A 57671-nucleotide genomic window follows, 5' to 3' on the forward strand; every position below is an offset into this window, starting at 1 on the left:
TATTTCCAGCCAGACCATACTGGGTAACAGCGGCCTGGTCTACGCCAGTCAGGAAAACCTTTACATTGCCAGTGTGGAGGACCAAAACTGGCTCTGGCTGCCGGTGATGGAAGGGGAAGAGGATCCGACGCCCTCCACCACCATCCACAAATTCACTCTTCAATCGAATCCCCAATATGTTGCCAGCGGAAGTGTCGATGGCCATCTGCTCAACCAATTCGCCATGGATGAGTATCAGGGTACATTGCGCCTGGTGACCACCGAACAGGCCTGGTGGAGTGATGCCGATCCTGAAAACCGACTCTATGTCCTGGAACAGTCGGGTGACCAACTGATACAACGTGCAGCGATTGATGGTCTCGGCAAGCCTGGAGAGAGTATCTTTGCAGCGCGCTTCGATGAGGACAAGGGCTACCTGGTGACCTTTGAACAGATCGACCCTCTGATCACCCTGGATCTCAGTGACACCGGCAATCCACTGGTCGCAGGTGAATTGGAGGTACCGGGATTCTCCACCTATCTGCACCCGATCGAGGGGGACCTGATCCTCGCCATCGGTCAGGATACCGATACCAATGGTATCAAGCTGAGCCTGTTCGATATCAGTGATCTCGCCCAACCGGTGTTGCTCAATGAGCATTTAATCGGTGCCGGCAGCTACTCCGAGGCCGCCTACAACCACCACGCCTTCACCTGGTTCGAGCAGGAGCAGATGCTGGCTATTCCGGTGACCCATTGGAACAGCTCGGCGCTTGAAGCGATTTTTGATGTGGATGACATATTCAATGGGCTGGAGCTGTTCAAAGTAACCGCGCAACAGGGCATAGAACCCTATGCCGCCATCGACCACGATATCTTCTATCGAAATCAAAACAACTCGAGATGGCTCTATCCCGAGGGGATCCGCAGGAGTTTCTTTGTCTCTGATGAGGCGATGAACAGTTATATCTACTCCATCAGCGAGCGTGGATTTCTGGTCAACGACCTCGCCTCACCGGCGACAAACCTGGCGGAAATAGAACTGCCAACCGAAAGTGACAATGTCTATCTCTTCAACGAAGCGCAACTGGCACGATTCGATTCATGTGATGAAGTCAAGTCATTTCTGGTCGATACCAATCGTCAACAGAATGATCTTTTGTCTTATGTAGGCGCCTCGTCCGGTGGTGATTTCAGCAGCGCCCCCATATCAGGACCCGCCCCTCTGCCGGACTTTGACTCGGGGCAGAGTGAATCACAACCCTCTGTCAATAGCGTAACCGGCACCAATAATCAGGTCGCCGGCGTGGATGAGCCAGACTTCATCAAGACCACCGGTAACCACACCTACCTGCTATCCGGCAGTAATCTGGTGATTATGCAAACCTGGCCGGCAGCCGAAAGCCAGGAATTATCGAGAACACAGATCGATGGTAACCCCAGGGCGATGTTTCTTTATGAGGATATAGTCTGGGTGGTAAGTGATCTGACGCAATCCAACTATCCACAATTCGCAGAGAGTCTTACAGCGGATTTCGCACCCAGAATCCACCGGATGACCAAGGTCTCGCTATTCCGGATCAGCGATCCACAACAACCCAGCCTGATCAGGGAGACGGTATTCGAATCGAGCTATGTGGATGCGCGCAGAATCGGTCAACATGTCTATCTGATTGTGAGCGCGCTGATCGACCTGAACCCTGCGCTTGACGATCCCATCAATGTGGAGATCGATGAACTGCTGCCGATTCAGTCCGATAACACAGCTCCCGGGACAGAGACTCAACCCGACACCTCGTCGATCTGTGGTTGTGACGCAATCTATCGGCCTGAAATCCCCAACGGCACCGGTACCCTGACGATTCTCAATTTCGATCTGGCCAACCCGTTGGCTGTTACTTCCAGCCAGACCATCCTGGGCAACACCGGTTTGGTCTATGCCAGTCGGGATAACCTCTACATCGCCAGTGTCGAGGATAATTTCTGGACCTGGTTGCCTGTGATGCTAGGGGGAGCTGATCTGACAGTTACCACCACCATCCATAAATTCAGTCTTCAATCATCCCCTCAATATCTTGCCAGTGGTCGTGTCGAGGGCCATCTGCTGAATCAATTCGCCATGGATGAACACCGGGGTGCGTTGCGCCTGGTGACATCAGAGCGGAACTGGTGGTCACGGGAAACTAACAATCGGCTTTATGTGTTGGCCCAATCGGGAAAGCAACTGGCAGAGCGTGCCTATCTGGATGGTCTCGGCAAACCCGGTGAAGAGGTCTATGCGGTGCGCTTCGATGAGGAGAAGGGTTATGTGGTGACCTTCCAACAGATCGATCCCCTGATTACCCTGGATCTCAGCGACAACAGAAATCCGCTGGTTGCAGGTGAACTGGAGGTACCGGGATTCTCCACCTACCTGCACCCCATCGAGGGGGATATGATCCTTGCCGTCGGCCGTGAAGGCAGTAGTATCAAACTCAGCCTGTTCGATATCAGTGATTTCGCCCAGCCTGCGTTGCTATATGACCATCTTATAGGTTCAAGTAGTTACACAGAAGCCGCCTACAACCATCACGCCTTCACCTGGTTCGAGCAGGAGAAGATGTTGGCGATCCCGATAACGGCATGGGGCAACGCCTTAACCAGCACTACCTTTGGTTACAACGACATATTCAACGGGCTTGAACTGTTCAGAGTCACTGCGCAAGCGGGTATCCAACCCTATGCCGCCATCGACCACGACATCTTCTACAAGGATCCAAACAGCACGAACTTTTACTACCCTGAAAGTGTGCGCAGGAGTTTCTTTGTCGCCGATGATGCGATGAACAGTTACATCTATTCCATCAGCGGCCGGGGATTACTGGTCAACGACCTCGCCTCGCCGGACACCAACCTGGCAGAGGTCGAACTGCCGAGTGACAATAACGATTATCTTTATTAGCGCCACCTAAGGCATCTATTTTTTACGTTAGTGTCACTTACCCTGGCGATGGGTCTGACACTGTCGGTCATTTACATGATGGCACATAACACAATTGCGTTTATTCGCGTTCATTTGCGGACTTAAAAAATCATTCGCGAGTATTTGCGGCTGTTTTTTTAGCCGTTTGGTACTCACTTGAGCTGGGGAGAGCCTTGACAAGGCACCTTCATGCCATATGGCGCACTGTTACGTGATATGCCCCACACCTCCACTTATCACAATCTATTAATTACATATAATTCAGTAGCTTAACGATTGGTCCGCTAATTGCATTTGTATCAGGGATCTCTGTCCAAGGACGCACTATTTTTCCCCAGGTAAAAGGCACATTGAGGTGAACCTATGCCTGATTGATTCGGATATGAAGTTGTATGAAACGCCTGCCACGAAACAATAATCTCAAATACCCCGTTATTATCTCTCTCACCCTTTTTCATCTCAGCATATCTGCCGCTGACGAGACTGTAGTTGCAGAACCAGATACCGTTGAAGAATATGACATCATCAGTGTCACCGCCTCCCGTGTCGAACGACGCACCCAGGATGTTGCCGGTTCCATTGACGTGATCGATGCCGAACGCATCGAAAGCGAAAAGATGTTCAATATCAAGGACGCCATCCAGGGCAGTCCCGGGGTTCTGATCAACTCTAAGAATTCTGCCTATGACAGCCGTCTTATCATCCGCGGTGCCGGGCAGAAGGCCAATTACGGCGTTCGGGAGATCATGGTCATCCGTGATGGCGTACCGATGACCGACCCGGACAGCTTCTCCCGTTTCGACTTTATCGACACCCAGGATATCGAGCGCATCGAGATCACCAAAGGCCCCGGATCACTATTCGGCGCCGGCTCCTCCGGCGGCACCATTCAGATCATTTCCAAGTCGGTGTTCGATACCGACAGTAACCGTATCAAACTGGGTGTCGGTGATTTCGGTCAAGGCAATCTGCATGGCCGTCTTGCCGGCGATATCGATGACAGCAATGCCTACTCGCTCACCGCCTCTTACCGGAAGAGTGATAACGACTGGCGGGAATGGAATGAATTCGAGTCCAAGCAGCTCGCATTCAAGCATGGTTATCTGCTGGATAACGGCGCCACCCTGGAATCCGAGCTGAGTTATCACGAAGCGGATCTGCAGATCCCGGGATCTATGGATGAGTACGAATTCGAAAGCTACCTGGAAAGCGGAGAGCAAAAGGACACCACCAGCAGTCCCTGGCAGCACAGCGGTCGCTACTCGACCATCTGGTTTTTCAATTCCCGCTATGAACAGGAGATGGGCGACCTGACCCTGAAACCCCGTATCTACGCCAACCGCTGGGACCATTACCATCCGGTCACCGGCGCAATCAACGATAATCCTGGCACACTCGTGCTCGGCACAGACCTCGAGATGGCCTACAAGCACCAGCTCTGGGGTCCCAGCACATTGGTTGCGGGTGTGACCGCCCGGCGCGATGACACCGAAGGCGCGAAAAAATTCACCTATGCGGATGTTGAAACCAGCCCGCCGCCCCCCTGGAACCCGATGGGGCCTGAAACCATCCTGCATACCAATTCCGATGAAGCCGGCGAATTGCTCGAGGAGGAGGATGCAACTAATACATTGTACGGTTTCTTTATCCAGGAGACCCTGCATCCGAATCGACGCACCACCCTCGACATCGGCTTTCGTTACGACCGCAACCACTTCGATATCGACAATACCGCCTATGGCGAATACAGCTGGGGCGCCGGAAGTTATACCTTCTTCGACACCCCGGAGAGCACCAATACAGATAAGACCTTCAACCTCTTCTCACCCAAGCTGGGTCTGACCTATGAACTCAGCAACTTGTTGAATCTCTACACTGTCATCGCCCAGTCGGGACAGGTCCCATCGGAGTCGGAGATTCAGAGCAACCCAAAACTCGATGCCGCCACCGCACGCAATGTGGAGATCGGTTTGAAGGGGCGAGCTCAAGCATGGTCCTTCGATCTCGCCCTCTATCGCACCACCGTCAGTGATGAGATCGTTTCGGTACTGAATGAGGATCTGACCACAGAGTTTCAAAATGCCGGCGAGACGTTGAAGAAGGGATTGGAGTTGAGCGGGCGCTACGATCTCAACCGCCATTTCTGGCTGGAAGGCAGTTTTGCTTACAGCGACTACAGCTTCACTGACTTTGAGGAGTTGGTGCGTACAGGCCGAAACCAAACACCGGTCGATCGCTCCGGCAATCAGCTTCCATTCATACCCAGGCAACAATACGGCCTCGGCATGGGCTACAGTCACCCGGCAGGTTTCAAAGCGATATTGCGCAGCAACAGCTGGGGCAGCTACTACGTCGACAACGCCAATACGGAAAAGTATGGCGGCTATGATTTTGTCACGAACCTGCTGCTGAGTTATCAAACCGGTCCTCACACGCTCTCGCTGAATGTGGAAAACCTGTTCGACAAACTCTACGCCCTTGAAGTCAAGAAGAGCACCAGCGGCGATAAGACCTTCTCGGCTGCCTCACCGCGCAGCGCCATGCTGAGTTACACCTATAACTTTTAAGGAAAGCATCCCATGCATCAACTGTTAGGTGTTGTTATCCCTGCCTGTATGCTCTCTCTCGCCGGTGTTGCAATCGGTGCGGAGGGCGGGGACGCAACCAAGCCCCCTCAACCCGCCCATGATCACCGCGGCGAAAAGCGAATTGTCCTGGAGAATGGTGATGGCGCCATCATCACTCTCTGGAAACCGGATCTCTCTACCCAACAACTCACCCCCGATCACAATGTTGTCACGATACCGATGACCGGTATCGACAACTACCACGCCATCGTGGCGGAAAAGGATTGGGGTGATCACAAAGAGGCAGTGATACGTTACGAGTACAGGTTCGGACGCCCCAGCAAACAGAGCCCCTCCCAACTGGTGGCGAAACAAAAGACCGAGTTTGAGATAGTACCCGATCCGATTCCACGGGAGCACTATCGCTATCACTCATTACAGAGCTGGAATTATTTGGTGCGTTTCAACGGCAGACCGGTCAACGACCTCGAGGTCGTACTGAATACCGCCAACGGCACGCAGCTATCATCGACTACCGATTCCCACGGTCGGGTCTCTTTTCAGATCCCCGACGACTTCCCCGGCATGATTGAAGGAGAACGGGATAAGAGGCTTGGCCAGTTCACTGTCAGCAGCGAATACCTTGAAGGAAATAGGCGCTACACCACTCAACTCAACGCCGACTATCGTGTCAACCCCGCTCATTGGCAATCAACCCGTTTGGGTCTATTGGTGGTCGGCATCGGATTTATCGCCGGCGGCTTCCTTGGCCGAGTTAAAAGAAGCGGAGGAATGGTGCAATGAACAATCCAATCAACCTTTCCGTGTTACGCAAAATTGTACAGCTTGGCGCCTTTATCTTTTTTGTCTACGGCGGGATTATCACCGGTTACTATCTGGAAGATAAGATCAGCGGTTCCCTGCCCGCCCTGAGCTGCGCCTACGATTTTCAAGGTTCCGACCTCTGCACCCTGATACCGATCCAGCACCAGATGGATCACCGCCTGGGCGAGGCAATTGCCAAGGGGGGAAACCTGCTGATGGGCGTCATGCCCACACTTATAACCCTGGGCACTTTCCTGCTCTTATTCGTGGTATTGAACAAGGCCTTCTGCGGCTGGATCTGCCCACTGGGCACTTTCCAGGAGATCCTCCAGATTATTGGCCAGAAACTCGGTCTGCAACGTCATGAGACACTCTCCCGAGATCTGGTCAGCCGAATTCGCCCGGCAAAGTGGTTCATCTTGCTTCTGCTGGTCTTCGCATTTCCCCTGCTAACCGGCATGGGCATGCTGAATCACGATCTGGGCGACCCGTTCTGTCGCATCTGTCCCAGTCGCATACTTACCACCCTGGCTACCGGTGAAACCACACAGCTCTATCTGGACACCGCCAACACAACCACCATTGTGATGTCATTGCTGGGGGATTTTATTTTCGGTCTGATGATTGCGCTGGCGCTGACTGTGCGCCAGCCCTTCTGCCGCATCTGCCCCATGCTTGCCCTGCATGCGGTTTTTCGCAAAATCGGTCTGCTGCGTCTGATAAAGAACGGTACGCCTCGTTGCGATCGCTGCGGCCTTTGCGCCAAGGCCTGCCCCATGGATATACATGAGATCCATACCGATATGGAGAGCCGTAATGTCACCTTTGAGGACTGTACACTTTGTGGCCGCTGCGTGGAGTTCTGTCCCGACAAGGATGTGCTGCAGCTGAAATACACCCTGTTCCCGATCTTTAGTTCCAGTCCGCAATACTTCAAGCAGCGTAAGAAACAGCAAACCCAATGGGAGAAAGGCAATCTCATCGCCTGGTACAAAAAACGGCCCATGTCATCGAAGGCAGAGTCGTCATGATACCCATTGAACCGGTCAGCCTCAGCTTCGGTGCCGCACTGTTGCTGGGACTCAGTTTCGGTGCCGGCCCATGCAATATCGCCTGCCTCCCCTATCTGGGGCCTGTCTTCACCACCAGAGACGATGGCATTACGGGCGCCTGGCGCATCCTGCTCCCATTCTCCCTGGGCCGCATCAGTGGTTACACCTTGCTGGCGGGCGCGGCGGGTTGGGCCGGTCTCTGGGTGGAAGATCTGGTTGCCGGTCCCTGGGTTCGCTGGCTGCTGGGTGGCGCTACGATTCTGGTGGCGTTCTCCATTCTGTGGCGACGCCGCACCAGCGGATGTAATTCGGCCTGCTCCACGACACGCACCGTAACGATCGAGAACAGACCGCCTCAGCAAAACCGTCTCATGAGTCAAGGTAGTCTGCCCGGGGGCCTCTACTTGATGGGACTGGGCATGGCATTCAATCCCTGCGCCCCCCTGACGACAATAATTCTTGCCGCGGCGACAAGCGCCAGTATCCTCTCGGGCGCATCCCTGGGTGTCGCTTTCGCCGTGGGCGCAGTCATTCTACCAACCCTTATCTTCGCCTTTGGCGTAGCCCATTTCGGTCACCAGATCAGACTCCACCTAGCACACCACCGAGCCGCCCTGGAAAACACCAGCATCGGACTGCTAGTCATGATCGGTTGTGCCACCGCATTCGGATGGATCACACCATGAGCATCACTGAACTCCTTGCCAAGGGCGGGCCGGTTATCTGGATCCTTGCCCTCTACTCATCCATAGGACTGGCCATTGTGCTGGAACGCTATTTTCTGTTTCTACGCCTGCGGCAACTGCCAAAAAACTGGATGGCAAGACTGGGACAACTACTCGATGAGTCACAGGCCCAACAGCAGATTGCAGCACTCAAGGGACCGGAGGCCAACGTGATCCGTGCCGTGGTAGAGGCACAATCCGAGGGTGTGAAAGACCTTCGAGGCGTGGGTGAGCGTGTGCGTGGCGAGGAGATCCAACGCATGGAGTTCGGCCTGCGAACCCTTGGCATACTTGGCAACACCGCCCCCCTGCTCGGCCTGCTGGGCACCATCACCGGCATGATCAAGGCCTTCATGGTTATCGAGCAGGCGGGGGGTAAAGTGGATGCACAGGCCCTGGCCGGTGGGATCTGGGAGGCCATGATCACTACCGGCGTGGGACTTGCGGTCGCCATTCCGCTGCTGCTGATGCTGCATTTTCTGGAAGGGAGCGTCGAACGCCGTGCGAAGAAACTAAGCCGTTGTATCGCACTGTTACTGGAGAGACGTAGTCTCGAACCCGTACTCATAACGGAGGTGCAACAGACTCACCAGTGGGAGAACATCACCGATGGAGTATGAGTACAAAAGACGCTCCAGCCAGGTACTCAATCTCACACCCTTGATTGATATCGTGTTCCTGCTGTTGGTCTTTTTCATGCTCACGGCCCACTTCATTGAAGACGAAGCCATCGATATACAACTGCCGGTGGCGGAAAGCAGCCTACCAAGTGATGATGATGACACGGTGGAGGTTGCCCTGTTACCCAATGGAGATCTGCTGGTGGATGGCCGGGCGGCAACACTGGACAACCTGGAGGATACACTGCGCGGCGCCCTGCACGCCCCCAACAAGCGTTATGTAAGATTGAAGGGTGACCAGGCCGCTGCCTTCGGAGCGGGGGTGAAGGTGATCGATGCTGCACGTAGTGCCGGCGCCGAATCCCTCGATATTCTCACAGAGAAGCCATGACCAGAACAAGCACCGGTTGGCGTCTGCTGGCACTGTCGTTCTCTCTGCTACTGCACCTTACGATTATCACAGAATGGTCTGACAAAATGGTCACCCAGGCCGCCGTCGAGCAGATCGAAAAACCACAGCTATTGGTGCAACTGACATTTCAAAAGCCACTCCCGGAAATCATTCCCGAGGTCATACAACCACCGAAGACTGTTGAAAAACAGGTCGTCAAGCCAAAGCCGAAACCGAAACCGAAACCGAAAGTAAAACCAAAAATCAAAAAAAAGAGCCGGAGCAAAGCCATGCCCAAACCGGTTGTCGCTGAAACGGTACCCGTCACTCCCCCTGAGGAGAAACAGCTTGCAAGACAACCGCCGCCTCCACGGGTTCAACCCAAAGTCAACCTGAGGGAACAGTATCTGGCACAATTACTGGCCGTGATTGAAGCAAAAAAAACCTATCCAACAGTCGCGCGCCGCAGGAATATGGAGGGAAAGATCGAGGTCAGCTTCAACCTCTCCTGTGATGGCAAGGTATCAAAGCTGACCATTAAAGGGCCTCATGGCCTGTTGCGAAAAGCGGCGGGTAAAGCCATCGATGCCGCACAACCGTTACCGCAGCCACCTTCCCAGATCGAATGTCCGATACCGATTCACTACGCCATGGCCTATACCCTGGAAAAATAGTTGGCAGTGTGGTGCCATGCACCACCAATCACAGTTTATCGACTATTTTGAAGATGGAATCCAAACTCTGTTCAGTTTCCTGACATACAGAGCAGGATCAGCCTTCTGCATCAGGGAGATAACGTTCAAATTCTCCAGCACTAACGGGTTTCGAATAAAAATAACCCTGCGCATAATCACAGCCGGAGTGCTTTAACAACTGCATCTGGCTTTCAGTTTCAACACCCTCGGCAATAACCTTAATTCCCAGCTTGTGAGCCATTGCAATCATCGCTTCACATAAAATCATTTCCTGCGAATCTTCTTCAAGGTTTCGCACGAATGATTGGTCAATCTTGATGAAATCAATATGGAAGTCTTTGAGGTAAGAGAGTGAGGAGTAGCCGGTTCCGAAGTCATCCAGTGCCACCTCGATATTATGATCCCGGAACACCAGCAACTGCTCATGCACACTGCTTTCATTTTCCATCAGCAGATTTTCGGTGATTTCGACGACTACACTGCTTCCATGCAATTGCAGCTTTTTCAACTGCTGCAGCCACTGTTGATGCGCTATTCTGTTACGGAACTGCAAGGGTGATTTGTTGATACTGATCTGAAATCCTTCACAGGTCCTGTCTGACCATTCAACCAATTGCCGCATCACTTCATCAAAAACCCAGTTGCCAATATCAATAATCAGCCCAGACTCTTCTGCCAGGGAGATAAACTCGGCAGGTAATATCATTCCTCTTTCCGGGTGTTTCCAGCGTAATAATGCCTCTGCTTTGCCAACGGAACCGTTGGACAGGTCAATTACCGGCTGGTAAACCAGCTCGAATTGATTACTGGATAGTGCATTGCGTAAATCTCCCAGCAGAAACTGCCGTTTGATCGAAGCCGCCTGCATTTCTGAGGTGAAATAACTGAAACGGCTGCGGCCGGACTTTTTTGCCCGATACATCGCCTGGTCTGCATTCTTTAGAAGACTTGATGCCTCTTCTCCATCATCAGGATAAATGGTGATGCCGATACTGGCAGAAATATATATCTGATTGACATCAATCTTGAACGGCTTACTGAGCTCATCAATGATATTTTGGGCAATACTGTCCAGCCTTGAGGTGTAGCCCAGTTCACTGATAATCATGGCGAACTCATCGCCGCCAATGCGCGCGATCGCATCTGACTCCCTTATACAGTTTTGCATGCGACGCGTGGCGTCTATCAGAAGCCTGTCACCTATTTCATGACTGAGGCTGTCATTCACTTCCTTGAAATGGTCAAGGTCAATAAAGAAGAGCCCAAATTGAGCCTGCCTGCGCCTTGTCCGTTTGATTTCAGTATCCAGAAGAGTGAAAAACATGCGCCGATTTGGCAGATTTGTCAGGACATCGTAATTTGCATGCCTGAGCACCAGGTCTTCATTTATTTTCTTATCGGTGATATCAGATAAAAGCCCTATATAGTGATCAATCTGATTTTGATCATCCAATACGGTGTTGATACTCAGGTAAGAATAGAATTCCTTTCCCGACCTGTTTCTGTTCCAGAGCTCAGCTTGCCAATGACCGATTTCATTTATTTCGTCCCACATTTTGCGGTACAGCTCTTTACTGTTCCTCTCAGATGCAAGGAATTTAGGATCTTTGCCAATGACCTCGGCAGGCGGATAACCGGTTATTTCGGTAAATGCAGGATTCACGCTGATAATCCGGTTGTCTTTATCCGAAATCATCATCCCCTGACTGCTTGCACGGAATATGATTGACGCCAACTCACGCTCGGTGATGTCGGAATGGGTTCCAACCATGCGTAATGCCAAACCCTGCTCATTCCGGCTGACGACTTTTCCCCGGCTAAGCACCCATGTCCAAGAACCATCTTTATGCAGCAGTCGATGTTTGCTTGTGAAAAACGGTGTTTTGCCATCCAGATGCAACTGCAAATGATGCTTTACCAGGGCGATATCATCCGGATGAATCCTGGATGAACTAAAATCCTGAACAAGTTCGCGGTCAATAATATGCACGAGTGTGTTTTCGACGCTATGATGCGTCTCGTTACTCTTCTGGATATCCCAATCCCAAACCTCTTCGTGATTGCTTTCAAAAACAAAGCGCCACTTTTCCTCGTTTTCAAGCAAGGCCTGTTCAGCCTGCTTGCGCAGCGTTTTCTCACGCATCAGGTCCATGGTTCGCGACGACAGACTGTCGTACATCTTCAACACTGTCTCTATGAGCAGCTGCATTGAACCGCTCATCTCTTCGTGAGCCGACTGCTTGGCCTGAGTGACACTTTTGCCGTTCTCAATGGCAAGAATCACTTTCGCCATGCGTTTATCGTTATCCAGGATATGGTAGGCAAGCCAGTGGGTCAGAAATCCGACCGTATCCTGCATAATCTGATCATAGTCTTCGCGACCCTCCCTGCCCCTGAGATCAATGACATGTGAAATAAAGGACTTGTGGGTTTTTTCGTGGGAATTAAATGATTCATCGTTGAGAAGGTATTTACGCCAAACCTCCTCTTCCGCCTTGAAGTGATAGTCGGCATAATCAAACAGCTCATCAAAAACCTCATTTAGGATTTTTTTACTTGAACGGTTTGCCAGATGAACAGCAAGGTGATTGAGTATTTGCACCAGTTTCTGGTGCTGTTCATCGATTAGAGCGATACCCGTCTCGAAATTTTTGTCCCATGGAAAAATCTCGAACGATTCGATTGAATTCTCAGTTTCAACCGCTCTCATACCAGTACCTTTGTTGGGATTGAAATTTACTTGTAACGAATACCACTGATGGCGCTACCGACAAGGGTCATAGACCCGTAAGCATCTGATTGATATTTTCTCTGTTAACCTTACCCGTCATTTCTACTGCTCTTTTTCTCCCTATTGTAATCCATAATTCACAACTTGCACCAAGTCATAGCTGTTTCAAATCCCCCCTAATGAATAGTGGATTTAACCGATCGGTGTCATGCTGTTCGCATAGATTGCCATTTCAAATGCATGTCGTTGTGGATCAGGATCCTCCATTGATTCAATCAGCCGTAGTTTTTCTATATATGTCGCAGGCAAATCATATTCCAGAGCACCAGTGAGCACATGGTGCTTATACCAATGGTATGGCTTTAATGTGCGATCGATGAATGTGGCGTAATAGGTATAGGCGGCTAGCATCTCACCATCGGGATCAATGAGCTCAACCATTTTTTCCTCGTACCCTTGACCTAATCCCTCTTTGCTATCCAACACTGCCTTCTCTGACTTGGCGATTTCAAAAATGACGCCACTCACAGTGTACCGGTCGCTTTTTGTTTCATAGGCATCGCATTTAGCGGAACCGTCCAGGCTTTTCTTATGGAAATGCAATTCATGGCCAGGTAGTGATGCCGAAGTAACAAATCTTGCCGAAGGCACTCTACTCAGCAGCCGCCTGCTCGACATATTTGATCCATAAGAGAAATAAAGCATATGAGCACTCAAGAGAAGAGCCTATTCAACTCAGTGTATACACCGGTCAACGACGCAACCAGTATTTTACTTCCTGTCCCTCAGTAAGCTTCCGGCATTTTTTCAATATCCATCTCAACGGCACGGCCATGGCTGCTGTTGATCTGATGAATGATATTGTAGTCACTGTAGCGACTGAACTTGCGTCAAATTAGCCAGACTTCTACGGCGGCGGTCTGCAGAGGTCTTCATGCCTGTGGATAGTCATCAGCGACAAGCAGCCACTAAGGAAGCATAAAAGGCATAGTTAGATAAACCGTTTCATTCACTATTCCCATTTATGATCTGGTGGTGATAAAGATACGCAACATGACCCAAACGAAGATAACCCCGCCGATGACTGCAAGCAAACCACCTATACCCATCACACCCATCGCCAGTTTGGCGGACAGCGTATCCAGACCCTGGGCCGCCCCGGCCGTCTTGCGCTGGATGCCCATGGCACCGGACATGGCCAATCCGGTGATATGCAGCAATTGCCCGGTGCCATATATCCAAGGCTGCAGTTCGGCCAGCCTGCCTTGTACAGGCGGATAACCCAGTTTAGGAAGCAACAGATAAGCGAGCCCCATCAATCCCATGGTGACTCCCACGATGGAACCGTGGTAGTGGGCAGGAATAATGGTATTCACACCGGAGATGAACAGTGCAATGGCACCACCGGAAAAAAACAGCAGCATCGACATCCACAGGCTTCGGCGCAGGGGCCTCTCCTTTGACTCTGCACTATTCGCCTGCAGCAGACCGATGAATATCAGAATGCCAATCGGGGTAACCGCCAGACCGCCACCATACTGCATCAACTGGGTGAAAGCTGTACGGGATTCGATGGTCACTGTCTGGTAGAACAGGTAGATCAACGGTACCAGTAACACCGGTGCTATACCGAGAATCAAGAGCCAGTAGTACCAGCGAGAATCACCGGGCAAGGCTACCCCACTATGCAGGGCAAGCCATAACCAGGCAAGGATGATCAATTGAGTATAAGCAAACTGCAGGCTATGCCCCGCCCCCCAGAAAAGATACTCGTAGTAACTCTGCCCAGTCACCTCTGCCGGTATCTGCCACCAAGCCGTCAACAGCGCCGCAAGAGAGATCAATACCGCCAGGGCAACCGTGAAAGCAGCCAGGCTTGGTAGATGGAGATGGCTCCACAAGACGCTTCGATAAGTACTCAGACCGATCAGTGCCTGCAATGCGATACCGAAGCCGAATAAACCCAAAGTGAGAAAGAACAGAGGTCGCTGCAATACCGGCACATAGTTGTTCATCAGCGGTGCCCCATCGCCTAAAAAGGCGGATAGGGCGATACCCAGGGCCCCCATCATGGCCAATCCAAAGGCAAGATACTGCAGCCGTATCGATCCGGATCCCGCCTGTGCAGTCAAACACCAAACCACCCCGGACATGGCCAGAAACCAGATCAGTACTGATTGATCCACATGCACCACCAAGGCGGTACGGAAAAAATCCACCCAGGGAAAGAAGGCCTCGCTGCCCGGGGTGCGCGAGAGCACCAGCAGCAAGGCAAACAATCCCGCCAATCCCAGCGCCAACACCCCCAACTGCAACCATCTCACAGCCAGCTTTCTGTGCGCCTGCTCAGGGACAGGTACAACGATCACCCCATTGTCATCAACTTCTATCAAACCTTTTCACCCTAACTTTCAACGATTTGGCCTGCTACTTCACGGCTAGACAGGCAAAATATCCATATCCCACGGGAACCACACAGATTTGCCATAGGAACGGCTCATATCGTACCTTGGTGTGATGGAAATGACATTTATCTACCAATATCGCCTTGCCGCATTTACCTGCCTGCTGGCCTTCTGTGTGATATTGATGGGAGCCTATGTGCGCCTCTCGGATGCCGGGCTGGGTTGTCCCGACTGGCCCGGTTGTTACGGCAAGCTGGTGGTACCGGTTGACGAAAAAGCGGTTGAAGACGCGAATCGCGCCTACGCCGACCGGCCACTGGATCAAGACAAGGCGTGGAAAGAGATGGTGCATCGGTATCTGGCGGGCAGCCTGGGAATAACCATCCTGATGCTGGCAATGCTTGCCTGGCGTAATCGACGCTACGTCATGCAACCCCTGCTGCTACCCACACTGTTACTGTTGCTGGTCATTTTTCAGGCCCTCCTGGGCATGTGGACTGTGACTCTGTTGGTGAAACCGGCGATTGTCACTGCCCACCTGCTGGGTGGTTTTGCCACATTCGTTCTGCTGGGTCTTCTGGTGCTTAAGTTACGCCCGGTCGGCCCGGCCCACGCCATCGACACCTCCAGATCGACACGCAGGCTGATACATTTGTCTCTGATGATTCTTGTGTTACAGATTTCCTTGGGCGGTTGGACCAGCAGCAATTACGCCGCCCTGGCTTGCACCGAATTCCCCACCTGTTACGCCGGTTCCTGGTGGCCTGAAACAGACTTCAGCGAAGCTTTCGTGTTGTGGCGGGGCCTGGGTGTCAACTATGAGTTCGGTGTGCTTGAAAACGATGCAAGGACCGCCATCCACATAACCCATCGAATCGGCGCCTTGATCACAGCTCTCACTCTGGGATTCCTGGTCTGGCGCCTGGCACGTCTTGAATCCTCACCACTGCTTAGAAAGCTGGGGCTCAGCCTTCTGATACTGTTGGTCATTCAGATTACCCTTGGTATAACGAATGTACTCGGGCACCTTCCATTAAGCATTGCAGTAGCACACAATGGAGGTGCAGCACTGCTGCTCTTATTGTTAGTGACACTTATCTGGGTTTCGAGAAGACACGAATAACATCACGATGAAAGAAAACGACACATCACGTATGAGTCTCATACCACTGATCATCGCGGTATCGGTAGTTGCCGGGTTGGTTGTCTGGTATTTATTGCCGCTGAAAAGATCTTCGGCTCCCGTAGATGAGCCGGTGAAGACCGAACAGGCATTGCTGATGCCTGAGTTCAGACCACTCAAGCCTTTTTCGTTGACTACCCACAATGGCGCAGCCTATGATAATCAGAGCCTGCTTGGGCGCTGGACATTCATGAGTTTCGGTTATACCTACTGTCCGGATATCTGCCCCACAACCATGTCTCTGTTTGCTGAGATGCATGACAGAATCCAGGCTCAGAAATCCACCAAACCCTACCAGGTGACCTTTGTATCAGTAGACCCCGAACGGGACTCGCTAGAACGTCTGTCCGAATACGTGACCTATTTTGATCCCTCCTTCGTAGGCGCAACCGGGCCGGAGGAAGCCCTGCAAGCGTTGACCAAGCCACTCGGCATACTCTATAGGCGGGTGGAGACCGAAGACAGTGCGATGGGATATGTCATGGACCACTCGGCCTCAATCATTCTTGTCGATCCGCAAGGTCGTTTCCATGCCTACTTCAGCCCCCCTCACGATGCAGAAAAGATGGCGAATGATTTCATTGCCATTAGCAGTCTGACAACAATTGCACGATAGCACCGAGGGAGAATGGCATGAACGATCCGATCAATGGCAAATGCTGGCAATGCTGCGGCAGTGAGTTGGAGACAGTCGATTATGGCCGTGAAACCACCTGCCGATCGTGTGGAAAACCGACACGGGTATGTCGCAACTGTCGCTGGTACGCACCAAACAGACCCAATCAGTGTGAAGAGCCGGTGGCGGATCGGGTTATGGACAAGGAGAAGGCCAACTTCTGCGGATATTTCGAACCCACCGCGGAGATCAAGGGCAAGGATACCCAAACTTCACAAGATGCCCTACGCCAGGCGGCAGAGGATCTGTTCAAGTCCTGAGATCTAGGGCCTGACGCGCATGGCAGAGCGAAAGTTTCAATGCTCAATTCACAGGCGATTGATGCAGTCCCATTGCGCCTTCGAGCAGATTACCCTCTAGATCGACCCCATCGAATCGGGTTTTACGAAGATTCGCCTTGCGTAGATTGCAGCGGTGTAAACTGGCACCCGTGAAATCGGCACCATAGAGGTTAGTACCCTCAAAATCGGCATACTCCAATTGCGCCGAACGAAATTTCGCATCCTTCAAATTGGCGCCGTTGAACCTCACCCGTGAAATTTGCGCATTGGAGAAATCCACACCGATCAGATTCCCACTGAGTTCCATGCCCCTCAGCGTCGCCGCTTCGAGTTTCGCGCCTTTGAGTTTCGCACCGTGCATTCTCGCCCCTTCGAAATTGGCGCCATGCAGGTTTGCATCAACGAATGCCACCTTCTTCAGCTCCGCATCGATGAATCGGGCCTGCTTCAGGTTTGCACCGCTTAGATCCGCTTTCAGTAGTCTTGCTCGGGTAAAATCGATTTCTCGCAGATCCAGGCCGGATAGCCTCGCCATTCGCAGATCGGTTTGTTTGAAACTGGCCCCAGACAGATCAGCTGTCTTGGTCAGATTGACTCCACGCAGATTGGCGCTATCGAGAACGGCACCTGCCAACACCACACTATCGAGCCTGCTACCCGCCAATATGGCTGACTCAAGCTTGGCCCCGCTCAGGTTTGCAGCAGAGAGATCCGCCCCTTCCAGGTTGGCCTCCTTCAGGTTAGCGTCACGCAGGTCTGCCCCGCTTAGATTGGCCCGGCTGAATCTGCCACGCGACAGGTCCAAATTCTGCATTGAAGCCCCACGGAGATCGGTTCGCGCGAAACTCGCGCCCTTTAGCGTTGCGCCTTCCAAGCGGGCACCACTGAGATCGGCCTGATAGAACATCGCGTTGTCAAGCCGGGCGCCACGCAGATCGACACCGTTCAGATCCTGCATCCGCAGGTCAGCTTGCCTGAGATCACATTGTTGACAGCTTCTCTGATCGAGCAGTTGCTGGACAGCCAGTTCGCCGGCTGAAAGCTGGGCAGGTAACAACACGGCCATGAGGCCGATCAGGTTTGGTATGGTTTTTTTCAACATGCCTCCTTAATGTTGTATCCAAACAGGACTCTAGAATACTCATTAACGTTGCTTACTCAACCTATAACTACCATAAATTTTCGGAGGAATAGAGAGTGAAATGGTGCGATGTATAAAGCTCTATGAAGAAAGTAGTATGAATATAACAGGAGCGAACAGATTGCTACTTTCAGGGTTTTGAAGATCAAATAATCCCTATCCCGATTGGCCGTTCTCCAGTACTTTGTGAGACAATCGCCTGTTTTTCAATCCAGTCCACCAAGCTTGCTCAATGTCTGAAAAACCCGTACAACCGCTATCTCCATTCGAACCCATTCTACCGCAGGCTGCTGGCGAACGGCTGCAATGGGGCGGATTACATGGATCCAGCGCCGCACTGGCAATCGCCAATGCGGCGAGTGCCTATCAGGGCCTGCTGCTGGTGGTGACCCATGATATGCAGTCAGCCACCCGGCTGGAGCGAGAACTGGGATTCTTTCTCGACACTGCGGATGTCCCGGTGGTCAATTTCCCCGATTGGGAGACCCTGCCCTACGATCTCTTCTCGCCCTTGCCCGAGTTGATCTCGCAGCGGCTGCTGACCCTCTACCGCCTGCCGCGGATGCAGCGTGGCGTACTTGTCGCCCCAGTTTCCACATTGATGCAGCGCCTGGCACCGAAGAGCTTTCTCGACGCTCATTGCCTGATTGTCGAATGCGGACAAAGCATCGATCTGGATGAAACCCGGCGACGGCTCGAACATGGCGGCTATCAGTGTGTCTCGCAAGTCTTTTCCCATGGTGAATTCGCTGTCAGGGGATCCCTGCTCGATATCTTCCCCATGGGCAGCCAACGCCCCTATCGTATCGATCTGTTCGACGATGAGGTCGATACCATACGAACCTTCGATCCGGAGAGCCAACGCTCCTGTGACAAGGTCCCACGCATCGAAATGCTCCCCGCCAGGGAGTTTCCCATGGATGAAGCGGGTATCAATCGATTTCGCCGTAACTACCGTAGCCAGTTCGAAGGGGATCTGCAGCAAAGCCTGATCTATCAGGATGTCTCCGATGGCAGGATACCCGGCGGCCTTGAGTACTACCTGCCGCTGTTTTTCGAACAGACGGAAACCCTTTTCGATTACCTGCCGGAACACCATATGGTGATGGAACTGGAAGAGGTGAGAGACCGGGCGACAATCTTCTTCAATGAGGTGAAGGCGCGGTTTGAAGAGCGCCGTCATGATCTCGAACGGCCCCTGCTGGCGCCAAGCAAGCTCTACATTTCGGCAGACGAACTTGCCTCGCTTTTGAAGCAGGGTCACTCAATCATGCTGAGCCACCACAAAATAGCGGCACGCAGTAAAGGCTATGCCGATGTGGTTAACTTCAGTTCCAAACTGCCTCCCCCGGTTGCATTCCAGGTGCGCAGCAAGGATCCAGCCTCCGCATTGCGGCATTTTCTCGAGAACAAATCCACACGGGTGCTTATTATCGCCGAAGGCGCCGGTCGACGGGAGATGTTGTTGGGAACCCTGCGGGATCTCCATATTGATCCCAAGGTCGTTGATGGCTGGGAATCCTTTCTCAACGACAATATCAAGATAGCACTGTGCGTGGCGCCACTGGAGCAGGGACTTTGGCTGCAGGAACAGGGTATCGCCCTGATCACCGAGACCCAGCTCTATGGCGAGCGGGTACGCCAGGAACGAAGGCGGCGCAAGGTCAGTCAGGATCCGGATCAGATTGTACGCAACCTTACCGAATTGCACATGGGTGCCCCGGTGGTGCATGAAGATCATGGCGTGGGTCGTTATCTCGGTCTGCAGACCCTCAATGTAGGCGGCATGGAGACAGAGTTTCTTACCCTGGAGTACGCCCGCGGCGATAAACTCTATGTACCGGTCGCCTCGCTCCATCTGATCAGCCGATATGCCGGGGCATCCCCGGAAAACGCACCGCTGCACCGTTTAGGCGGGGACCAGTGGGAAAAAACAAAACGCAAGGCAGCCAAGCAGATACGTGATGTTGCTGCGGAACTGCTGGAGATTTATGCCAGGCGCGCCGCACGCCAGGGCGTAGCCTTTCCCACACCGGATGACGAGTATCAGGCCTTCGCGTCTTCATTCGATTTCGAAGAGACACCGGACCAATTCCAGACTATCGACGCCGTCTTGCAGGACATGGTCTCAACCCGCCCCATGGACAGGGTGGTCTGCGGCGATGTCGGTTTCGGCAAGACGGAAGTCGCCATGCGGGCCGCTTTCATGGCAACCCAGGGCAATAAACAGATTGCGGTATTGGTGCCAACCACACTGCTGGCGCAACAACACTACCAGAATTTCACCGATCGCTTCGCCGACTGGCCGGTGAAGGTGGAGAGCCTCTCCCGCTTCCGTACCGGAAAACAGCAGCAAAAGGTGATCGATGGCCTGCGGGATGGAACTATCGATATCGTTGTGGGCACCCATAAACTGTTGTCACAGGAGATCAAATTCAAAAATCTGGGTTTGGTGATCATCGATGAAGAACATCGCTTTGGCGTGCGCCACAAAGAGAAGCTCAAGGCACTGCGAAGTGAGGTCGACCTATTGACTCTGACCGCCACCCCCATACCACGTACCCTCAACATGGCCATGTCGGGGATGCGCGATCTCTCCATCATCGCCACCCCGCCTGCCCTGCGCCATCCGGTCAAGACCTTTGTCAGCCAATGGAATGACAGCCTCATCATCGAGGCCTGCCAACGGGAGTTGAAGCGCGGCGGACAGATCTATTTTCTGCACAACGAGGTCAGCACCATTGAAAATATGGCTGAACGGCTCGAATCCCTGCTGCCCGGCATTCGACTCCAGATTGCCCATGGTCAGATGCGTGAACGGGAACTGGAAGGGATCATGCGCGACTTCTACCACCAGCGTTTCAGCCTGCTGGTCTGCACCACGATCATCGAGAGCGGTATCGACGTACCCAGTGCCAATACCATGATTATCAACCGGGCGGATAAATTGGGGCTGGCCCAACTTCATCAGATACGCGGCCGTGTTGGCCGTTCCCATCATCGGGCCTATGCCTATCTGCTGACACCTCCGCCGGGAAGCATGACAGCGGATGCCAAAAAACGCCTTGAAGCCATTGAATCCCTTGAAGATCTTGGCGCTGGCTTTACCCTGTCCACTCACGACCTGGAGATTCGCGGTGCGGGTGAGTTACTGGGCGAAGAGCAGAGCGGCCAGATCCAGGAGATCGGCTTTTCACTCTATACCGAGCTACTCGATAGGGCGGTAGCGGCGCTTAAGGCCGGCAGACAACCGGAGTTGGATAGGCCGCTGGACCACGGTACGGAGATCGAACTCAATATCCCCGCTCTGCTGCCGGAAGACTATCTTCCCGATGTTCATTCACGTCTGGTTCTCTACAAACGCATCGCCAGCGCCAAGGACCAGACCGAGCTGCGAGATCTGCAGGTTGAGATGATCGATCGATTTGGACTGCTGCCTGAAGCGACAAAGAATCTGTTTGAAATCACAGAGCTGAAACTGCGCGCCCACCCCCTGGGTATTCGTAAGATTGAGGCCGGGCCCAAAGGGGCGCGACTGCTGTTTGATGAGAACCCTAAACTCGATCCGGCCATATTGATCGGCCTGATTCAGAGCCGGCCCAATACATACAAGCTGGATGGGAATGATAAACTACGCTATTTCGCCGATCTCGAGACGCCCGACGGGCGGGTTAAAAAAATACACACCCTGCTTGACAGCCTGATAGACTGATGTGGTTCAACAAAGGATGGCATGCATAATGAAGCCGCTACTGGCGCACTTTCCAGTATCGACCGAAGAATATACTAGGGCCTGTTAACACTAATCCAATGCGCCCTGTTGTGCCTGAAAAAGCGCCAATCAAGGCGCGAGGAGAGAAGTTTGGTTATTCCAAATGAACGACGAGCAACGCCGAGTGGCGCTTTTTCAGGCACAACCCGAAGGGCCGGGCTGTTTTCGCACCCAGCGGCGTTATCATTCGCTCATGTAGAATAACTACACTACGCTCATTCTGCCTTGCTGGGCACGAAAACAGCCCCAGCAGGGCGTATTGGATTAGTGTTAACAGGCCCTAGTGCAATTGATGAGAATGGGTTGATAAGGTTTACCAGATGAGAAGGTTCCGGGAAAAGTTAAGCGCTCTGCTTATAGGCGCACTCATGATGCAACCAATGATGTTACCGGCAGCGGGCGCAGATAATGACAACGCCCCCGTTTGGTATCAATTTGAGGTGCTGATCTTCGAGCGCATTGCGCCAGGTGCCGGATCCACTGAGGGATGGCCCGATGATCCGGGGAGACCGTCGCCAAGCAATGCGACCTGGTTCACAAAGGGACAACCGCTAGAGCATAATAAACCCGTCGCCTTCCGTGCCTTGCCCGCTGAGGAGAAATCCCTGAATGACGCCTGGCGTCAAATGCGCAGATCCCGTGACTACCGCCCCCTTTACCATGTTGCATGGCGTCAGCCGATGGAACATCCAGACAAGGCTAAACAGGTCCAATTCTCTCTGTTGCCCGCCGATGGCGCAAAGGTCTCGGATTTCAATCCACCGAAACTCGAGGGCACCCTGAAATTCAGCATCAAACGCTATCTGCACCTGGATGCAGATATTGTGTTACATAGAAGCACCCGTGGAAGCACTGCGCAAGCGAATGATGACAACTTTGGTTTTACGCCACGCTTCCAGCATTATCGGATGCGGGAGAGCAGGCGCATGCGCAGCGGAAAACTCCACTACATCGACCATCCGGTGATCGGCCTGCTGACGATCGCAGAACGCTATGAACCGCCACAACCCGAAATCATTGAAACCCCTGTGCCGGTTCCGACGATAGTTCCGCCGACCCAGACCCGGCCGCAGGGGCAAGTGGAACAAAAACCCGCGACTCAGTAGCGCAGCGGCTTGTTTCCGGTTTTCACTCTCCTGGGGGGGAACTCATACCTCACTTTAGCGACTTATCGTATGCATTCCCACGCGGAGCGTGGGAACGAGACATAATTGCCTGGACATACCCGTGATTACTATTCAACGGCGAGGATTGCAGTGGCTATCCGCTCAGACAGCTGCCCCACGGCACGATTGGCAGCGGCCACTCCCGCTTCAACGCCACTGCCTTGCAAAGGTTCTTCGATTACAAGCCGTTGCATCTCCATAAGCCTGTTGTCACTACTTCGAATTAGGCTCCAACGAAGTTGCAACCAGATCCTGTCACCTTCACGCTCGAAACGGTTGATGGTCAGCAACACCTCGTAATCGGGTTTAATAGTGCCATGCCATGGATAGGCAATGAGCTGCATATCAGCGAGCCTTTGCCGCATCAGGTCAGTAATAACCTGAACAATATTCTCCTGCAGGGAACCTGCCCAATGGTCGAACTCATGTAGTTGCAGACGATGAGGGGTCTGGCGCTCGACGATTTGCGGGCGATCGAGATAGGTGGTTAATGTTATCGGGCCTATGCCCACCAACAGTTGTCCAGGCCGGGGTTTCAGAGAGAGGGTCTCTGCTTTGCCCGGTTGGCCATCGAGGCGATAGAAACGGGTCGGTTGGGACGAGGTCCCGGCACAGCCTGAAAACAACAGCGCAAGAAAAAGCGCGATAATCGCAATTCGCGCACCAGGTGTAGATCGCATTACTGTTTCCCCCTCAATAAGGCTTCGGGATGGCGTTCCAGGTACTGCGACATATTCCGAATGGATCTTGCCGCCGCACCCAGTTCACGCAGGGCGGTAGTCAGTTCGGTCATTACCGGCGAATCCTCACTGAGCACCTCATCCGTTGAGGAGGCCACCTGCCCCAGCTGCGAGAATGCCACCTCGCCCTTGGCCATGGTCTGCTCCCAACTGGTGAACGCCTTGGCCAGCCTGCCTTCTGTCTCCGATATCAACTGCTGAGATTTGGTAGCGGTTCTGGTTATCTCTGTCAGCATTACCTGTGCTTCAGCAAGGGTATTTGAACTATCGTCTATGAGTTGAGGTGTAACCCGATGCAACTGTTGGGTGATACTATCGAGACGTCGGGTTATCTGGAACAGAGACACTTTCAAACGCTCAAACTCACCGTCGGCGGCCATCTCATCAATACTGTCCAGAATCCCTGACAGGCGTGTCATAATCCGTTCAATTGGCATGGCCTCCAATGCGGTAGCGATTCGCTCCATACTCGATTGAATGGTGGGGATCTCCCGGTATTCCGAGTTGGTGCTCACCAGCCGAATCGGTGTGCCGGGATGAAAATCGAGCTCTATCTCCAGTTTTCCGGTCACCAGGCTTTGCAGATTGAGTCTCGCCCGAAGCCCCTGCCTGATCAGTTCATCCAATCCGATCAATACACCGCTGCCTGTCTGTACACCATCGATCCCTACCCGCGTATCATCGATGCCGATGATGACGGGAATCCTGAATTCTCGACTCTCCTTGAAATAGGTGATCGACATCGACTCGACCTTGCCAATCCTGACGCCCCGAAAATTCACCGGCGAGCCGACCTGAAGCCCCTTGACATCACTCTCGAAAAACAGAATAAAGCGTGTGGATTGATGAGACAGATTGCCGTCGGAGAGTAGAAATATTGCGCTCAATCCCAATACCAGCGATGCCAGAACGAAGAGACCGATGAGGGTTGGACTGACCTTCGATTGCATACTATTCAGATTCCTGGGGTGGATGAGGCATCCGTGCCCCGGGTCAGAAATGCCTGTACTCTGGGATCATTGCAGCTTTGCAGTAGATCACACGGATTGCCATGAGCAATCATGGTCTTGCTTTCGGAATCGAGAAACACCGAATTATTGCCAATAGCGAATATGCTCGCCAATTCATGGGTCACTACCACGATCGTGGTACCAAGACTCTCACTCAACTCGATAATCAAGTCGTCCAGCCGTTTCGCGCTGACAGGATCCAGCCCAGCGGACGGTTCATCGAAGAACAGCAATTCCGGGTCCAGCGCCATCGCTCGGGCGAGTCCTGCCCGCTTCTGCATACCACCACTGATCTCAGCGGGAAGGTAGCCCTCAAAACCCTTGAGACCGACCAGAGACAGCTTATAGGATGCCAATTCCCGCGCTTGCGCCGTGGACAGATCCGTATAGGTCTCGATCGGCAGTGAGATATTTTCCACCAATGTCATGTTGCTCCAGAGGGCGCCGCTTTGATAGAGCACCCCCATTCTTCGCATCAGGTCATGTCGCCGTTCCTCATCCAACTGCCAGAATCCGTGGCCATGATAGTATATTTCGCCTTTTGCCGGCCTTATCAGTCCGATCAAATGACGCAACAGGGTACTCTTGCCACACCCACTGCCACCCATGACGATAAAGATATCACCCTGCCGGATTGTAAAGTTGAGATTGCGCTGGATCACGAAATCACCATATGCCATGGTCAGGTCCCTGACCTCGATATGCGATATTGCCGGAGTTTCGACAGATGCAGTATTCATCGCCATCGCTCATATCCCCAATTGATTGAAGATCAATGTTGATATGGCATCCCAAATAACAATCAGCAGTATCGCCGTCACCATTGCTGAAGTTGTTGCATGCCCAACCGCCGAAGAGTTCCTGCCGCTCTGCAGTCCCCGCAGGCACCCCGACATGGCGATTACTATGGCAAACAGTACACTCTTCACCGTGCCGACCGCCAAATCGCCCCATCCCATGGATTCCCGGGTCTGAATCAGATATTCGATCAGCGAGATATCCAATACCCAGACACCGACCATCAAGCCCCCAAGAATTGCCAGCATGTCAGCCCAAAGGGTAAGGAATGGCAGCATAATCAACAGTGCTAAAAACCGCGGCAGCACGAGAAAATCCACTACAGAGATTCCGAATGTTTTCAATGCATCGATCTCATTGTTGACCTGCATGGTACCAAGTTGAGCCGCATAGGCAGAGCCGGTTCGACCGGCCATGATTATGGCGGTCATCATGGCCCCCATTTCTCTTACCGATCCCAAGCCTACCAGATTGGCGACATAGATCTCAGCGCCGAACATCTGCAGTTGTATGGCGCCAACGAATGCAAGCACCGCCCCGACCAGCACACCGATCAGACTGACGATTGGGAGAGCCTCCGGACCGGCTGCTTGAAGAAAATGCAGAAAGTCGATAGCGCGAAAATTCGCCCTACCGGAGAACAGTCGCAACAGAGAGAGCGTCAGTTCACCGGCAAACCGCGTGAACAGCACTGACTCCCGCCATGCCTTCAGGGTCATTGCTCCGATACGATAGAGCCATGAATAGGACTGCGCCCGACGCCGTGCACCTTTGCGTTCAGGGACATCCTGAGCCAGTTTCAGCAACCTGCGGACCCCTTCCGGCAAACCCTCAGTATCAAGCTGCAGATCCCGCTGGTGGGCAAAATCATGCAGATGCAGCACGAGACTCAGAAATTGACTGTCCCAGCGAACAAGCCGGCCGGTATCGAGTGAAATCGCTTCAAGCCCTCTACGATCAGTCAGTTCCTGTATCACTCCCTGCCAGTCGAAACTTACATCACGCAGTGTCCAGGAACCCTTAAAAGAGAGCACCGCCCGGCTCTCGGATGGGTATGATATTGTCAGCGAATCATCGGACACGTATAGGTTTCCAGGTAGATTTGGCGTATCTTCATATCACAATATGGTACTGCAGCCTAACGTCCACGGCTTCAGCTAGGGCCTGTTATCACTAATCCAATTGGCCCTAGTGTACATCAGGAGTAAAACCGGGCACATTTGAGTTTGTTACATTTAATAAAACCTGACTTTCTGTACATCAATAATAATTTCGGTAAGCACAATGCCAAAAATCTCAATTCAACCTCAGCACAACGGAATCGCACTCATTGTCGAGGACGAAGTGACAAACCGTATGATTCTCAAGGCGTTGTTAAAAAAACACGGTTACAACGTGATTGAGGCCGAGAACGGGGCTGAGGCCATACAGCATTTCAAAAAACAGAGTCCGGATATTATTTTCATGGATGTCATGATGCCGGTCATGGATGGCTATGAAGCTGCTTCCGAAATCAAACGCCTGGCAGGTGACCAATTCGTCCCCATTATTTTCCTCACAGCCATGTCCGATGAAAAGGCCCTTGCCCGTTGTGTCGAGGTTGGCGGTGATGACTTTCTCTCCAAACCGTACAGTTTCACAGTGTTATCAGCCAAGGTTAAGGCCATGGAGCGCATCCGCACCCTACATCGGGACACCCGTATGCTCTACAGTCGCATGCAGCGTGACGAAGAGATTGCCGAACAGGTGTTCAGCGGAGCGGTCATCGCCGGCAATGTGGCCCTCGAGCATATCCGCAGCCTGTTGAAACCTGCCAGCGTATTCAGTGGCGATCTGATGCTGACCGCGTTCGCCCCATCACACGACCTGCATGTCCTGTTGGGTGACTTCACCGGCCATGGATTGGCCGCAGCACTGGGTGCATTGCCAACCTCTGAAGCATTTCGCTCCATGACAGCCAAGGGGTTTGCTCCCCAACAGATACTATTCGCCATCAACAACAAGCTGCACGATCTATTGCCAACCGGGATGTTCTTGGCTGCCCAATTCGTTAAGATCGACCACCAATTGGATCATATCTCAATTATCAATTGCGGTATGCCGGACTGCTACTTAATCGAGAATGAGAGTATGCGTCTTAAGTATGAAATTGCATCAAAATCCCTCCCCTTGGGTATCGCTCCGGATATCGATTTCAGGGATGACTTTCATCACCTGCGGGTCGATGAGGGTGACAGGGTTATTCTCGCAACTGACGGCGTTACCGAAGCGCGTGATTTGAACGGTGAATTGTTCGGCCAAAAGCGGTTCATCGAGGCCATCAGGAAGAGCGACAGCAGTTCTTACATAATGGATAAACTCGCCAAGGATCTTGAAGCATTTTGCCAGGACGCCCCCCAAGATGATGACATCAGTGTTGTCGAAGTGCCGCTGATCCGCGAGCTGTTACCTGGCTGGGAATCGGGGTCGCACCATTTTGTAACTGACGGGGATATGCCGCAAAACCTGTTTTCCCATGAGCAACCTGACTGCATCGAGTTTCAGCTCATTCTTTACGGCAGTCAACTGCGTCAGGCCGATCCTGTACCCATACTTATCAACTACATTCAGGAGACAGCCGGACTGCATGAGCATCGGCGCCCGTTATTCACCATCCTCACCGAGCTCTATATCAATGCCCTGGATCACGGTGTACTGCAATTGGATTCCATGCTTAAACAGGGGGAAGATGGATTCACCAACTATTTCCAACAACGGGAGCAACGCCTGGAGGCATTGACAAAAGGACAGATACGCATCGGATTGAGAATCCATCAAAACAACAATAGTGGATATATTGTGATAACGGTGGAAGACAGTGGGCATGGGTTCGAATTCAAGACATTGTCACAACATGTGACAAATGAGACCCTTTACAGCGGACGCGGAATAATGTTGGTAAAATCACTGGTCAAGCAGCTTCAATTCTTTGAACCAGGTAACAAAGCAGAAGCTATTTACGTATGGGAGGATAAACTCTAAGCCCTTGCAAATATCAAAACCAACCCAAGGAGTGCTACAGTAGCAGCTTGAAGCCCCTGACTGGTATATCTTCAGAAAGACAGGCCCTAGTTGCCTGGTTAACAGCAATATGGCAAAAACACTCGTATTCGATAGATCGGATGATATAAGAACACCGTTTCTCAGAGGTATCCTGACTCGCTCTCTGACCGATGCCGGGCTTGCTTTTGAAACAGCATACCAGCTCTCATCCGATATTCGGCAGCAGATCAACAACGTTGATGAGATCACCACCGAAGAGCTGCGCAAAATAGTTTTGTCTGAACTGCAGAAGATGGATGAGAAAGAGGTTATGGAGAACTACGAGACCATCTATCCTGCCACCACGAAGATCTTCGTACGTGACCACAAAGACAACCTCATGCCCTTCTCTATGATTGAGCATCGGCGCACACTTGAGTCCAGCGGTCTCGGCTCTGACAAGGCAGCCTACATTACACAGAACGTCTACAAAGAATTAGCTGAATCCTATCAAGATGCCATTGATAGCAGCACTGTTGGAAAACTGACTTACGATAAACTGAAACAACACTACGGCAAAGAGGCTGCAAAGCGCTATCTGGTATGGGTTGATTACAAACATACACAACGTCCCCTGATACTCCTGATAGGCGGCACGACCGGTTGCGGCAAGAGCACCGTCGCAACCGAGGTGGCACACCGGTTGAATATCATTCGGACTCAATCCACCGATATGCTCAGGGAGGTCATGCGTATGATGGTGCCGATAAAGCTTCTCCCTGAACTGCATACCTCCTCATTTAATGCCTGGCGTAAAATCCCCGGCTCTGATGAATCCAAGGAATCACCTGAAGAGAGAATGATCCATGGCTTTATACACCAGGCTGAGCTGGTATCCGTCCCTTGCGAAGCAGTGATACAGCGTGCCTTGAATGAGCAGGTCTCCCTGATACTTGAAGGCGTTCATGTCTCCCCCGCCCTGGTAAAGCGGTTCAAGGATGAAAAGAGTGCGGTTATCGTCCCGATCATGCTGGCGGTACTGAAGCAGGACAGACTGAAACACCAATTGAAAGACCGGGGCGTCAGTGCCCCTGCGAGAAATGCTCAGAGTGATTATCTTTCAAATTTTGAATCGATATGGATGCTCCAGTCACACCTGCTTTCCGAAGCTGACAACAACGCCATCCCGATCATAATGAATGATGATAGAGATAAAACCACGGATCGCGTAATGCGCTCCATTATCGAGGTGTTACAGAAGGATTTTCATGCTAAGGTTGAGGACGTTTTCGGCACAGAATAAATAACCCGTATTTCTCATCAGGCGGACCATACTAAATTGGAATAATCATAGACATTAAGTATGTTACTAGGGCCTGTTAACACTAATCCAATACACCCTGCTGGGGCTGTTTTCGTGCCCAGCAAGGCAGAATGAGCGAGGTGTAGTTATGCTACATGAGCGAATGATAACGCCGCTGGGCGCAAAAACAGCCCCAGCCCTTCGGGTTGCGCCTGAAAAAGCGCCACTCGGCGTTGCTCGTCGCTCATTTGGAATAACCAAACCTCTCTCCTCGCGCCCCGAAGGAAGTGCCCTTGGGGTGCGCCTTGATTGGCGCTTTTTCAGGCACAACAGGGTGTATTGGATTAGTGTTAACAGGCCCTAGCTTTCAGGGAATGGCGACCATACGATAGTCTGTCCTATTTAGTATTGAAACTATCAGGCCGAAACACCGGTAAAATGCAGACTAGTGGAGCAAACCCTTGTTGACAACCCAAAAAGGAGTGATGATCATCCTTGACGGTCTTGGCGATCGAGGAATACCTGCATTCGGGGGCAAAACACCGCTTGAAGCGGCCGACACGCCGAATATGGATGGGTTGGCGAGTGCGGGGCAGTGCGGTCTTGTCGATCCGCTCTTCCCCGGCATGCCCGTGGGTACACATACCGGCATCTGTCTCTTATTCGGACTATCCAAACAGCATACAATGAAATTGGCGCGGGGTCCTATCGAGGCATCCGGAGTCGGTCTGAACGATAATGATCAGGCGCTCTATTTCCGCTGCAATTTCGCCACCTTGAAAAAGCATAAGGATCGCTACGATATTCTTGACCGCAGAGCGGGCAGGATCAACACGGGCACTGAATCACTGACTGCGGCGATAGGCCAGGTTGATTTGGGTGATGGCATAATTGCCAGCCTGCACCCGGCAACCCAACACCGTGTCGTATTGCAAATGGAGGGCTGCGGCCTCTCCCATGACATATCCAACACCGATCCAGGCAACCAATTCAAGGCCAAGGGGCTGCTCACCTGCCTTCCCAACGACCCATCAGACAGCGCAGCAGTGAAGACCGCCAGTGCGGTGAACCGGTTGATGGAGATCATTTATGAGAAGCTCTCTGAACACCCGGTTAATCGCCAAAGAATTGATAATAACCTACCACCCGCCAATGGCATTATCTGTAGAGGACCCGGTACGCTACCGAAAGTCAAACCCTTGCTTAATCAGCTAAAGCTCACAACCGCAGTAATATCCGGCGAGCGTACGGTACTCGGGCTTGGCAGGTTGTTGGGTTATGACCTTTTTACGCATGACCGTTTTACCGCCGACCACAACACGGATTTGCATGCCAAGGTAAAAACCACGATAAGTGCACTTGATGATCACGACATGGTCTATCTGCATATCAAAGCCACCGACATCTACTCACATGATCTCAATCCCACCGGTAAACGGGAGATGTTGTTGAAAATCGATGACGCCATAGCCCCGCTGATCAATGATTCACTGGTGATTGCCATAACTGCCGATCACTGCACCGATACCAACACCGGCCGTCATACCGGAGACCCCATACCCAGTCTGATCTATAATCCTCGCGGCAGAGTGGATGGTTGCCTGGAATTTTCCGAACTCGCCTGCAATACCGGCGGTCTGGGACGCATCAATAGCAGCGGCTTTCTGCTATCCATGCTTGACCAGATGAATCAATTGGAGAATTTCAGACCAAAAGACAGTGTTTTTATTCTCTGAAGCGCGCCATGCTACCGTGCAATAGCCGTATGCTATAGCTGAGTCCGGCAAAGGTATTTGCAGAATATTTAATGGTAATCTGCCTGGCAAGGTTGGTCGGGATGCCTATACTTTATAAAAAGTATGGAATGTGATATCCACCCAACCTGACTATATCTATTGCCATGTCCCAACCCGATCAAGTGACCATCGACACAAACAGCCAGACCGGCAATGAGGTTGAACCGGTCTGCGACATCGATCTGAACGATCCCAGTCTCTATCTGAACAGGGAGCTGACCTGGCTCGCTTTCAATCGCCGGGTGCTAAATGAGGCCGAGGTGGAGAAAAATCCGTTGCTGGAAAGGGTTAAATTCCTCGCCATCGTCAGCCGTAATCTGGATGAGTTTTTCATGAAACGTATAGGCGGTCTTAAGCAACAACTCGCCGCAGGCCTCACCACTACAACGGTGGACGGCAGGACCCCACAGCAACAATTGATCGAGTGTCACACAGTAATATTCGAGATCCAGCAGGCACAACAGCGCATCTATTATGAACTGCAGACCGCACTGGAGGAAGCCGGAATTCGCATCACACAATACGAGGCCCTGGACGCGACCCAGCAACAAACCCTCCGTGAACATTTTCAGCAGAACATCTTCCCGATGCTGACACCATTGGCGATGGATCCGAGCCATCCCTTTCCCTTTATCTCCAACCAAACGCTCAACCTGTTGGTCACACTCCGTTTTCCCAGTGGCTACGACCTGCATATGGCGAGGGTAAAGGTACCGGTCAGCAAGGATGTCTCGCCACGCTTGATCCAGGTGGATGAGGATTACACTTTCGTTACCCTCGACAACCTGATCGCAAACAACCTCGATATGCTCTTTCCCGGCATGAAGATTGAATCATGCGATCTGTTCCGAGTCACGCGAAACGCCAACCTGGAGCTGGACCAGGAGTCGGCCAGCGACCTGTTGGAAGCCATTGAAACAGAATTGCGTGAACGTCACTTTGCCCCGATTGTAAGGTTGGAGGTATCTGCGGGAATGAATCCCACGCATCGCGGGATGCTGGCTGCAGAACTTGGTCTCGATGAGGAGCAGGATGTATTTGAAATCAATCGTATGATGGCTCTTAGAGACATGTTTGAAATCGCCACCTTGAACATTCCAGAGCTCCGCAATCCACCCCACTACCCATCCGATCATCCTCAGTTGGCGCATGACCGACGCAATATCTTTCATATCATCAGAGAGCATGGATCTCTGTTGCTGCAGCACCCCTATGAGTCCTTTACCACCACAGTGGAGCGCTTCCTGCGCACGGCGGCAGAGGATCCCAAGGTTCTGGCGATCAAGATGACCCTCTATCGTACATCTGCCGAAGGCAATGTACTCGACTCCCTGATAAAGGCGGCCCGCAACGGCAAACAGGTTGCCGTGCTGGTAGAACTCAAGGCGCGTTTCGATGAAGCCGCCAATATACGCTGGGCGAGACGATTGGAACAGGCAGGCATCCATGTCACCTATGGTGTTCTGGGGCTGAAGACACACAGCAAATTGATCATGGTGATCCGTAAGGACTACTCCCAGTTGCGTCGCTACTACCATATCGGTACGGGTAATTATCACCCCGGCACCGCCAGGCTCTATACGGATCTGGGGGTGCTTGGATGCGATGAGGATACCGGTAAGGATCTGACAGAGCTGTTCAACTATCTGACCGGCTATTCACCGCCTCCCAGCTACCGTAAGATTCTGGCTGCTCCCTATACCTTAAAACAGTCTCTTGTGGAGAAGATCGAACGAGAGATCAGACTGCATGACGAGGGACACTCCGGGCATATCCAGATGAAGATGAATGCCCTCGAGGATCACGATATCGTCAAGGCCCTCTATAAGGCCACCCAGGCTGGGGTCAAGGTTGATCTTATCGTCAGAGATACCTGTCGCTTCCGTCCCGGCATTCCCGGACTGAGCGAAAACAGCAGCGTAATCAGCATAGTCGGAAGATTCTTAGAACATGCGCGCATCATCTACTTCCTCAATGGCGGCGACGAAGAGTATTTCATCGGTTCCGCCGACATGATGCAACGTAATCTGATGCAGCGGGTAGAGGTACTGACCCCGGTGGAATCACCGGCACTGCGCCAGGAACTGCGTTTGATTCTCGATGTGCAGCTGGGTGACAAGCATAACGCCTGGGATATGCAGTCCGACGGCACCTACGTGCGGCGCATACCCGATGCCGGTGAAACTTCACTCAACTGTCAGGAAACGCTTATCGGTGTGGTTGAACGGCGTTTGGATGCAGCCAAGAAACATCGGGAAAAACGTATGCGCGAGAAGCTCATGAACCATTTCAAACAGCGCCTCAGAAATAATCAGGAACTGTCTTGAACATCTGCAGTGAGATCATCCTGAATGGCGGTTATCCGCCGTAGAACCACTTGATGTATGCGTCGCAGGGATGCGTCCTGAACACGCACCTCAAAACCGTCCAATTCAAATTTCTCATCCTTTTCGGGGATCCTTTCCGTGTGCTTGAGCAACCATCGATTGATGGTATCGGTTGGCTTACCGGGGATATCCATATCGTAATACTCTTCAACAACGCGTAGTTCAGCGGTGCCTTGCACCAACACCTTGCCACCCCCCAAGACCATCAATTCATTGGGTTTTTCATCGGTCTCGTCATATATCTCACCCACCAGCTCTTCCAACATATCCTCTAACGAAACCACGCCGATCATTGCGCCGTGCTCATCAACCACCACCGCCAGATGGATGCTTTTAAGCTTAAGCTTACGTACCAGCTCATCAATGGTTGTATTGGATGGGGTATACAGGGGTTCCTGGCCCAGGTCCGAAATGGGGATGTCCAACTCACCGGATACGATATTCTTGATCAGATCACGCACCAGCACCATGCTGACGATCTCATCCGGATCCTCCTTGTAGAGGGGAATGCGTGAAAAGTTCTCCCGCATGATCTGGGGCAACACATCACGCAGTGAGCGCCGACCGTCAATGCGGAATACCTGTCTTCTGGGAGTCATGACATCCTCGGCCTTCAGATCATTGAAATTGAAGATGCGCTCAATCATCTCCCGCTCACCGGTATCGATGACTCCCTCTTCCTCACCATGCTCAATCAAGGTGATTACCTCATGCTCCGTCACCAGTGGATCATCCATGGCTTTGGTCGACGACTGCACCCAGTTCGTAAACTGCAAGAACAGCCACACCAGTGGGTAGATGAGGCGCATGAAACCGACGATCAGCGGGGCGATAAATAACGAGATGCGTTCCGAAAAACGGGTGGCCAGGCTCTTGGGCGTTATCTCGCCGAACACCAGGATCAGGATGGTCAGCACACCCACGGCGATACCGGGGCCAGTGTCACCAAAATAGTCGGTTGCAATGACCGTTGCCATCGCAGACGCCGCGATGTTGACCACATTGTTGCCGATCAGAATGGTAATCAGCATGCGGCTCGGATCTTTTTTCAGCAGATAGAGGGCTTGAGCACCCCTTCTACCCTCCCTGTACAAGGCCTCCGCACGAGCCATCGACAGGTTTATCAAGGCAGTCTCTGAACCAGAAAAAACGCCAGAGAGCACCAGCAGCAGCGCTAGAATAAGGTAACTTTCCACGAAGTGTCTTTATGTATCTCGCCCGTTTAGGCCCAGCCTGTAATTATCACTGGTAAGACATTGAATCACAAGTATGCAGCACCGCCATTTAATATATTCATTATATTTCATGGCGCAATACTACCCAGTAAAAAGGTCAAAATATAAGTGATATTCTTCATGTATAACATATAATTGGCATTACAGTATAAATACGGGCAATAATTTTCCGCGCAGCAATCCCTGAACTCAAGATAAGAGTGCGTATCTCACGAGGAGACGGGCAGGATTCAATCCCGATCCAGCAGTCACTTCACAAGATAGTGTTTTGGGTCTGCTGGACTGTTGTTGACAGGCCCTAGCTTGGTGCACAGATAGATGCAACGGATACTGATGGTAGAAGATGAACCCGAGGTTCGGGAAATGATTCGATTTATACTCGAACCCAAGGGATATCAGGTTGATGAAGCCGATAATGCCCAAGATGCCCGTCGCCTGTTATCCCAGCGAGGCTATGACCTGATCCTGATGGACTGGATGCTACCCGGCAGATCAGGACTCGACCTGACCAGAGAGCTGAGACAAATGGCCCGGTCCAATACACCCCCTGTCATTCTACTGACAGCCAGATCTGAGGAATCGGACAAAGTTAAGGGCCTTGAAAGCGGAGCTGACGACTACATCACCAAGCCCTTTTCACCCAGAGAGATGTTGGCCCGCATCAAGGCTGTATTACGCAGGAACCGTGGCGATCAAACAGAGAGAGGGATCGAGTTTGCGGGTCTGAGTATCGAGCCCAGCCATCATATCGTGGCTATTGACGGTACCCCACTCCACCTCTCACCGGCTGAATATCGCTTACTCTACTTTTTCATGACTCACCCCGACCGGGTCTTTAGCCGAACCCAGATCCTGGATCAGGTTTGGGGTGTCACGGCCAGTGTGGATGAAAGAACGGTGGATGTGCATATAAGACGCCTGCGAAAGCAGCTCACTCCATCGGGACATCACAATTTTCTCCAAACCGTGCGCAGTGTGGGATATAGATTTTCACCCGGCAACTCTCAACTTAAACAGCCATCCTCGTGAAGGGCTATCTTAAAATCGAAATCAATCATCTGCTGGGAAGCCTGCTGATATTTGTGCCTATCGGGTATCTGCTGCAGCAGATTCCTACCGCGGTCGCGTTGGCATTGGTTGCCTATTTCGCTAAACACGGTTACTACCTGATCAAGCTCGCCTATCTGATCAACCGGAGTTCGCGCATCGATCCACCCTACCCTGCGGATATCTGGGGACTGATCTATAAAGAGCTCTCGAGGTTCCGCTCCAGAAGCCGAAAACGTAAAAGAACACTCAGCCGCTTCGCGTCACGATTCAGAAAGGTAACCAGCTCTATACCCGACGGGCTGGTATTACTGAATAAATCCGCCGGTATCGAATGGGCGAACCCGGCTGCCGGCCAGTTGTTGAATATAAGCTGGCCACGGGATGAAAACAGTTCATTCACACAACACATCAAACATGAAAATCTGACGGAGTATCTGAATAATCCCGATTACTCAAAACCCCTCGAATTCCCTTCCCCAACCAATAAAGCCGTGATCATCTCTCTCCGTGTTACACCATTCGGTGGTAAGAAGGCCCAGCGTCTGGTGGTTGCGAGAGACATCACCGAAGTCTATAAGCTCAACCAGACCAGACGTGACTTTGTCTCCAATGTCTCGCACGAACTCCGTACCCCCCTCACTGTGATCGCGGGGTACCTGGAAAATCTTTCCGAAAATGATATGTTGCCGTTTCAGGAGCGTCCTTTTACTCTGATGCTTCAGCAGGCGGACAGAATGAACAGCATCATTAACGATCTGCTTACCCTTTCCCGACTCGAGCTTGGACATGCTCCATCCGCCGATAAGCCGGTCGCCGTACCCGATCTACTGCGCAGGATCATCGACCAGGCACAGCTGTTGGCGGAGCAAAATGGTGGGTATACGATCACTCTGGATGTCGACGACAACCTCTGGTTGCTGGGTGAAGAGAGCGAATTGACGAGCGCATTCTCGAATCTGGTCTTCAATGCCATTATCCACACACCTCCCGGTACAGAGATCACCGTCACCTGGCTGCGTCTGGAAAATGAGGTCTGCCTGACAGTCACTGATTCCGGGCCGGGAATCGAGGAGCGTCATATACCTCGATTGACCGAACGTTTCTACCGGGTCGATAAGGCGCGATCACGCCAATCCGGGGGTACAGGACTGGGATTAGCCATTGTCAAACATATTATCGGTCGACATGACGGCGAAATAAGAATAGCAAGTCAGTTGGGAGTTGGCAGCAGTTTCACCTGCTCTTTTCCGGAAGAATTATCGCTTGATAGACCAGTTACAATTGCTGCTGAGCGAGATGCCTCGAAACAACCCCCCAGTGACCAAACTGAACTGTTGAACTCATCACCGGAATAAGTGAGCGGCAACGGGTATAAAAAAGGCGTAAATAAGAAAACGCCATTCACCGAAACTTCAGCCGATGAAGATTCTACTCCACCTGTTCAGTGATGTTTTCCGTGTAGGACTGATTCACGCGATCCCGCAACTCCTTACCGGGTTTGAAGTGAGGGACATACTTACCGGAAAGCGCAACTGTCTTACCCGTTTTTGGGTTGCGTCCCATCCTTGGCGGCCGGTAGTGGAGTGAAAAGCTCCCAAATCCGCGAATCTCAATTCTCTCACCCGATGCCAGGGATTGGCTCATGTGCTCAATCATACACTTTACAGCCAACTCTACATCACGATAGGCAAGATGGCTCTGCTCCTTGGCAATAATCTCAATCAGTTCGGATTTTGTCATTCTTGTCAGTTCTCCAATTTGCCGATGATTCAGGGCCCGCACTTAATGTGCGGGCCCTGAGTCCTCGATTCGGAATCTATCGAATTCGACTCCTGGCTCTACTCGCCTTGATTATCCATCTGCTCTTTCAACAAATCACCCAATGTCGGTGCACTGGTCGCCGCATCACGTGCATAACCCTTGATAGCGGCTGCCTCTTCATCCGCATCCTTGGCTTTGATAGAGAGCGTTATGGAGCGGTTCTTACGATCCACACCAATAAATTTCGCTTCTATCTCATCGCCTTCCTTAAGGACGCTACGTGCATCCTCTACACGGTCACGTGACAGCTCAGAGGCCCGAAGATAACCGTCAACACCCTCAGCCAAGTTGATCATCGCACCCTTGGCATCGACCTCTACAACTCGACCTTTAACAAAACTGCCCTTCTCGTTGGCAGCCACAAAAGTTGAAAAGGGATCCTGTGCGAGTTGCTTGATACCTAATGAGATGCGTTCCCGTTCAGGGTCGACAGAGAGGACAACGGTTTCCACTTCATCACCCTTCTTGAAGTTGCGAATAGCATCTTCACCCTCATCATCCCAAGAGATATCGGACAGATGAATCAGTCCGTCTATACCGCCGTCAAGCCCGATGAAGATACCGAAATCGGTAATCGACTTGATATTACCCGTAACATGGTCGCCCTTTTTGTGGGTAGCGGCAAACTCATCCCAGGGATTCGGCTTGCACTGTTTGATACCGAGCGAGACACGACGTCTCTCCTCATCGATATCCAGCACCATCACCTCCACTTCGTCACCGAGGGAGACTATCTTGGATGGGTGTACGTTCTTGTTTGTCCAGTCCATCTCGGAGACATGCACAAGACCTTCAACACCTTCTTCGATTTCCACGAAACATCCGTAATCGGCAATGTTGGTAACCTTGCCGAACAGACGTGTGCTTTCCGGATAACGACGCGCCAGTGCAACCCATGGATCGTCGCCCATCTGCTTGAGGCCGAGCGAGACACGGTTACGTTCACGGTCGAATTTTAATATCTTGACGTTGATCTCATCACCGATCTCAACAACTTCAGAGGGGTGCTTGACACGCTTCCACGCCATATCGGTGATATGCAGCAAGCCATCGATTCCGCCTAGATCAACAAATGCGCCATAATCGGTGAGGTTCTTGACCACACCTTTGATCTCTTGACCTTCCTGCAGATTTTCGAGCAACTTATCGCGCTCTTCACTGTACTCCTGTTCAACAACGGCACGGCGTGAAACCACAACGTTGTTGCGTCGGCGATCGAGTTTGATCACCTTGAATTCAAGATCTTTACCTTCCAAATAGGCGGTATCACGCACAGGACGCACATCGACAAGAGAACCGGGAAGGAATGCACGGATGTCATTCAATTCAACCGTGAAACCGCCTTTAACCTTACCGTTGATACGCCCGATAACGGTCTCTTCCGCCTCATGTGCCTTTTCAAGCACTTTCCAAGCCTGGTCGCGCTTGGCTTTTTCACGGGAGAGTCTGGTGGCACCAAATCCATCCTCAACAGCATCCAGCGCGACCTCTACCTGATCGCCGATCTGGACTTCGATATCTCCATGTTGATTGAGAAATTGGTCGCGAGGTATAACGCCTTCAGATTTCAGGCCGGCGTTAACGATGACAGCTTCCGGTGTGATATCCAGGACGGTACCGATAATAATGGCGCCACTGCGAAGCTGGGTACTGGAGAGACTCTCCTCAAATAATTCTGCAAAACTTTCGGTCATGGGATTGAGTTTCCTGCAACGCTAGGTTGCACAGGCTGGTCGAAAAACAAAGTGATATTTTTGTCCGCCAGGTTGTTAGGTTAAAAACTAAGCCGGTAAAACCGGCCACCATATCTTGACTGATGAATCAGATGATTAGCTTTGAATATCGGACAGGGCCGTGCTTATTATCTGCATCGCCTGCCCATAAACTTCATCGATAGTCATCGCCGTCGAATCCAACTGGTATGCTGATTCCGAAGCGACGAGTGGCGCCACGGCACGTTTGCTGTCGCGCTCATCCCGTTCTCTAATCTCCTCAGTAAGACGGGCGAGATTAACACCTAACCCCTTTTCTTTCAACTGTTTATAGCGTCTCTGTGCCCGTTCCTCGGCACTTGCTGTGAGAAATATCTTGACCTTGGCTTGAGGGAAAACCACCGTTCCCATGTCGCGTCCATCTGCAACCAGACCGGGCGACCTGGCATAGTTGCGTTGCCACGCCAGTAATGCTTCACGAACCTGAGGGAGGGCAGCCACTTTGGAAGCCGCATTGCCGATGGTTTCAGTACGTATGATCCGCGATACATCCTCACCATCCAACAGCACCCGTCCTTGATCGAATGACAATGGCATACTTTTAGCCATATCGGTAATTTTATCCACATTTTCACCACCAATGCCAGCACGTTCTACCATTAACCCTAAAACGCGATAGATCACGCCACTATCGAGAAAATGCCAACCCAAGGCCTCCGCAATGCGTTGTGCAAGGGTTCCTTTACCCGATCCCGAAGGCCCATCCACCGTAATGACCGGTACCCTAACCACTATTTTTTCACCTCGGCAATCTGCAGTCCCATATCCGCCGCAGAAGGGACGAAGCCGGGAAACGAGGTATTGACATTGGCGCAGTCGGCAATCTCAATGGGGCCTGTCGCCCTCAATCCCGCCATCGCAAATGACATGGCTATTCTGTGATCGCCGTGACTCTCCACTTTACCGCCCTGTAGCGCGCCTCCCTGTATCACGATTCCATCCGGCCTCGGATCGGCCTCGATACCGAGTCTCTGCAAACCTTCCGCCATGACCTGGATACGATCGCTCTCCTTGACCCGCAGCTCTTCTGCGCCCCGTAGTCGCGTCTCACCCCGGGCACAAGCCGCCGCCACGAAAATGGCCGGAAATTCATCAATTGCCAGCGGCACCAACTCCTCGGGTATATCGATGCCATGCAAATCTGTCGAGGTGACTCTTATATCGGCAACCGGTTCACCGCCGACCTCTCTCTCGTTGAGGAGCTCTATCTCGGCCCCCATCAACTTGAGGATCGAAATCACACCGTCCCGGGTGGGGTTGATGCCCACGTGTTGCAACACCATCTCCGACCCTTCAGCGATAGAGACTCCGACAAGAAAAAAGGTTGCCGATGAGATATCCGCAGGTATGTCGATTTCGCAGGCACTCAATCGCCCCCCGCCAGTCAGACATATCCTGTTGCCATCGCGTCTCACCGGATAGCCAAATCCCTGCAACATACGCTCGGTGTGATCCCTGGTGGGCGCCGGTTCTGTGATACAGGTTTCGCCCTTCGCACAGAGGCCTGCCAACAGCAGTGCCGATTTGACCTGGGCGCTGGCCATTGGCATCTGGTAATCGATACCCTGCAAGCGAGATTGGGGGTGAATCTGCAATGGCGCAGTGAAAGCCTCTGTCGAACCGATGCTGGCATTCATCCGCGAAAGCGGATCGATGACCCGACGCATGGGTCGACCCGACAGGGAACTGTCACCCGTCAGTGTCACCGCCATGCCCTGCCCCGCCAGCAAACCGGTCAGCAGGCGCATTGATGTCCCTGAATTTCCCAGATCCAGCGCACCATCCGGGACCTGCAGCCCATGCATGCCGACACCTTGAATAGTCACCCGGCCCTGGGTCGGTCCATCAATGGCCACCCCCATTTGGCGAAAGGCATTCAACGTGGCAAGACTGTCTTCACCTTCCAGGAAACCTGTTACCTCAGTAACGCCATCAGCCAACGAACCAAGCATGATCGACCTGTGGGAGATCGATTTATCGCCGGGTACGCGCAAGTTGCCGATCAGCTTGCCGCCGGGTTGTATTCGATAATTGATTTGTTGTTGCAAGTTAATACCACTCGTTTGCAGTCGCTGAAACCTTAAATGGTCAGGTCAGCAACACAATATTTGACTTATCTGCCAGATGCCTTTTGGATTAGTACTAACTGGCCCTAGCTTTTGTTGACTCCATCCACGTATCTGTCCCGCGCCTTTTTCGCACGCTGAAATATCTCCAGCAATCCGGTTTCATCACCGCTTTGCAGTAGCGCCGCAAGCTCATGCAGCTCACCGGCAAAGCGCGTCAACATTTCATTCAGGTAACCCTGATTGGCAATACAGATGTCGCGCCACATCACAGGATTACTTGATGCGATCCTGGTGAAATCCCTGAAACCGCCTGCGGCAAAGCGAAAGATTTCATCATTCTCTTTCATTCGCGCAAGACTATCGACCAAGGTAAATGCCAGCATATGTGGCAAATGACTGGTTGCAGCCAATACTTCGTCATGGTGCTCAACGGTCATCTGTACCACATCCGCCCCGCACTGTTGCCACATCCTTTCGACGCGCAGGAGCGCATCCTTATCCGTTTCCTGCAGTGGCGTGAGTATGACACGGCGATTACGATACAATTCGGTAAACGCGGCTTCAGCCCCACTGCGTTCTGTTCCCGCAATGGGATGGCCCGGAACAAAAAAACCAGGAATTTCACCGAATACCGCTTTGACATCGTTTACCACACTGCACTTGACGCTGCCGGCATCGGTTACCACTGCATGATCCGCGAGCTGACCGCGCATACCGCTCAGGGTGTCGCGCATTGCACCCAAGGGTACTGACAACAAGACCATATCGGCGCCTTTAACCGCCGCACCAACATCATGAGTGTAGTGATCAATCACGCCCAGGGATTGCGCTTTGATCAAATTGGCTTCCCCACGGCCACAGCCAACCACTTCCTTCACCACACCCTCTTCCTTCAGGGCCAGGGCGGCAGAGCCGCCAATCAGACCGACTCCGATAATCGCAAGCTTATCAATCACCGTTTTAGTACCTTCTTCAGCGTCGTCAAGAGACGATCGTTCTCCTCTTCCAGCCCGATAGAGATGCGCAAATGGTTAGGCAATCCGTAGTTGGCTATCGGTCGAGTGATACATCCTTCTCGCAGCAATGCCTGATCGACCCTGGAGGCATCTTCACCAACATCGACGGTTATAAAATTAGCCACTGAAGGAATATAGTCGAGCCCCAATGCTTCGAAGCCCTGACGGTACTGTTGCATACCCTTGTTGTTGAGTGCAATCGAACGCTGGATGAACGCTTCATCATCAAGCGCGGCCAATGCCGCCGACTGCGCCAGGGCATTGACATTGAAAGGCTGTCGCACCCGATTCAACAGATCGGCGATGGCGGGATTCGATAGCCCATATCCGATACGCAGGGATGCCAGTCCATAGGCCTTGGAAAAGGTGCGGGTCACAATCAGATTGGGAAAGCGCTGCAGCCATGCCGCACCATCTGGAAAGTCACTCTCCTGAACATATTCGAAATAGGCTTCATCAAGCACCACGATGACATGCTCCGGCAACTGAAGCAAAAACGAGTACAGCTCTGTGTCCGTCAGCCGGGTACCGGTTGGATTATTCGGATTCGCAATCCAGATAACCCTGGTCTTGGGTGTGAGCATTTGCAACATCCGATCAAGGTCGTGGCCGTATGCCTTGGCAGGGGCAACCCTCAACCCGGCACCGACAGCCTGACTGCTGATTGGGTATACAGCAAAGGCATATTGCGAAAACAGAGACTCGGCATCCGGCGAAAGAAACACCCGTGCGACCATATCCAGGACATCATTGGAACCGTTGCCGAGGGTAATGCAGGCAGGATTCACGGCATGCTTTTCGGCAAGCCGCTGACGCAGTCGATAGCCCCCGCCGTCGGGATAGCGGGATAACTCAGGCACACACCGGCTCAAAGTCTCGATAACCTTTTCGCTGACCCCCAGGGGATTTTCGTTGGACGCCAGTTTTATCGAGTGGGTGATACCCAGTTCGCGCTCTAACTCAGATATCGGTTTACCGGGCAAATAGGGCTTCAAGGCCTCGATACCCGGTGCGGCAAGCTCAAGAAAGGGGTTTGTCTGACGTGTCATCGTGCTGCTCGAAAAGAGGAATCAGCGGCTATATGACTGCCTTGGGATAGGACCCGAGGACCTTGAACTGGGTGGCCGCCTGCTCAATCTCATGCAGGGCCGCGGCGAGATTGTCATCGCTTCTGTGCCCCTCCACATCGATGAAAAAAAGATAATCCCAGCGCCCCCTGCGGGATGGGCGTGATTCGATGCGCGTCATGCTGATTCCATGTTCAGCAAACGGCGTAAGCATACTATGCAGACCGCCCGCTTTGTTATGGGTGGAGAACATGATACTGGTTTTGTCTTCTCCACTGGGCGGTGAATCCTGCTTGCCGATCACCAGAAAACGGGTCGTATTGCCGGGTTCATCCTCAATGTTCGATGCCACAACACTAAGCTGGTAGATCTCACCGGCCGCCTCTCCCGCGATGGCGGCGGCATTGGCTATTTCGGTTGCCAGCCTGGCAGCCTCTGCATTACTGCCGACAGCAACCCGCTCAACATGGGGGAGGTGCTGATCGAGCCATCCCCGACACTGGGCAAGGGATTGGGCATGGGAGTAGACCACCTTGATCTGCCCCGCTTGGTTCCCACGGCTGAGCAGCTGGTGATTGATCGGCAATGAAACCTCACCGCAGATCCGCAGTGGCGAATTGACGAAAGTATCCAGGGTGTGGGTAATCACGCCCTCGGTGGAGTTTTCCACCGGCACTACACCGTATTGGCAGGCACCGGCTTCGACCTCGCGAAAGGTATCCGGTATGGAGCCCATGGCTGTGGTATGAACAGCATGGCCAAAATGCTTAAGCACCGCTTCCTGTGTATAGGTTCCATCCGGCCCAAGAAAGGCGACATTCAAGGTCTGTTCCAAGGCCAGACAGGCCGACATGATCTCCCGGAACAGCCTTGCCATCTCCGCATCCTGCAGCGGTCCCCGGTTTCGATCCTTGATACGCCGCAATATCTCAGCCTCACGTTCGGGACGATAAAAAGCTGTCTGCGGATCCTCATCCAATTTGATGCGCGCAACCCCCTGGGCCGCTTCCGCCCGCTCACTGATCAGCTGCTGCAGTTGCAGATCGATCTCATCGATTCGCTGCCGGATGGCACTCAGTTTCGCATCATCATTCATGGATTGGTCCTAGGGCCTGTTAACACTGATCCAATCGGCTCTGCTCCCGGCTTGGCCCTACTCTTCACCTGACAATGAGCGTACCGATAATACACCATCGATGGAAGCCAAGGTCTGCAACAGCTCAGCATTGGGCTGCTTGTCCACGTCCAGTAGGGTGACCGCGATATCGTCCCGGGACTTGTTGAGCATATCCAGGATATTCAATCCCTCATTGGCCAGATCGGTGGAGATCTGCCCCACCATATTGGGTACATTGCTGTTCACGACGGCGATACGGAAACCACCGTTTCTCGGCAGATTTATGCTGGGGAAGTTGACTGAATTGGTGATATTGCCGTTTTCCAGGTAGTCGCGAACCTCCTCGGCCACCATGATAGCGCAGTTGTCCTCCGCCTCCTTGGTTGAGGCCCCCAGGTGAGGCAGGGTAATCACTCTCGGATGATCCTTCAGCAGGTTGCTGGGAAAATCGCACACGTATGCATAAAGTTGGCCACTATCCAGGGCGGCCACGGTGGCCTCATCATCGACAATGCCGTTACGGGCAAAATTGAGCAGCACCGATCCAGGCTTCATCAACCTCAACCGCTCGGCATTGATCATATTTGCTGTGGCATCCGTCAGCGGCACGTGAAAAGTCACGAAGTCCGATTTGGAGAGCAGATCATCCACGCTCAAGGCCTGCTCCACTTCCGAAGCGAGTTTCCATGCGCTTTGAACTGTTATGGTGGGATCGTATCCGATCACGTTCATGCCCAAGGCACGACAGGCATTGGCAACCTTGACGCCGATTGCACCAAGCCCGATGACCCCCATGGTACGTCCCGGCAGTTCAAAGCCGACGAAATTCTTCTTTCCCGACTCCACCTGTTTGGAGATAACGCCGTCATCCCCTGACAACCCTGTCGTGAAGCGCCAGGCCGGACCCAGGTTCCGAGCCGCCAGCAGCGCACCGGCCAGCACAAGCTCTTTGACCGCATTGGCATTGGCGCCCGGCGCATTGAAGACCGGAATCCCCAATCCGGTCATCTCGGCCACCGGAATGTTGTTGACACCGGCGCCGGCCCGTCCGATCGCCTTCACCGTTTCCGGAATTTCCATGCCATGCATTTTATGGGAACGTAGCAGGATCGCATCCGGGTGGGTGATTTCGGAAGCGACTTCATAAGTATCACGGGGCAGACGATCAAGGCCCGCCACGGAGATGTTGTTCAATGTCAGTATTTTGTACATGTTGTTATCCGTTGACCCGTTCAAACTCAGCCATGAAATCGATAAGCACCTGAACCCCCTCTTCGGGCATGGCATTATAGATACTGGCGCGCATGCCACCCACAGAGCGATGGCCCTTTAGCGTCTTGAGGCCGGCTGCTCCCGCCTCTTCGATAAATTTTCCATCCAGTCCGGCATCGTTCAATGTAAACGGAACATTCATCCAGGATCGACTGTCGGGTGATACCGGATTGGCGTAGAAACCGGAATCGTCAATGGCTTTGTAGAGCGCCTCCGCCTTACGCCGGTTGATCATAGCCATACCGGCCAGTCCACCTTTTTGCTGTAGCCATTTAAATACCAGACCTGCCAGGTACCAGCCATAGGTCGGTGGCGTGTTGTACATGGAAGCATTTTCGCTATGGGTCGCATATTGAAACATTGCCGGTGTATTTTCGACGGCATTTCCTATCAAGTCTTCACGTACGATGGCAATGGTCAAACCGGCGGGCCCTATGTTCTTCTGCGCACCGGCATAGATAATTCCATACTTCGAGACATCGAGCGGCCGTGACAGGATGGTTGAGGAGAAATCGGCAACCAGTGGTACATCAGCCGTCTCCGGCACATAGGGAAACTCTACCCCCTGGATGGTCTCGTTAGGCGTATAGTGCACATAGGCGGCGCCAGGATCGAGGTTGAGTTCCGACTGACCAGGCGTTGTGGTGAACCTGGTCTCTTCCGTGCTGGCCACCAGATTGACAGTCGCAAAACGCTTGGCTTCCGCAATCGCCTTTTTCGACCAGGAACCGGTATTGATGTAATCGACTTTGGTATTTTCCCGGGTCAGATTCATCGGCACCATGGCAAACTGGCTTGATGCGCCACCCTGGAGGAACATCACTTTATAGTTGTCAGGTATCTGCAGCAAGGCACGCAAGTCCGATTCCGCCTGCTCGGCAATGGACATGAACTCCTTACCCCGGTGGCTCATCTCCATAACTGACATCCCGCTGCCTCGCCAATCAAGCATCTCTTCCCTGGCCTGCTGCAGAACCTCTTCCGGTAAAATCGCGGGACCGGCACTAAAGTTAAAGACTCGTGACATCTATAGCCTCTCAATATCGTGAATAGTTTGGAATTTCATCAATCAAATATTCTGTGGGCACTGGCCGGGGAAATACACAATCCGAAAACAATCATACTCAACCGCATTGAGTTTCGTTCCTGCACAAGCGAAGCATGCACATATTCTTCACAGGATGACGGCGTGAGATGTTCAATCGTCCATATCGGTTTGATCCGGATCCACATCGTCGTCTGCATCGGTGTCGAGATTTTCTACCCGTTCGACCCCGATCAGGCGTTCATCGCTGCTGAGACGAATCATGATCACACCCTGGGTATTACGACCCATCTGCGAAATTTCGCTGACCCGATTGCGCACCAGAGTGCCGCCATCGGAGATCATCATCACTTCGTCTTCATCGACCACCTGTACAGCACCGACGACAGTACCGTTACGCTCCGAGGTCTGAATCGAAATGACACCCTGGCCTCCCCGGCCGTGCACCGGATACTCCTCGATGGCCGTTCGTTTGCCGTAACCGTTTTCTGTAACGGTCAATACATCACCTTCGGCAGCAACGATCAGGGAGACGACCTGATGTTCCTCTTCCAACCGGATACCCCTGACACCACAGGCGGTCCTGCCCATCGCCCTGACCTTGGATTCGGAGAATCGAACCGCTTTACCACTGCTGCTGAAGAGGAGAATATCCTGTTCACCGTCGGTGATGGCAACCCCGACCAGCTTGTCCCCGTCACGCAGGTCGACGGCAATGATGCCGTTGGCCCTGGGCCTGGAGAAGGCCTCCAGCGAGGTCTTTTTCACAGTGCCGGAGCTGGTCGCCATGAAGACATAACGATTGGCCTCGTATTCGCGTACCGGCAAGATGGCATTGATCTGCTCTTCCTCATCCAACGGCAACAGGTTGACGATCGGTTTGCCACGGGCATTGCGCCCGGCCTGAGGCAGTTCATAGACCTTCAACCAGTAGACCTTACCCATGTTGGAGAAACAGAGAATGGTATCGTGAGTGCTGGCAACGAACAGCTTGTCGACGAAATCCTCATCTTTGGTTGCGGTGGCGATCTTACCCTTACCCCCCCTTCGCTGGGCCTGATAGGTACTGACCGGCTGTGCCTTTGCATAGCCCGCATGGGAGAGGGTCACCACCACATCCTCTTCGGTGATCAGATCCTCGAGCGTAAGATCGAGACGGTTTTCGATGATCTCGGTACGGCGCTCATCGCCATACTGTTCACGTATTTCAAGCAGCTCTTCCCGAATCACCTGCATCAGTCGGTCGGGACTGCCGAGAATATCGAGAAGATCGGCAATTTTATCCAGCAGCTCCTCGTATTCCTTGATGATTTTATCCTGCTCAAGGCCCGTTAAGCGGTGCAGTCGCAGATCGAGGATGGCCTGAGCCTGTACTTCGGTCAGACGATATCCCTGCTCGGTAAGACCGAACTGATCAGACAGGTCCTCAGGCCGGGTACTGGCGGCACCCGCACGTTGAAGCATTGATTCAACGGTTTCCGATTGCCAGTAACGGGCCAGAAGCGCGCTCTTTGCCTCCGCCGGATTGGCCGCCTGTTTTATCAATTGAATGACTTCATCGATGTTGGCCAGCGCCACTGCCTGGCCTTCCAACACATGAGCCCTGTCCCGAGCTTTGCGCAGCTCGAACAGGGTGCGCCGGGTCACCACTTCGCGGCGGTGACGGATGAAGAACTCAAGCAATTGTTTGAGATTGAGCAGCCGCGGACGGCCATCCACCAGCGCCACCATGTTGATGCCGAACACACTCTGCATGGCAGTCTGTTGGTAGAGGTTGTTGAGTACCACCTCCGCCACCTCGCCCCGGCGCAGTTCGATGACGATGCGCATTCCCTCCTTGTCCGACTCGTCACGCAATTCGGTGATACCCTCGATCCGTTTCTCCTTCACCAACTCGGCGATCTTTTCGATAAGGCGCGCCTTGTTTACCTGATAGGGCAGCTCATTGACGATGATGGTCTGCTTGCCGTTGCTGTCATCCGTCTCTATCTCGGTGCGGGCACGCATATAGATCCTGCCACGCCCGGTATGATAGGCCTCCTTGATACCGCTGGCGCCATTGATCAGGCCCGCAGTGGGAAAATCGGGGCCTGGAAGATGGGACATCAGCTGATCGATATAGATCTCCGGATCATCGATTACCGCAATACAGGCATCGACTACTTCGGTAATATTGTGCGGTGGCACATTGGTTGCCATACCGACCGCAATACCGGCTGATCCATTGACCAACAGGTTGGGAATCCGCGCCGGCAAAACGGCCGGTTCCCGTTCCGTTTCATCGTAATTGGCAACGAAATCGACCGTCTCCTTGTCCAGGTCGTCCAGCATGGTGTGGGCGATGCGCGCCATACGCACTTCGGTATAACGCATCGCCGCAGGGGAGTCACCATCCACCGATCCGAAATTTCCCTGTCCATCGACAAGCATATAGCGCATGGAAAATGGCTGGGCCATGCGGACGATGGTGTCGTAGACGGCGGTATCGCCATGGGGATGGTATTTACCGATCACATCGCCCACGATACGCGCCGATTTCTTGTAGGGCTTGTTCCAATCATTACCCAGTTCATTCATCGCATAGAGCACGCGGCGATGGACAGGCTTGAGTCCGTCACGCACGTCGGGCAGGGCCCGGCCCACGATTACGCTCATGGCATAATCCAGGTAGGATTGCCGCATCTCGTCTTCGAGATTGACTGGGAGTACTTCTTTGGCGAATTCGGTCATCTGGCTCGTTGTCTTTTGCTATCGCCCCCACTAACACAGTGAGGCGTCAGAAAAAGCGCATTGTACCATAGCCCCCCACACTGCGCTGTATAAAAAACGCCTGAAATCCGTTTTCAGAGGCTCTCAGGCGTATTCGCCATCATTTTTTCTATCTTTTTCTCATTTGGCGAAAGGACAACGCCTTTTTCTGTGACAATCGCATCAACCAATTCAGCCGGGGTGACATCGAACACGGGATTCCATACCCCCGCACCGCTCGCGGCAATCTGACGCCCCCCGCAGGAGAGCAACTCATCCTCACCCCTTACTTCGATCGGTATCTCGCTGCCACAAGCGATACCCATATCGATGGTTGAGGTAGGCGCCGCCACCATCACCTTGACGCCGTGGTACTTGGCCGCCACTGCCAGGCTGTATGTGCCAATCTTGTTCGCCACGTCACCGTTTGCCGCGATCCGGTCCGATCCCACGATAATCCAATTGACGCCCCCTTGGGCCATGCGATGAGCGGCCGCCCCATCGGCCAGGAGAGTGACGGGTATACCGTCCTGCAACAGCTCCCAGGCGGTCAGACGCGCTCCCTGCAGCCAGGGCCGGGTCTCATCCGCGAAGACCTGCCGAATCAGCCCCCGCTTATGGGCGGATCGAATCACCCCCAGCGCGGTACCATATCCGCCGGTGGCGAGGGCACCGGCGTTGCAATGGGTGATGACACCGCTATCGACATCCAGCAGGGAGGCGCCCAATTCCCCCATATGCCGGTTTGCCTCGATATCCTCCTTATGGATCGCCAAGGCCTCTTGCAACAGGGCCTCCCTGGGATCTCCGGCTTCAGGCAGACCCTTTATCAGCGCCTCCATCCTGCCCAGCGCCCAAAAGAGATTTACCGCGGTTGGACGGGATCGTTTAAGGCATTCAAGGTCGGCCTTGAGAGCCTCCTTCCAATGCTCTGAGGATGACTGGAAGGCCATACCTCCGGCCAGAACCACACCATACGCTGCGGTGATGCCGATCGCCGGCGCACCGCGCACCACCATGTCCGTAATCGCCCGCGCGGTTTCGGCCGCGTTGTTCAATTCCAGGAAGGTCACGTCGCCGGGTAGCTTGCGCTGATCCAGCAGGCACAGATGTCCATTCCGCCAAACGATCGCGTCGTCGGCCGTTACCTGAGTCATGTATTGGGAGAGATCCATAATTAGCCACTGCGAAAAGTCTGTGCTTGTTAAATATTCGGGTTATCGACTGCTAAGCTGTCGTTGCATTTATTCCGGGTGCACGTGTAGTGTCTCACAATATTCATTGATAACAGAGATAAGACGATGCTTGAACAGGTCGATCAACTCATCCATGCCGAATGGATCATACCCGTGGTCCCTGAAAACCTGGTGTATACCAACCATACATTGGTGGTTAACCGGGGTCGCATAGCCGCCATATTGCCCACCGATCAGGTTGCGTCCCAATATCAGTCGACACAGGAAACCAAGCTGCCGGGTCATGCGCTGATACCCGGTCTGATCAATACCCATACCCATGCGGCGATGGCCCTGCTCAGAGGACTGGCCGATGACATGCCGCTGATGACCTGGTTGAACGAGCATATATGGCCCGCGGAGGCCAAATGGGTCAGTGAGGAGTTCATCCATGACGGCAGCCAAATGGCGATTGCAGAGATGCTCCTGGGCGGTACCACCTGCTTCAACGACATGTACTTTTTTCCCGATATTACCGGACGGGTTGCGAACAGTGCGGGTATCCGGGCAGTACTCGGCCTGATCGCCATCGATTTCCCCTCCGCCTGGGCCAGTGACGGTGACGACTACCTGCATAAAGGCCTGCAGGTACACGATCAATTTCGCACCAATCCCATCATTCATACCGCATTCGCACCCCACGCCCCCTACTCTGTCGGGAATGGGATATTGGAACGAATCCGTATCCTGGCGGATGAGCTTGAGATACCTATCCATATGCATGTCCACGAAACCCATGACGAAATCGTGCAGGGCCTGCAACACCATGACACCCGGCCGTTGGCCAGGTTGAACGAACTGGAACTGCTGTCGCCTGCGCTGGCGGCGGTGCATATGACCCATCTCGAAGCTAATGAGATCGAACTGTTCGCGGCCAGTGGCGGGCATGTGGTGCACTGCCCCGAGTCGAATCTGAAACTGGCGAGCGGATTCTGCCCGGTCGCTGAACTGATGGAAGCGGGGATCAATGTGGCGCTGGGTACTGACGGCGCAGCCAGCAATAACGATCTGGATATGTTCAGTGAGATGCGCAGTGCCGCCCTGCTGGCCAAGGGGGTGGCGAATAACGCCAGCACGCTGCCCGCCGCCAAGGCGCTTTCGATGGCGACCATCAACGGCGCCCGGGCGCTTGGCCTGCAGCAAGAGACAGGATCACTCGAGCCCGGAAAATCGGCCGACATGGTGGCGGTGGATCTGAACCGGATCAATACCCTGCCGGCCTACCACCCCATCTCTCAACTGGTCTATGCCGCCGGCCGTGAACAGGTTACCCATGTTTGGGTGGCCGGCCGACCCGTTGTCAGTGCGGGTAGCCTGACAACCCTGGATACGCAGCAACTGCTAAAGCGCACCGACGAATGGCGGGAACGCATTTTTGCATCGGATGTCGACAGTTAATATTCCATCGCTCGAAAAAGGACGCCGTGATGTGTAACCTAAAGGTTAGGACCGATTGGATGAGTGTTAACAGGCCCTAAGGAGTTACTGCAGCGATTATTATGAGCACCGAACAGATCAACGTTGACCATGCGGAGGTCAGCAAGTTTGAAGAGCTGGCGTCCCGCTGGTGGGATCCGAACAGTGAATTCAAACCCCTGCACGAGATCAATCCGCTACGCCTGGAATATATCCGGCGTCTCGCCCCTTTAGAGGGTAAACGGGTGCTCGATGTGGGCTGTGGCGGTGGAATCCTATCCGAAAGCATGGCTGCCTGCGGTGCTCAGGTAACCGGCATCGACATGGGTGAGGCCCCGCTGCAGGTTGCCAGGTTGCATCTGTTGGAGTCGGGGTTGGAGATCAACTACGAACGCATCCCGGTCGAGCGCCTGGCGGAAGAGCAGCCGGAACACTACGATATAATCACCTGTATGGAGATGCTGGAACATGTGCCTGATCCAGCCTCGGTGGTGAATGCCTGTGCCCAACTGGTCAAGCCAGGAGGCAAGCTGTTTTTCTCCACCATCAATCGCAACCCGAAATCCTATCTGTTTGCCATCATAGGCGCCGAGTATGTGTTGAAACTTTTGCCCAAGGGGACACACGATTATACCAAGTTCATCCGTCCTTCCGAACTCAATAGCTGGCTGCGGAAGGCCGGCCTGACCACCAACGGTATGACCGGAATGGGTTACAACCCCCTTACTCAGATCTACAAATTGACTGGTGATGTGGATGTCAACTATCTGGTTGCCGCCACCAGAGAAGCGTGATGACAAGCCGGGTGCCGAATGTTGGCCACTGGTAGTCGACTGTCATGACAATCAAGTGTGTCCTGTTCGATCTTGACGGCACCTTCGCCGACACCGCCGCAGATCTCCATTACGCGTTGAATCGGGTGCTTGTCCAGGTCGGCCGGGAAGAGATCTCATTCGAAAAGGTACGCCCTGCTGTGTCTCACGGCAGCCGGGCTATGTTGAAGGTGGCATTTGACATTGAACCTGAAGATCCCGGTTACATTGAATTGCAGCAGCAGTTCCTGCATACCTATGCCGATAATATTGCAGAATTCACCAAACCATTCGACGGCATGGAGAGTTTGATCGACGAACTCGAGGCACGTGGAATCTACTGGGGCATTGTTACCAATAAACCCGCTTGGCTGACAGATGCCTTGATGCAACAACTTGGCTTGAGCCAGCGCGCCAGTGCCATTGTCAGTGGTGATACCACCTCCCACGCAAAACCACATCCGGAACCTATCCTATATGCCTGCCAAAAGACGGGTATAGATCCGGCTCAGGCACTCTATGTCGGTGATGCTATACGGGATATCGAGGCAGGCCGCAATGCAGGCACCAAGACCCTGGTCGCACTGTTCGGCTATCTGGACAAAAACGACAATCCCCTTGCATGGCAGGCGGATGGTCAGATCAAGCATCCGCTGGAGATACTCGACTGGCTGTGAATGCGGGTTTGTTGAGAATTTTCAATATCACTAGAGACCACTGGCAGCTATAATGCACGCCCGGACAAGGGCCAGCCATCCCATGCAAGACTACAATCCTGATAAAAATCTGCTCAAGGAACGCATAATTCTGATAACCGGCGCCGGTAGCGGTATCGGTCAGGCAGCGGCTAAAAAATTTGCTGAACATGGCGCGACCGTTGTGCTGCTGGGACGCAACGAACGCAGACTGGAAGAGACCTACGACCAGATCGATGCCGCCGGATGGCCGACACCGGCACTGATTCCCTTCGATCTGGAGAAGGCGCCGAAAGAGGATTACTATGCCCTGGGGGAGAGCCTCTATCAGGAGTTCGGTCAACTGCATGGCCTGCTACACAATGCAGCCAAACTTGCGCTGTTGAGCCGAATCGACGATTTCGATCCAGAGACATGGAACAGTGTCATCCAGGTCAATCTGAACGCGGCCTTTCTGCTGACCCAGGCCTGCCTGCCCCTGCTGCGTAAGGCGGAAGACGCCTCCATCCTGTTCACATCCGACCAGGTGGGTCGAAAAGGCAGGGCCTATTGGGGTGCCTACGGGGTATCCAAATTCGCCGTCGAAGGATTGATGCAGACGCTTGCCGACGAGCTGGAAAACAGTCAGATACGTGTCAACAGCATTGCCCCCGGCCCGACGCAGACCTCATTGCGCGCCTGGGCCTATCCCGGGGAGGATCCCACTACCCTGCCGCAGCCCGACCATATCATGAGCAACTATCTCTATCTGATGGGTCCGGACAGCAAGGCTATACATGGTCAAGCGTTGTCAGCCCCTGCGGAGACACAGGCTGATATCAGCTCGACCTGAACGATTTCATCTCTGCTGGAAGGAAACTTCAATAGGACCATAAAACAGATCCCGGCAAATGCCGGGATCTGTTTTATGGTGAAGGCTTTCGCATCGCCAGAAAAATCAGCTTAGTAAACTAGCCTCCGCCCAATGCCGGCGCCTGTACGTTTAAAAATTCTCTGGTCACCATATCCCTGTATCGCTTTAAAATTTGCCTCTCATGATCATTTCTTGTCGTCTTCATCATATCGATCGACTGGATCACTTTCAGCCGTTCCTTCTGAGTTATTCCGCTGGTTAATTTTGGCATCTCGTCTCTCCCCGACTTATAAGACCAGCATAGCCTTGTCTGCAAATACCTGGTATCAGATTTGACTGGCAGGCTTGTAGTCTTTTTCTGATAAAACCCGATTTATCCTTGGTTTCACAGAATGCGTCCTGATAACTGTCAGCTTAGACGAGAAACATTTCTATTGGAATACCTCAGTGTTAAACTATGTAAATATGTTAAGATAGTACTTTAGATATTATTACTTAATATTTGTTTTTTCTTATTAATTATCCTGACTTACATATCTAATCAAATCCACTATTATCCCGTATACCCAGAGAGCACTATTTTTTCCGCACCTTATCATCCTCCGACACCACCAAAGTATAGTTATCCTGCCTCACCCCCTGAAGCAGCATATCGACATCATCCTTCGGTACATCGACCATCTGCAATGCGATGGCACCCAGACGCAGACTGCTCTCCAGCGCTTCAGGAAAGGCATGGCTTGCACCTGCGTTGAGCAGATGACCGCAAGCCTCGAGGTCGCGTGCCCTTGAGACTATCGGGATGTGTGGATATGCGTTGCGCACAAGGGAGATGGTACGTAAGGCAAGCGTCCCACTGTCGATTGTCAAAACAACCAAAGAGGCACTCCCCACATTGGCGGCGTCGAGCAGATCGGGATCGCTGATATCTCCGTAGTAGACCGGAAGGCCATCCTTCTTACCCTGGGCGACACGGTCGGGACGGGTATCAAAGACGACAACCGGCACACCGCTGGTATGCAGCAGTACCGCCACTGTATGTCCCACACGTCCGTAGCCGCCGATAATCACCCGCCGGCCCTCCACCCCCTTATCCGATGGATAACGCAGATGATCGGTTTTGGTCTTGACACTATCCATTCGCTGCGCCAATCGATCGCTGGCACGTATCAGTAACGGGGTCAGCAACATACTGACTGAAATCACACCCACGGCAATTACGAAGGTGGCCTCATCGATCACATTCAGCGCTTTTGCTGCCGCAAACAGAACGAAACCGAACTCACCCCCTTGCGCGAGAAAGAAACTGACCCGTATCGCTATCTGCTTGGAATATCCGAAGCCAAGGGCAAGCAGAAACAGTACAAGCAGCTTGATCGACACTATGACCAGAATATGTTGCACAAAGACCGGCAACTCTTGCGAGATGGCATTGAAGTCGATCGACATACCCACGGCGACAAAGAACAGACTCATCAACAAACCTTTATAAGGTTCAACGAAAGCCTGTATCTGCAAACGATAACTCGATCCGGATAGCAACATACCCATGACGAAGGCGCCCAGAGCCATGGAGAGACCCACCTGATCCATGACCCAGGCAGCCAGGAAGACCGCCAGCATGACGACCAAGAGGAAACCTTCCCTATTGCCCTGTTTCGCCAACTGGTTGAGTACAAATGGCAGCACATAACGACCTACAACCACCACCATGGCAATCATGCCGATCTCGATCATCAACTGTTGCCAGGCAGGGATTTCGGCGGAGACGCCCCCCGTCTCGGAAAAGATAGGCACCAACGCCAACAGCGGCACGATAGCCAGATCCTGCATCAACAGGATTGAAAAGGCGGTCATGCCGTGCCGGCTGGCGATCTCGCCCCGTTCCTGCAGGATCTGGATAACAAAGGCAGTCGACGATAGCGCAAAGGTAAGCCCTATCAACAGGGAGAGTAACCAGGAGGATTGCCATTGATAAAAATAGAGCGCCAAAATCAGGCCTGTCAGGGTAATCTGCAGCAGCCCCAGGCCGAAAACCTCTCGGCGCATGGCCCACAAGCGCCGTGGCCTCATCTCCAGGCCGATGATGAACAGCAACAGTACCACGCCCAGTTCGGTGAAATGCCGGACATCCTCGACATGTTCCGTCACATAGGGACCGGGGGAATAGGGACCGACGACAATACCGGCCACGAGCAATCCCAGAACAGACCCCAACCCCA

45 protein-coding genes and 1 pseudogene (2 of these 46 cut by a window edge) are annotated in these 57671 nt (G+C 52.8%); 23 read left to right on the forward strand and 23 right to left on the reverse strand.

Annotated elements, in window-relative coordinates; translation table 11 throughout:
* From CODIS_RS13335 to CODIS_RS13370, 8 genes are all read left to right on the forward strand, one after another.
* A protein-coding gene (locus CODIS_RS13335) for a beta-propeller domain-containing protein (RefSeq protein WP_069125979.1) crosses the window boundary here: on the forward strand, nucleotides 1-2920 show its 3' portion. 920 nt of this gene lie to the left of the window's left edge; the window shows 2920 of its 3840 coding nt (coding positions 921-3840); its start codon lies beyond the left edge, outside the window; it ends in the stop codon at nucleotides 2918-2920.
* Between the two features lie 413 nt (nucleotides 2921-3333).
* Complete coding sequence (locus CODIS_RS13340; protein ID WP_069125981.1) at nucleotides 3334-5508, forward strand: TonB-dependent receptor; 2175 nt, start codon at nucleotides 3334-3336, stop codon at nucleotides 5506-5508.
* Nucleotides 5509-5520: 12 nt separating this feature from the next.
* Nucleotides 5521-6312: an Ig-like domain-containing protein gene (locus tag CODIS_RS13345; RefSeq protein ID WP_069125982.1), complete on the forward strand. Its 792-nt coding sequence runs from the start codon at nucleotides 5521-5523 to the stop codon at nucleotides 6310-6312.
* Nucleotides 6309-7364 carry a 4Fe-4S binding protein gene (locus CODIS_RS13350; RefSeq protein ID WP_069125984.1) on the forward strand — a complete coding sequence of 352 codons (1056 nt, stop codon included), beginning with the start codon at nucleotides 6309-6311 and terminating at the stop codon, nucleotides 7362-7364. The genes CODIS_RS13345 and CODIS_RS13350 overlap by 4 nt, the downstream gene beginning before the upstream one ends.
* The gene (locus tag CODIS_RS13355) at nucleotides 7361-8071 is read left to right on the forward strand and encodes a sulfite exporter TauE/SafE family protein (RefSeq protein ID WP_069125986.1); all 711 of its coding nucleotides are present in this window, start codon (nucleotides 7361-7363) and stop codon (nucleotides 8069-8071) included. The genes CODIS_RS13350 and CODIS_RS13355 overlap by 4 nt, the downstream gene beginning before the upstream one ends.
* Nucleotides 8068-8730, forward strand: a complete 663-nt coding sequence (locus CODIS_RS13360; protein ID WP_069125987.1) for a MotA/TolQ/ExbB proton channel family protein — start codon at nucleotides 8068-8070, stop codon at nucleotides 8728-8730. Before CODIS_RS13355 ends, CODIS_RS13360 begins: the two co-directional genes overlap by 4 nt.
* Nucleotides 8720-9121 (forward strand): ExbD/TolR family protein, encoded by a 402-nt coding sequence (locus tag CODIS_RS13365; RefSeq protein WP_069125989.1) that lies wholly within the window; start codon nucleotides 8720-8722, stop codon nucleotides 9119-9121. The genes CODIS_RS13360 and CODIS_RS13365 overlap by 11 nt, the downstream gene beginning before the upstream one ends.
* Nucleotides 9118-9795, forward strand: a complete 678-nt coding sequence (locus CODIS_RS13370) for a TonB family protein (RefSeq protein ID WP_069125991.1) — start codon at nucleotides 9118-9120, stop codon at nucleotides 9793-9795. The genes CODIS_RS13365 and CODIS_RS13370 overlap by 4 nt, the downstream gene beginning before the upstream one ends.
* Nucleotides 9796-9892: 97 nt before the next feature.
* Here CODIS_RS13370 and CODIS_RS13375 read toward each other — a convergent pair whose 3' ends face one another.
* The 4 genes and pseudogenes from CODIS_RS13375 to CODIS_RS13385 all read right to left on the reverse strand — a co-directional run bounded on the left by CODIS_RS13375 (nucleotide 9893) and on the right by CODIS_RS13385 (nucleotide 14940).
* On the reverse strand, nucleotides 9893-12109 hold the full coding sequence (locus CODIS_RS13375) for a sensor domain-containing protein (RefSeq protein ID WP_235615220.1): 2217 nt from the start codon (nucleotides 12107-12109) through the stop codon (nucleotides 9893-9895).
* Nucleotides 12110-12526, reverse strand: a pseudogene (locus CODIS_RS21755) (bacteriohemerythrin); the annotation flags it as partial.
* Between the two features lie 213 nt (nucleotides 12527-12739).
* Complete coding sequence (locus tag CODIS_RS13380; RefSeq protein ID WP_201259033.1) at nucleotides 12740-13252, reverse strand: gamma-glutamylcyclotransferase family protein; 513 nt, start codon at nucleotides 13250-13252, stop codon at nucleotides 12740-12742.
* A 317-nt stretch (nucleotides 13253-13569) separates the two neighbouring features.
* Nucleotides 13570-14940 carry a cbb3-type cytochrome c oxidase subunit I gene (locus tag CODIS_RS13385; RefSeq protein ID WP_235615222.1) on the reverse strand — a complete coding sequence of 457 codons (1371 nt, stop codon included), beginning with the start codon at nucleotides 14938-14940 and terminating at the stop codon, nucleotides 13570-13572.
* 130 nt (nucleotides 14941-15070) lie between these two features.
* Between CODIS_RS13385 and CODIS_RS13390 the strand changes: the two genes are divergently transcribed.
* The 3 genes from CODIS_RS13390 to CODIS_RS13400 are packed head-to-tail and all read left to right on the forward strand — an operon-like array spanning nucleotide 15071 to nucleotide 17071.
* Nucleotides 15071-16075 (forward strand): COX15/CtaA family protein, encoded by a 1005-nt coding sequence (locus CODIS_RS13390; protein WP_069126000.1) that lies wholly within the window; start codon nucleotides 15071-15073, stop codon nucleotides 16073-16075.
* Between the two features lie 7 nt (nucleotides 16076-16082).
* Nucleotides 16083-16751 (forward strand): SCO family protein, encoded by a 669-nt coding sequence (locus tag CODIS_RS13395; protein WP_069126002.1) that lies wholly within the window; start codon nucleotides 16083-16085, stop codon nucleotides 16749-16751.
* 17 nt (nucleotides 16752-16768) lie between these two features.
* The gene (locus CODIS_RS13400; RefSeq protein WP_069126004.1) at nucleotides 16769-17071 is read left to right on the forward strand and encodes a hypothetical protein; all 303 of its coding nucleotides are present in this window, start codon (nucleotides 16769-16771) and stop codon (nucleotides 17069-17071) included.
* Between the two features lie 43 nt (nucleotides 17072-17114).
* Here the strand turns inward: CODIS_RS13400 and CODIS_RS13405 are convergent, their stop codons facing one another.
* Nucleotides 17115-18194, reverse strand: a complete 1080-nt coding sequence (locus tag CODIS_RS13405) for a pentapeptide repeat-containing protein (RefSeq protein ID WP_069126006.1) — start codon at nucleotides 18192-18194, stop codon at nucleotides 17115-17117.
* Between the two features lie 271 nt (nucleotides 18195-18465).
* On the opposite strand from CODIS_RS13405, the gene mfd reads away from it, so the two are divergent.
* A complete protein-coding gene (gene mfd, locus CODIS_RS13410) occupies nucleotides 18466-21945 on the forward strand; it encodes a transcription-repair coupling factor (RefSeq protein ID WP_069126008.1) in 3480 nt (1159 codons plus the stop codon).
* 428 nt (nucleotides 21946-22373) lie between these two features.
* Complete coding sequence (locus tag CODIS_RS13415) at nucleotides 22374-23111, forward strand: CsiV family protein (RefSeq protein WP_069126011.1); 738 nt, start codon at nucleotides 22374-22376, stop codon at nucleotides 23109-23111.
* A gap of 128 nt (nucleotides 23112-23239) precedes the next feature.
* Here the strand turns inward: CODIS_RS13415 and CODIS_RS13420 are convergent, their stop codons facing one another.
* Genes CODIS_RS13420 through CODIS_RS13435 form a run of 4 tightly spaced genes read right to left on the reverse strand, consistent with a single transcriptional unit; the run spans nucleotide 23240 to nucleotide 26801 of the window.
* Nucleotides 23240-23851 carry a PqiC family protein gene (locus tag CODIS_RS13420; protein ID WP_069126014.1) on the reverse strand — a complete coding sequence of 204 codons (612 nt, stop codon included), beginning with the start codon at nucleotides 23849-23851 and terminating at the stop codon, nucleotides 23240-23242.
* Nucleotides 23851-24861, reverse strand: coding sequence for an MlaD family protein (locus CODIS_RS13425; RefSeq protein ID WP_069126016.1), 1011 nt, complete (start codon nucleotides 24859-24861; stop codon nucleotides 23851-23853). Before CODIS_RS13425 ends, CODIS_RS13420 begins: the two co-directional genes overlap by 1 nt.
* 5 nt (nucleotides 24862-24866) lie before the next feature.
* Complete coding sequence (locus CODIS_RS13430) at nucleotides 24867-25661, reverse strand: ABC transporter ATP-binding protein (protein WP_069126018.1); 795 nt, start codon at nucleotides 25659-25661, stop codon at nucleotides 24867-24869.
* Between the two features lie 9 nt (nucleotides 25662-25670).
* Nucleotides 25671-26801 (reverse strand): ABC transporter permease, encoded by a 1131-nt coding sequence (locus CODIS_RS13435; protein ID WP_083220759.1) that lies wholly within the window; start codon nucleotides 26799-26801, stop codon nucleotides 25671-25673.
* Between the two features lie 202 nt (nucleotides 26802-27003).
* Between CODIS_RS13435 and CODIS_RS13440 the strand changes: the two genes are divergently transcribed.
* From CODIS_RS13440 to ppk1, 4 genes are all read left to right on the forward strand, one after another.
* On the forward strand, nucleotides 27004-28740 hold the full coding sequence (locus tag CODIS_RS13440; RefSeq protein WP_069126020.1) for a SpoIIE family protein phosphatase: 1737 nt from the start codon (nucleotides 27004-27006) through the stop codon (nucleotides 28738-28740).
* A 109-nt stretch (nucleotides 28741-28849) separates the two neighbouring features.
* Nucleotides 28850-30043, forward strand: a complete 1194-nt coding sequence (locus CODIS_RS13445) for an ATP cone domain-containing protein (RefSeq protein ID WP_069126021.1) — start codon at nucleotides 28850-28852, stop codon at nucleotides 30041-30043.
* Between the two features lie 461 nt (nucleotides 30044-30504).
* Nucleotides 30505-31779, forward strand: a complete 1275-nt coding sequence (gene apgM / locus CODIS_RS13450) for a 2,3-bisphosphoglycerate-independent phosphoglycerate mutase (RefSeq protein WP_154723126.1) — start codon at nucleotides 30505-30507, stop codon at nucleotides 31777-31779.
* Between the two features lie 164 nt (nucleotides 31780-31943).
* A complete protein-coding gene (gene ppk1, locus CODIS_RS13455; RefSeq protein ID WP_069126024.1) occupies nucleotides 31944-34166 on the forward strand; it encodes a polyphosphate kinase 1 in 2223 nt (740 codons plus the stop codon).
* On the opposite strand, the gene CODIS_RS13460 is transcribed toward ppk1, so the two are convergent.
* The gene (locus tag CODIS_RS13460) at nucleotides 34151-35422 is read right to left on the reverse strand and encodes a hemolysin family protein (protein WP_083220760.1); all 1272 of its coding nucleotides are present in this window, start codon (nucleotides 35420-35422) and stop codon (nucleotides 34151-34153) included. The genes ppk1 and CODIS_RS13460 overlap by 16 nt on opposite strands.
* A gap of 357 nt (nucleotides 35423-35779) precedes the next feature.
* On the opposite strand from CODIS_RS13460, the gene phoB reads away from it, so the two are divergent.
* Entirely contained in the window at nucleotides 35780-36490 is a 711-nt protein-coding gene (gene phoB, locus CODIS_RS13465) for a phosphate regulon transcriptional regulator PhoB (RefSeq protein ID WP_069126029.1), read from the forward strand.
* A complete protein-coding gene (phoR, locus tag CODIS_RS13470; RefSeq protein ID WP_154723127.1) occupies nucleotides 36487-37866 on the forward strand; it encodes a phosphate regulon sensor histidine kinase PhoR in 1380 nt (459 codons plus the stop codon). Before phoB ends, phoR begins: the two co-directional genes overlap by 4 nt.
* A gap of 73 nt (nucleotides 37867-37939) precedes the next feature.
* Here phoR and ihfB read toward each other — a convergent pair whose 3' ends face one another.
* The 11 genes from ihfB to mtnA form a co-directional block, all read right to left on the reverse strand.
* Nucleotides 37940-38251: an integration host factor subunit beta gene (ihfB, locus tag CODIS_RS13475; RefSeq protein WP_069126031.1), complete on the reverse strand. Its 312-nt coding sequence runs from the start codon at nucleotides 38249-38251 to the stop codon at nucleotides 37940-37942.
* A gap of 98 nt (nucleotides 38252-38349) precedes the next feature.
* Nucleotides 38350-40026, reverse strand: coding sequence for a 30S ribosomal protein S1 (gene rpsA / locus CODIS_RS13480; protein WP_069126032.1), 1677 nt, complete (start codon nucleotides 40024-40026; stop codon nucleotides 38350-38352).
* 135 nt (nucleotides 40027-40161) lie between these two features.
* Complete coding sequence (gene cmk / locus CODIS_RS13485) at nucleotides 40162-40836, reverse strand: (d)CMP kinase (RefSeq protein ID WP_154723128.1); 675 nt, start codon at nucleotides 40834-40836, stop codon at nucleotides 40162-40164.
* Nucleotides 40836-42158, reverse strand: a complete 1323-nt coding sequence (gene aroA / locus CODIS_RS13490) for a 3-phosphoshikimate 1-carboxyvinyltransferase (protein ID WP_069126036.1) — start codon at nucleotides 42156-42158, stop codon at nucleotides 40836-40838. The genes cmk and aroA overlap by 1 nt, the downstream gene beginning before the upstream one ends.
* A gap of 98 nt (nucleotides 42159-42256) precedes the next feature.
* Nucleotides 42257-43129 carry a prephenate dehydrogenase gene (locus tag CODIS_RS13495; protein ID WP_069126038.1) on the reverse strand — a complete coding sequence of 291 codons (873 nt, stop codon included), beginning with the start codon at nucleotides 43127-43129 and terminating at the stop codon, nucleotides 42257-42259.
* Nucleotides 43126-44238 carry a histidinol-phosphate transaminase gene (gene hisC, locus CODIS_RS13500; RefSeq protein ID WP_069126039.1) on the reverse strand — a complete coding sequence of 371 codons (1113 nt, stop codon included), beginning with the start codon at nucleotides 44236-44238 and terminating at the stop codon, nucleotides 43126-43128. The genes CODIS_RS13495 and hisC overlap by 4 nt, the downstream gene beginning before the upstream one ends.
* Nucleotides 44239-44266: 28 nt before the next feature.
* Complete coding sequence (gene pheA / locus CODIS_RS13505; RefSeq protein ID WP_069126040.1) at nucleotides 44267-45352, reverse strand: prephenate dehydratase; 1086 nt, start codon at nucleotides 45350-45352, stop codon at nucleotides 44267-44269.
* Between the two features lie 57 nt (nucleotides 45353-45409).
* Nucleotides 45410-46585, reverse strand: a complete 1176-nt coding sequence (locus CODIS_RS13510; protein ID WP_069126043.1) for a phosphoglycerate dehydrogenase — start codon at nucleotides 46583-46585, stop codon at nucleotides 45410-45412.
* Nucleotides 46586-46589: 4 nt separating this feature from the next.
* Nucleotides 46590-47672 carry a 3-phosphoserine/phosphohydroxythreonine transaminase gene (gene serC / locus CODIS_RS13515; protein WP_069126047.1) on the reverse strand — a complete coding sequence of 361 codons (1083 nt, stop codon included), beginning with the start codon at nucleotides 47670-47672 and terminating at the stop codon, nucleotides 46590-46592.
* A 171-nt stretch (nucleotides 47673-47843) separates the two neighbouring features.
* The gene (gene gyrA / locus CODIS_RS13520; protein WP_069126049.1) at nucleotides 47844-50420 is read right to left on the reverse strand and encodes a DNA gyrase subunit A; all 2577 of its coding nucleotides are present in this window, start codon (nucleotides 50418-50420) and stop codon (nucleotides 47844-47846) included.
* Nucleotides 50421-50533: 113 nt separating this feature from the next.
* Nucleotides 50534-51613 (reverse strand): S-methyl-5-thioribose-1-phosphate isomerase, encoded by a 1080-nt coding sequence (gene mtnA, locus CODIS_RS13525; protein WP_069126050.1) that lies wholly within the window; start codon nucleotides 51611-51613, stop codon nucleotides 50534-50536.
* A gap of 126 nt (nucleotides 51614-51739) precedes the next feature.
* On the opposite strand from mtnA, the gene CODIS_RS13530 reads away from it, so the two are divergent.
* The 4 genes from CODIS_RS13530 to CODIS_RS13545 all read left to right on the forward strand — a co-directional run bounded on the left by CODIS_RS13530 (nucleotide 51740) and on the right by CODIS_RS13545 (nucleotide 55428).
* Nucleotides 51740-53071 (forward strand): TRZ/ATZ family hydrolase, encoded by a 1332-nt coding sequence (locus CODIS_RS13530; protein WP_069126054.1) that lies wholly within the window; start codon nucleotides 51740-51742, stop codon nucleotides 53069-53071.
* Nucleotides 53072-53172: 101 nt separating this feature from the next.
* The gene (ubiG, locus tag CODIS_RS13535) at nucleotides 53173-53883 is read left to right on the forward strand and encodes a bifunctional 2-polyprenyl-6-hydroxyphenol methylase/3-demethylubiquinol 3-O-methyltransferase UbiG (protein ID WP_069126056.1); all 711 of its coding nucleotides are present in this window, start codon (nucleotides 53173-53175) and stop codon (nucleotides 53881-53883) included.
* A 44-nt stretch (nucleotides 53884-53927) separates the two neighbouring features.
* Entirely contained in the window at nucleotides 53928-54578 is a 651-nt protein-coding gene (locus CODIS_RS13540; RefSeq protein WP_069126059.1) for an HAD family hydrolase, read from the forward strand.
* Nucleotides 54579-54630: 52 nt separating this feature from the next.
* Nucleotides 54631-55428, forward strand: coding sequence for a YciK family oxidoreductase (locus tag CODIS_RS13545; protein WP_470260651.1), 798 nt, complete (start codon nucleotides 54631-54633; stop codon nucleotides 55426-55428).
* Between the two features lie 118 nt (nucleotides 55429-55546).
* Here the strand turns inward: CODIS_RS13545 and CODIS_RS20990 are convergent, their stop codons facing one another.
* Nucleotides 55547-55720 carry a hypothetical protein gene (locus CODIS_RS20990; RefSeq protein ID WP_154723129.1) on the reverse strand — a complete coding sequence of 58 codons (174 nt, stop codon included), beginning with the start codon at nucleotides 55718-55720 and terminating at the stop codon, nucleotides 55547-55549.
* A gap of 305 nt (nucleotides 55721-56025) precedes the next feature.
* A protein-coding gene (locus CODIS_RS13550) for a cation:proton antiporter domain-containing protein (RefSeq protein WP_069126062.1) crosses the window boundary here: on the reverse strand, nucleotides 56026-57671 show its 3' portion. 79 nt of this gene lie beyond the right edge of the window; 1646 of the gene's 1725 nt are visible here — the last part of the coding sequence; the start codon falls outside the window, past its right edge; its stop codon occupies nucleotides 56026-56028.

Origin of the sequence: Candidatus Thiodiazotropha endolucinida, assembly GCF_001715975.1 — a bacterium.
Taxonomy (GTDB): domain Bacteria; phylum Pseudomonadota; class Gammaproteobacteria; order Chromatiales; family Chromatiaceae; genus Thiodiazotropha; species Thiodiazotropha endolucinida.

Coding starts and splice junctions, on each gene's coding strand:
- CODIS_RS13415 (WP_069126011.1), top strand. CDS start 22,374: ATGATGCAACCAATGATGTTACCGGCAGCGGGCGCAGATAATGACAAC.
- CODIS_RS13540 (WP_069126059.1), top strand. CDS start 53,928: ATGACAATCAAGTGTGTCCTGTTCGATCTTGACGGCACCTTCGCCGAC.
- rpsA (WP_069126032.1), bottom strand. CDS start 40,026: ATGACCGAAAGTTTTGCAGAATTATTTGAGGAGAGTCTCTCCAGTACC.
- phoB (WP_069126029.1), top strand. CDS start 35,780: ATGCAACGGATACTGATGGTAGAAGATGAACCCGAGGTTCGGGAAATG.
- mtnA (WP_069126050.1), bottom strand. CDS start 51,613: ATGGATCTCTCCCAATACATGACTCAGGTAACGGCCGACGACGCGATC.
- CODIS_RS13545 (WP_470260651.1), top strand. CDS start 54,631: ATGCACGCCCGGACAAGGGCCAGCCATCCCATGCAAGACTACAATCCT.
- CODIS_RS13430 (WP_069126018.1), bottom strand. CDS start 25,661: ATGAATACTGCATCTGTCGAAACTCCGGCAATATCGCATATCGAGGTC.
- CODIS_RS20990 (WP_154723129.1), bottom strand. CDS start 55,720: ATGCCAAAATTAACCAGCGGAATAACTCAGAAGGAACGGCTGAAAGTG.
- ubiG (WP_069126056.1), top strand. CDS start 53,173: ATGAGCACCGAACAGATCAACGTTGACCATGCGGAGGTCAGCAAGTTT.
- ppk1 (WP_069126024.1), top strand. CDS start 31,944: ATGTCCCAACCCGATCAAGTGACCATCGACACAAACAGCCAGACCGGC.
- gyrA (WP_069126049.1), bottom strand. CDS start 50,420: ATGACCGAATTCGCCAAAGAAGTACTCCCAGTCAATCTCGAAGACGAG.
- mfd (WP_069126008.1), top strand. CDS start 18,466: ATGTCTGAAAAACCCGTACAACCGCTATCTCCATTCGAACCCATTCTA.
- CODIS_RS13370 (WP_069125991.1), top strand. CDS start 9,118: ATGACCAGAACAAGCACCGGTTGGCGTCTGCTGGCACTGTCGTTCTCT.
- CODIS_RS13510 (WP_069126043.1), bottom strand. CDS start 46,585: ATGTACAAAATACTGACATTGAACAACATCTCCGTGGCGGGCCTTGAT.
- ihfB (WP_069126031.1), bottom strand. CDS start 38,251: ATGACAAAATCCGAACTGATTGAGATTATTGCCAAGGAGCAGAGCCAT.
- CODIS_RS13400 (WP_069126004.1), top strand. CDS start 16,769: ATGAACGATCCGATCAATGGCAAATGCTGGCAATGCTGCGGCAGTGAG.
- CODIS_RS13405 (WP_069126006.1), bottom strand. CDS start 18,194: ATGTTGAAAAAAACCATACCAAACCTGATCGGCCTCATGGCCGTGTTG.
- CODIS_RS13440 (WP_069126020.1), top strand. CDS start 27,004: ATGCCAAAAATCTCAATTCAACCTCAGCACAACGGAATCGCACTCATT.
- CODIS_RS13425 (WP_069126016.1), bottom strand. CDS start 24,861: ATGCAATCGAAGGTCAGTCCAACCCTCATCGGTCTCTTCGTTCTGGCA.
- hisC (WP_069126039.1), bottom strand. CDS start 44,238: ATGACACGTCAGACAAACCCCTTTCTTGAGCTTGCCGCACCGGGTATC.
- pheA (WP_069126040.1), bottom strand. CDS start 45,352: ATGAATGATGATGCGAAACTGAGTGCCATCCGGCAGCGAATCGATGAG.
- CODIS_RS13345 (WP_069125982.1), top strand. CDS start 5,521: ATGCATCAACTGTTAGGTGTTGTTATCCCTGCCTGTATGCTCTCTCTC.
- CODIS_RS13355 (WP_069125986.1), top strand. CDS start 7,361: ATGATACCCATTGAACCGGTCAGCCTCAGCTTCGGTGCCGCACTGTTG.
- CODIS_RS13340 (WP_069125981.1), top strand. CDS start 3,334: ATGAAACGCCTGCCACGAAACAATAATCTCAAATACCCCGTTATTATC.
- CODIS_RS13375 (WP_235615220.1), bottom strand. CDS start 12,109: ATGGCGAAAGTGATTCTTGCCATTGAGAACGGCAAAAGTGTCACTCAG.
- CODIS_RS13350 (WP_069125984.1), top strand. CDS start 6,309: ATGAACAATCCAATCAACCTTTCCGTGTTACGCAAAATTGTACAGCTT.
- serC (WP_069126047.1), bottom strand. CDS start 47,672: ATGTCACGAGTCTTTAACTTTAGTGCCGGTCCCGCGATTTTACCGGAA.
- CODIS_RS13395 (WP_069126002.1), top strand. CDS start 16,083: ATGAAAGAAAACGACACATCACGTATGAGTCTCATACCACTGATCATC.
- CODIS_RS13365 (WP_069125989.1), top strand. CDS start 8,720: ATGGAGTATGAGTACAAAAGACGCTCCAGCCAGGTACTCAATCTCACA.
- CODIS_RS13380 (WP_201259033.1), bottom strand. CDS start 13,252: ATGCTTTATTTCTCTTATGGATCAAATATGTCGAGCAGGCGGCTGCTG.
- CODIS_RS13445 (WP_069126021.1), top strand. CDS start 28,850: ATGGCAAAAACACTCGTATTCGATAGATCGGATGATATAAGAACACCG.
- CODIS_RS13360 (WP_069125987.1), top strand. CDS start 8,068: ATGAGCATCACTGAACTCCTTGCCAAGGGCGGGCCGGTTATCTGGATC.
- CODIS_RS13420 (WP_069126014.1), bottom strand. CDS start 23,851: ATGCGATCTACACCTGGTGCGCGAATTGCGATTATCGCGCTTTTTCTT.
- CODIS_RS13530 (WP_069126054.1), top strand. CDS start 51,740: ATGCTTGAACAGGTCGATCAACTCATCCATGCCGAATGGATCATACCC.
- CODIS_RS13390 (WP_069126000.1), top strand. CDS start 15,071: ATGACATTTATCTACCAATATCGCCTTGCCGCATTTACCTGCCTGCTG.